The following is a 56,120-nucleotide window of genomic DNA, read 5'->3' as shown; positions in this document are numbered from 1 at the left end:
CGACCGGGTGGCGGCGGAGTTGTAGAGGCTGTCGTTGATGACGCGCTGCTCACCGGGCAGCGGGTCGGCGCAGATCGCGGTGGCCTCCAGCCACCACGTGCCGGCGAAGCCGGTGCCGTCCTCGGCACCCGCCACCACGACGCTGTTCTGCTGGATGCGCAGATCCTCCAGGACGACCTCGCTGTTCGACGCCCCGACGACCGCGCCACCGACCCCGATGGCGTGCTTGCCAGGCGGGCAGGACTTCTCGAACCAGTTCGATGTGCCGAAGCTGCTGGGCGCCGAACTGCCGGACACGGTCACCAGGCCCGCGGGCGCGGGGGCGCACACCGCGCTCGCCGTGACCGCCCAGTCGCCGCCGACCCCGTTCTCGTCCTCACGGCCGGTCACCGAGTAGGTGTTGCCGTCGACCAGCGGCCGCATGATGTCCATGCCGACCTGCCCGAGGCCCGTGCCGGTGATCGCGCCGCCACCACCGATGACCTTGGTGCCGGACGGACACGTCGCGGGCTGCGACTTCGCGAAGGTGTTGCTGGGGCCGGTCGTCGTCTTGATGCTCAGGCCGGGCACCGCCGCCCCCGGCCCGGTGAGGACCACCTGGCCGAGCACGAGCGCGCTCAGCGCCGCCCCACCCACGGCGGCCGTCCGACGCGACCACCGGGTGCGGTTCGATCCCTCTCGCATGGTGTCTTTCCTTCCTGGGTTGTTCGTAGCGATGACACCGGTAGGAGCGCGGTGGGGTCGGGATGCCAACAGAAACTCCCGAAGAAAAAATTCGGCGGCTTTACTGGACGCGTCGAGGAGCAGCGAGGGACACGGATGGACACGGCGGCACAGGACGACACCGCACTGGTCGAGGCGATGCGCCGCGGCGAGCGGGCCGGGCTGGAGGGCATGTACCGGCGGTACGCCGACCGGCTGTACACGTACGCCCGGACCATGCTGCGCGAGCCGGAGGCCGCCGCGGACGCCGTGCACGACGCCTTCCTCACCGCAAGCCAGCGCATCGGCCAGCTCCGGGAGCCCGACCGGCTGCGCCCCTGGTTGTACGCGATCGTGCGCAACGAATGCCTCCGGCAGCTCCGGGAGCGGGCCCGCTCCCTGCCGCTGGAGGAGGCCGACGAGCCGGTGGCCGACGCCGTCGACCCGGCCACGGGCGTCAACGCCGAGCAGGTACGCGACCTGGTGCACAGTGCCGCTGCCGCGCTGAACCCGGGCGACCGCGAGGTGGTCCACCTGGCCATCCGCCACGACCTGTCGTCCGCCGACATCGGCGCGGCCCTCGGGGTGCCCGCGAACCACGCGCACGCCCGCCTGTCGCGCGCCCGTTCGCAGCTCGAACGGGCGCTGGGGGCGCTGCTGGTGGCCCGTACCGGGGCCCGGGACTGCCCCACCCTCGCCGGCCTGATCGACGGCTGGCAGGGGCGGCTCACGCCGACCCTGCGTAAGCGGGTCTCGCGGCACATCGAGAGCTGCGCGGTGTGCGGGCTGCTCCGACGGGAACAGCTCAGCCCGTCCGCGCTGCTGTCGGCGTACACGGCGCCGGCCTTCCTGGTCGTCGCGGACACGGTGTGGCCGAGGCTGGCCGAGGTCTGTGCGACCGATGTCCTGGCCGAGACGGCGGATGCTCCGGCGAGTCCGGTCACGGCCGACCCGGCGGCCGACCCGACGCGTGCGGCGGACCAGCCCTCCGCGGCGGAGATTGCCGGGCCGGCGGACGGACCGGTCGACGGGCCCGCGTCGGCGGCCGGCGGGACGGTGACCCCGGGCGGCGAGGCGGTGACCCCGGGCGGCGAGGCGGTGGCCCCGGGCGGCGAGGCGGTGCCGCGCGGTGCGGTGGTGCCGGGCGGTGCGGTGGTGCCGGGCGGTGCGGTGGTGCCGGGCGGTGCGACGCACCGTGCGATGGCGCCACGATCCGGCCGGTCTCGTACCACTCGGCCCGTCGCCGGTGCGGACCACGCGGTGCGGACGACCCCGCCGGGCCGCGACCGGCGCCGTCAGCGGATGGCCGCGACCGCGGCTCTGCTGATCCTTCTCGCCGTCCTCGGCACCTGGGCACTGACAACCGGTCGCCCGACCGCCGGCCGGGACGGCTCCGGCCGACCGGTGTCCGAGGCGCTCGCATCACCGGCCGGTGGTCCGGCGGAGCCTGCCGTCGCGCCGCAGCCGTCCGGCACGGCCACGCCAGCCGGCACCCGAGCCGACACGCCGGTGCCGGCCGGCGCCGCCGCCTCGACGCCCGGGACCGTGGCCGGGCCGGCGGGCGGTGACGGGGCCGCCCGGACCGATGCGCCCGCCGCGCCCGGTGTGGTGCCGGGTGGCACCGCACCGGCCACCTCCAGACCACCGACCGCGCCCCGGCCGACCGGCACACCGCAGGTCGCCGCGCCGTTCACGGTCTCCGCCACCGCGCGGGTGCGCTGTGGCGCGGATACGTACAGCCTCGTGGTGCAGGCCACCGGCAGCGCCACGCTCAGCGGTGCCGAGGTTCGCTGGACACCCACCGGGGGCAGGACGTCGGTCCGGGCCATGACGGCGGACGGCTCGTCGGCGCGGGCGACCGTCGGGCGGCTGCGGGCGCCGACGCTGACCTGGTCGGTACGGGCGACCACGGTGGACGGCCGCACGGCGCAGAGCGCGACCTACACGGTCACCGACCCGTGCGTGCGACCGGGATAGCCGGGACGGCGGCTGCGCGGGGCAGCCCGGAAGCGGGGGATTGGCATACGGTGCCGGGGTGGTGACCCTGAGGCTCGAGCCGATGACCGACAGGCAGTACCTCCGCTACCGGGAGCGGGCGGAGGAGAGCTACGCGCGGAACATCTGCGACTCCGGGGCGATGCCGCTGCCGGAGGCGCGCCGAAAGGCACAGGAGGACTACGGGAAACTGCTGCCCGACGGCCTGGCGACGGAGGGCCACCACCTGTGGACGGCCTACGACGGCGACGACGAGGTCGGCATGCTGTGGCTCCACGTCGAGCAGAAGTCGGACGGGCCGCACGCCTTCGGCTACGACTTCGAGGTGCGGGCGGACCTGCGGCGCAAGGGCTACGGCCGCGCCATGATCCAGGCGGTCGAGAAGTTGTGCCGGGAGCGGGGGGTCGTCTCTATCGGCCTGAGTGTCTTCGGCTTCAACCTTCCCGCCCGGACGTTGTACGAGCAGATGGGCTTCGAGGTGACGTCTCTCCAGATGCGCAAGCGGCTGTAGCCGGGGAGGACGGCACGCCGGTGCCAGCCGGCGGCCTCCGGCACGTGTCGCCGCGACCCCTCAGCCCGGCCGGTTCAGATCCCGTGGCGCGCGGCCCACTCGTCGGCGAGCATCGCGAAGACGAGTCCGGTGCTCCACCCGCCCTTGAAGAACTCGTTCTCGACCAGGCGGGCCTCCTGCCGCATCCCCAGCCGGCGCGCCAGCCGCGCCGACGTGTGGTTGCGCTCGTCGACCCGCGCGACGACGCGGTGCAGGCCGAGGTCCTCGAAGCCGAGGCGGAGCAGGGCCCGCGCCGCCTCGGTGGCGTACCCGTGACCGCCGAAGGCGGGATTCACCGCGTAGCCGAGTTCGCCGCTCGCGTGCAGGCGGCTGTGCCAGAACAGCACCACGTCGCCCACCAGCTCGCCGGTGTCGGCGACCTCGACGCCGAGCGTCAGCGACTGTCCCTCGTCGGTGAGTTCCCGGCGTGCCCACACCGACGAGATCCGGTCGACGACGACCTGGCGGGTCATCGGCTCGAAGGGCACGTAGCGGCACACGTCCGGTCGGCTGCGGTAGGCGAGCAGCGCGTCGACGTCACCGCCGGTCAGCGGCCGCAGCAGCAGCCGCTCGGTGCGGACCGGGTACTGCGGACGTAGGGCGACCTGCGTGGGAACCGACATCACGTCATCGTGCCACCTCCTCACCCCCGTACGCCGTCCGCAGCGCCCGGGCGCACAGCTCCTCGGCCGCCCCACCGCCGGACGGCCGGCGGATGTCGTACCGACGAGGTTGGATGAGGAGATGAGCTACGCGGAGGTCAACGGGCTGCGCCTGTGGTGGGAGGAGCACGGCGAGGGCCCGCCGTTGCTGCTGTTGCACGGCGGCTTCGGGGCGGTCGAGATGTTCTCGGCGATCCTGCCGGCCCTGGCCGGGCGTCGCCGGGTGATCGCGGTCGACCTCCAGGGGCACGGGCGCACCGCCGACGTCGACCGTCCGCTGCGTTTCGAGTCGATGGCCGACGACGTCGCGGCGCTGATCACCCGGCTCGGCCTGGCCGAGGCCGACCTGCTGGGTTATTCGCTCGGCGGCGGCGTGGCGCTGCGTACCGCGATCCAGCATCCGGCACTGGTGCGCCGGCTGGTCGTCGTCTCCGCGCCGTGCCGGCGGCAGGGCTGGTACCCGGAGGTGCTGGCGGGCATGCCCGAGCCCGACGAGGAGGCGGGCGAGCGGATGCGTGGCACCCCGCTGCACCAGCTCTACACGCGGATCGCGCCCCGGCCGGAGGACTGGCCCACGCTCTGGGCGAAGACGGGCGAGCTGCTGCGGCGCGACTACGACTGGTCGGCCGAGGTGGCCGCCCTCGTCGTGCCCACGCTGCTCGTCTTCGCCGACGCCGACTCGGTCAGCACCGCGCACATGGTGGAGTTCTTCGGGCTGCTCGGTGGTGGCCACCGGGACGCCGGCTGGGACGGCACCGACCGGCCGGCCTCCCGGCTGGCCGTGCTGCCCGGGCTCACCCACTACGACATCGCGGCCTCGCCGGCGCTGCCGGCCGCGGTCCTGCCGTTCCTGACCCATCCCGTGGCGACGCCCGGCTGACGCCGGGACCCGCCGGGCCGGGCTGGACGTGGGCCGGGGCCGGGCGCGGCGGGACCGGGAGCACCGCCGCGCCCGGCGCCGGGTCAGCTGGTGAAGCCGCCGTCCACGTTGACCACCGCCCCGGTGACGTAGCCGGCCTCCGGGCCGGCCAGGTGCGCGACGGTCGCGGCGATGTCGGCCGGCGCGGCATAGCGGCCGAGGGCGGTGAAGCCCGCGATCGCGGCGGCGTTCGGCCCGTCCGCGGGGTTGGCGTCGGTGTCCGTCGGCCCCGGATTCACCAGGTTGGCCGTGATCCCGCGCGGCCCGAGTTCCCGGGCGAGGCCCCGGGTCAGGCCGACCAGCGCGGTCTTGCTCATCGAGTAGAGCGACAGACCGGGGAAGACGGCCCGCTCCCCGACGTTGCTGCCGATGTTGATGATCCGGCCGCCCTCGGTGAGGTGGCGCGCGGCGGCCTGCGCGGCGAGGAAGGGGGCCCGGACGTTGACCGCGAGCGTCCGCTCCACCTCGTCGTCGCCCAGTTCCGTCACCGGGCCGACCAGGAAGACCCCGGCGTTGTTGACCAGGATGTCCAGCCGGCCCAGCTCCGCGGCCGTCCGGTCGACCGCGTCGCGGACGGCGGCCGGGTCGGCGCTGTCGGCCCGGACCGCCAGCGCCCGTCGGCCGAGCGCCTCGACCTGCTTGACCACCATCGCCGCGCGGTCGGTGGAGTGCTCGTACGTGATCGCCACGTCGGCCCCGTCCTGCGCCAGGCGCAGGGCGACGGCGGCGCCGATGCCCCGGGCGCCGCCGGTGACCAGGGCGACCTTTTCGTTCAGTGTCGTCATGCCAATGATCGTCGGTGGAGCGGCCGATCCCGGTCTGGCGGCGATCGGACGCCTCGTTCCGGGGCCGACGCGGGGTCCGATTCCCGCGTCCGCCCCCGGCGGCCCGGTTACCCGGCTTCGGCGGGGCGGGCGTAGTGGAGGATGACGACTCCACTGTCGAACGGGCGGGTGCCCACCAGGTCGAACCGGCGCGGGTCGAACCCGCGGTCGGCGAGCGGGATGCCGCTGCCGATCACGTACGGGTTGAGCTTGATGATCAACTCGTCGACCTCGGGCAGGAGCTGGCCGGCGAGCTGGCCGCCGCCGCAGAGCCAGATGTCGCGGCCGGGCTGGCGCTTCAGCTCGCGGACGAACTCGACCGGGTCGGTGGAGACGATCTCCACCTCCGGCTCGGCGGCCGGGGGCAGGGTGCGGGAGAAGACGTACTGCTTCAGGTGGGCGTACGGGCTGGTGACGCCGATCTTGAGGGCCGGGTCGTAGGTGGCCCGGCCCATCACCAGGGCGTCGAAGCGGCCCGCCGGCTCGTCGATGCCGAACTGCGGGTGGGTGAACGTGGGGAGCGTCTGCGACCAGTTCGCCGCCAGGTGCGCGGCCACGTCGGCGTCCAGGCGGAGGAAGTCGGGCGACCCGTCGGGGGCGGCGATGAAGCCGTCGAGGGTGCTGGCGACGTAGTACACGAGCTTGCGCAAACCGGTTCCCCAATCACTACTGGTGTCGTGGACGAATGTACTACAGCCGTCGTGGATCCTGCTAGGGTCTTTTCATGGCACGGAACGTGGAGCGACGGGCGGCCCTGGCGGACGCGGGGCTGCGGGTGCTGGCGGCAACGGGGGCGCGGGGGCTCACCCACCGGGCGGTCGACGCCGAGGCGGGCGTGCCCACGGGCACCGCCTCCAACTACTTCCGCTCGCGCGACGCCCTGCTCGGCGCGCTCGGCGAGCGGATCATGGAACGGTTCGCCCCGGACGAGGGGGTCCTGGCCGAGCTGGGCGCCCGCGAGCCGTCGCTGGAGCTGTTCGTCGACTACCTGCGGTACATCGTGGAGCGGACCACCCGGCAGCCCGACCTCACCCGGGCCCTGATCGAGCTGCGGCTGGAGGCGGTCCGCCGGCCCGACCTGGCGCGGGTCCTCGGCGACACGCTGCGCCGGGGCTACCGCGACGACGTCGCGTTCCACATCGCGTCCGGGTTGCCGGGCGGCGCGTTCGAGGTCGCCCTGTTGCACTACGCCATGGACGGGCTGCTGCTCGATCTGCTCAGCACGTCCATCGACGCCGGTTTCGACCCCGACGAGGTGATCGTGGCGTTCGTGTCCCGACTGGTGGGCGGCGCGACCGAACGGTGACCCACGGAACGTGACCACGCCCGGACACCGGGACCCGGACACGCCGGGGTGCGTCGCCCCGCCCGGGTCGGCCGCCCAGGAGTGTTCCCCGGCGCAGCGGGAAACCGTCCCCGGACGCACCTGGGGAGGAGCGACCGATGACGCGTGGCGGCGGACTGACGATCGGCGTGCTCGGCTCGTACGGGGGCCGCAACCTCGGCGACGAGGCGATCCTGACCGGCCTCCTGGCCGACCTGCGGGAGCAGGAGCCGGACGGGCGGATCATCGTCTTCTCCCGTAACCCCGAGCACACCCGGGTCGCCCACCCCGACGTCGAGGCGGTGCCGTGGGAGGGGATCAGCCGCACCGACTCCGCGCTGGTCCTGGGCGAGCTCGACGTGCTGATCCTCGGCGGCGGCGGCATCCTCTACGACCGGGAGGCCCGCCGCTACCTGCGGGTGGTCCGGGTCGCCCAGGAGCGCGGGCTGCCGTTGCTGACGTACGCGGTGGGGGTCGGGCCGCTCAGCGAGAGCATCGACACCGGGATGGTGCGGGAGACCCTGGCCAACGCCGCCCAGGTGACCGTGCGGGACCAGGAGTCCCGGATGGTGCTGGAGGAGGCGGGGCTGCTCAACCCGATCACGGTCACCGCGGACCCGGCGTTCCTGCTCGAACCCGAGGACTTCCCGGCAGAACTGCTCCGCGAGGAGGGCGTGCCGGCCGGGAAGCGGCTGGTCGGGATGAGCGTACGGGAGCCGGGCCGGGCCGCCGAGCGGCTCGACGTCGACGGCTACCACCGCCTGCTGGCCCAGATCGGCGACTTCCTCGTGCACCGGATCGACGCGTACGTGCTCTTCGTCCCGATGGAGCGCGACGACATCCGGCACTCGCACGGCGTGTTGTCGCACATGACTGCCGCCGAGCGGGGCCGGATCCTGCACGGCAGCTATCAGCCCGAGCAGGTGCTCGGGCTGATGCGTCACTTCGACCTGGCCGTCGGCATGCGGCTGCACTTCCTGATCTTCGCCGCGATGGTCGGCACGCCGTTCCTGCCGCTGCCGTATGCCGGCAAGGTCTTCGACCTGGCCCAGCGGCTCGGTGTGCCGGCGCTGCGGGGCGTGGAGCGGGAGGTGGAGGGCCCGCTGCTGGCCGAGGTCGACCGGCTCTGGGACGAGCGGGAGAAGCGGGCCGAGGCCACCGCCCGGCGGGTGGCCGGCGTGTGCGACGAGGCCCGGGGGACCTCGCAGGTCACTCGTGCGGTGCTGGAGAGCCTCCGCGCCCGCACCCTGAGCGGGGTGGCCTGAGGGGCGACGCCCACCGGCCCCGTCCCGCCGCCGAACCCGGGTCCGGGCCCCGGGTCGGCTCAGACCGCCGCCGAACCCGGGCCCCGGGCCCGGCTCAGACCGCCGGGCCGCGCCAGCAGTAGCGCCACCGGTCGGCCCCGGCATCCACGGACTCCAGCTCGTAGATCTCCGCCTCGGCCAGCCCTTCCGGGCCGAGGTGGTGGTGGGTCAGCGGCGGGCGGCCGTTCGTGTCCAGCTCGACGGTGACCGTCTCGCCGTCGGCCGGGCCACCCACCAGCGGGATTTCTGCCGTTGATGCCATGCGCCCATCCTGCCCCGCCCGGCCCGACCCCGCAGCGGATAGCGCGGCAGCGTGCGGGCCTGCCGGACGGCACGGCGAGGGGCAGCGCGCGGGCCCGCCGGACGACTAGGGTCCGTGGATGGCGGAGATTCGGATCGACCCCACGCTCGGCCCGGTGCTGGCCCGTACGGGCGACGAGCGGGCCGTGCTCGAAGCGTTCCTCGATTTCCACCGTGGTGTGCTGCTGCGCAAGCTGCGCGGGCTGTCCGACGCCGACGCGGCCCGCCGGCTGGTGCCCTCGGCCACCACCGTCGCCGGCCTCGTCAAGCACCTGACCCTGGTGGAGCGGAACTGGTTCCCGTGCCTGCTCGCCCCCGGCCCGGGCGACGTCTACCTCACCTCCGAGGAGGACGCGTCGGCGAGCTTCGCGCTGACGGCGGAGGACACCGTCGAGCGGCTCGCCGGGGCGTACGAGCGGGCCTGCGCCCGGTCTCGGGAGGTCGCCGCGCGGTTCGACCTCGACCACGTCGTCCCGCACCCGCAGCTCGGCGAGGTCTCGCTGCGCTGGATCCTGGTGCACATGGTCGAGGAGACCGCCCGGCACGCCGGGCACGCCGACATCCTCCGCGAGCTGACCGACGGCGCCACCGGCGCCGTCTGACGGCCACCCGGGAGGCCGTGCCGCCCACACCCCTGACGTCAGGGGCGCGGCAGCAGGTCGGCCGGGTACTCCATGCCGTCGTGGGTGCAGGCCGCCGCCGCGACCCGGGCCCCGTACGCCGCCGCGGCGGCCGGCGGTGCGCCGCGCAGCCGCGCGGCGATCACGCCCGCCGCGAACGCGTCCCCGGCGCCGTTGGTGTCGACGACCGGGGCGGGCGCCTCGGCGGCGGGCACCCGGGTCGGCCCGCCGTCGCCGGCGTGCAGGTCGGCGCCGTCCGCCCCGTGGGTCACCAGCACCGTGCGGGGCGCCAGCGCGGCGGCCAGCGCGGCGGAGCCCGCGCCCAGCCGGACCCCGCTGACGAAGACCACGTCGGCCGCCTCGGCGAAGGGGCGGTGGTAGGCGTTCTCGCCGTCCCAGTCGTGCAGGTCGGTGGAGAGGACGGCCCCGTCGGCGAGCCCGGCGCGCAGGGCGGGCAGCAGGGGAGGGACCCAGTCCATGATCGACAGATGCACGTGCGCCGACTCGCGGACCAGCGCCGCCAGCTCGGCCGCCGCGAACGGCGCCGGCCCCCGCCACGGACGCGGGTCGTAGAGCGACATCCGCCGCCCCGCCGGGTCCACCATGTTCACCGACCGCCGGGTGCCCGCCGGGGCGTCGCCGAGCACGGCGTGCACACCGGTGCGGGCCAGCGCCGCCCGGACCACGTCCCCGGCCGGGTCCGCGCCGAGGACGTCGACCACCGCCACCCGGAGCCCGAGCGCGTGCGCGGCGAGCGCCAGCCCGGAACCGGTGTTGCCGATTCGCAGCTCGATGGGGTCGACGGTGACGGAGTCCGCGGCGGGCAGCGGGATCGCGGGCACCCGCACCCGCACGTCCACGCCGAGGCCGCCGATCACGAGGAGGTCGAACATGCAGCGACCCTAGCCGGAGCGGGTCAGCCAGGGCGCTGCCGGCCGACCCGCTCCGAGGGTCACTCCAGCGGCTGGGGCTCGAGCTGATCGGGCGCGGGGGCGGTGCGCTGCCGCGGCGCCGTCGTCCGGCGGACCGCCGGGCCCTCGACCAGCGCGAGGTCGAAGACGTTGCGGAAGAGCCGGGACATCGCCGCGTCGGTCGCCAGCGCCCCGGCGAAGGTGATCGAGGACGCGCTGAAGACGAAGCCGCCGTTGGGCTTCTCGACCAGCACCATGGCCGCGCCGCCGCCGGTGTTCTGCCCCCGGGCGATGACCTCGGTCGAGTCGGCCTCGCCGTCCAGGCCGAGCATGGCGTCGGTCTCCCAGCCGCTGGCCGCGCCGTTGTAGCCGGCGAGGCCGAAGCGGCTGCCCACGGCCAGGCCGGTGCCGGCCAGCAGCTCGTGGTCGCGCAGGACCGCGTACGGGGCGAAGGTGAACCAGCTGGCGCTGGTGTAGTTGACCCCGACGAGTTGCGAGGCGGGCAGGCCCAGCGAGTTGTAGGTGTCCCGCCGCCCCTCCGGGGTGCGGAACGTGACGGCGCTGCGGTCCGCGCTGAACCGCACCCGCTCGTAGAGACCGTTGCCGCCGGCGTAGATCACCCGGCCGCCGCCGGCGAGGTAGTCGGCGAGGTGCTGGCGCATCTCCTCCGACCAGTACTCGGGGTGGCTGCCGAGCACCAGCACCCGGTACCGGGCCAGCCAGTCGCCGGAGACGTGCAGGTCGGTGTCGTCGTAGCAGTCGAACTCCAGCCCCTGCCGGGTCATCCAGCGCATCAGCAGCACGTCCGACCAGAGGGTGTGCTCCAGGTTGCCGGTCGCCTCGACGTTCAGCTCCGTCGACGGCCGGCGCAGCGAGAACGTGCGCGTCCCCGCCATGTCCCCGCAGTACTGGTAGTGCCCGCCCCAGGTGTTGTACGCGTGGTAGGTGTTCGTCGGCAGCAGCATCGCGATGTCGTGCCGGGGCGTCGCCGGCTTCACCACGAACGGCACGTGCCGGCGCAGCTTGTGCGGGCCCTCCAGCCGGGCCGCGTACAGGCCGGACGGCCAGCTCTCGGGGATCGACAGCGTCAGCGTGTCCGACCAGTCGCAGCCCGACTGGAGGTAGCCGGTCGGCAGCACCTGGAGCCTGCCCGTCACGCCGGTCGGGTTCTTCACCACCTCCGGCTCGCCCTCGCTCGGCGCCACCCGCACGACCGACGCGGTGAGCGCCGGGAAGGTGGTGGAGACCGCGATCCGCGCGGTCGAGCCGGCGGTCACGGTCGGCGTCCGCGCGTACCCCTGGAGGGCGGCCTGGCTCTGCAGGGTGAAGCCGCTGCCGACGGTGCGGCCGGAGCCGCCGTTGGCCCAGGTCGCCCGCCGGTCGGTGCCCGCCTTGGACCAGTTGGTGATCCGGTAGGTGACCAGGCTGCCGGTGGCGCGCCGGGTGGGGTCGCTCGGCTGCACGCCGTAGAGGGTGCCCTGCCCGACGCAGATCAGCCCGTTGACGGTCAGCTCGTTGAAGCCGCTGCCGATCCGGATGCCGGAGCCGGCCGCCCACCTGCCGCCGCCCAGGTGCTGGTACCAGTAGATGGCGCCGTGCCGGTACGCGTAGATCACCCCGGAGCCGTCCGCCACGCCCTGGAAGCTCTTGAAGCCCCGGGTGATCCGGCTGCCGCCGGTCCACTTCCCCGTCGCCGGGGTGTACTGGTAGCCGTACAGGTCGCCGTCGGCGTCGACCCCGTAGACCGTGCCGCCGAAGCCGAAGAGGCGGGGGAACTTCTGGAAGCCGCTGCCGATCTGCCTGCTGCCGCTCCAGTAGCCGGCCCCGGTGGTGTAGTTGGTGCAGACGTAGCGGTAGTAGTGGATCGTGCCGTCCGCCCGCACCCCGTAGAGCGAGCCGTCGGCGCTGCCGAGGACCGTGCGGAACTGGTGCCAGCCCGAGCCGATCTTGCGGCCGGAGCCGGTGGCCCACCCGGTCACGCCGGTCTGCCAGCCCCAGTGCCGGTACCAGAGCAGCGACCCGTCGGCCTGGATGGCGAAGATGACCCCGTTCCCGCCGCCCACGAGCTGGATGAACCGCTGCTCGGGGTCGTAGCCGGGGCCGTCGGCCCGGGCGGGCGCGGCGGGCGCCGCGAGCACCGAGGGCGCGGCGGTGGCCGCGGCCAGCGCGCCACCCGAGGCCAACACACGACGCCGGGTTATCCGACGGTGGACGCGCAGTGACATTTGTGAAGAACCTTCCCCGTTGTCGAGCCAGCGCAATCTAGCCGCCGGCCGAGGGCCGCTGGGGGAGGGGTGAGGGGGCGGCGTCGAAAGTCGTTCGGAAAGCGGCGAAGACCGGCCGACCGGACGATCCGGGCCCGTCCGGCGCCTCGGCCACACCGGGCACGGCGTGCGCTCGGGGTCGCGGCCGGCCCGATATCCTCGCCGGGTCGTCACGAGGAGGGGGACGCGTGCTGGTCGTCCACGGGGTGTGGCGGTGGGGCGTCGGGCTCGCTGTCTGGGCCGAGGACAGCACGCTGCCGGCCCGCGCGCCGCGCCGCCCCGGCCGCGCGCCCCGGGAGCGGCCGCACCCGTTCGCGGCCGGCCACCCGACGCTGGCCACCGCGCTGGCCGAGGCGGCCGATCCGGCCGACCTCGGCACGGCGCTGCTCACCCTCCCCACCCGGGCGGGCTCGCCGCTGGACTCGCCGGAGCTGGTCCGCACCGCCGTCGCGGAGCCGGTCCGTGGGCCGGTCACCCTCGCCGGGTGGCGCGTTCCGGTCCTCCGGTACGCCCCGGACGCCGCCCTGGCCCTGCTGCGCGGGCTCGACGGGCTGGCCGTCGTGCCCGGCGCGACCCTGCGCCACCTCGCCGAGCTGGCCGACTTCGCGGTCGAGCTGGCGGCCCGGGGCCGGGTCCTGCCCGGCCTCGCCGCCCCGGCGCCGGCGGGCTCCACCGACGGCGCCCCCGCGTCGACCCTGTCCACCGACGGCGCCCCCGCGCCGACCGGGCGGCCCGAGGGCGCGGGCAGGTCGGGGAAACCCGGCCACGACGGCACGCGCCGGCGCGCGTCGCAGGACGGCGACTGGTCCACCGTGGACGGGCAGCGGGTGCGGGTCGCCGCCCGGGCGGTGTGGCGGCCCCTGCTGACCGGCACGGACGCCGCCTGGGCGCGGGCGCTGGCGCTGGCCCTGCCGCCGGCCGCGCGCGCCACCGCCAACGCGCCGGCCCGCCCGGGCGCCACCGCCAACGCGCCGGCCCGCCCGCGCGCCACCGCCAACGACGGGCCGGGCATCGACGACGGGCCGGGTGCGCTGGTCGCCGACGCGCTCGACGCGCTCACGGACGCCGCGGTCCGGGCGGCTCTCGCGGAGACCGCGCTGGCCCGGGGCGTACGCCCGAACGGCGCCGTGCCGGCCTGGCTGGCCGCCCTCTCCGGACCGGTCCGGGACTTCGCTGCCGAGCCGGCCGCGCTGGACACCCTCCGTGCCGAGCTGGCCGCCTGGCAGCGCGACGCGGCCGGCGGCGCGGTGCGGGCGAGCTTCCGCCTGGTCGAGCCGCCCGCCGACGAGATCGCCGAGCCGGTCGTCGTGGTGCCGGCCGACCCGGCGGCACCGGTCGCGACGAGCGGGACGTGGCGGGTCGAGTTCGGGCTCCAGGCGGCCGACGAGCCGAGCCTGCACGTGGACGCCGGGCAGGTCTGGCGGGCGCCGGAGACCGTCGCCGGGCTGGCCGGCCGGCGGGACGACCCGCAGGAGACCCTGCTCGCCGAGCTGGGCCGGGCCAGCCGGCTCTGGCCCGAGCTGGACACCGCCCTGCGCACCGCGACGCCGGAGGCGCTGGAGCTGGACGTCGAGGGCGCGCACCGGTTCCTCCGCGAGGGCGCGCCGGTGCTGCACGCCGCCGGCTTCGCCGTGCTGCTGCCGTCCTGGTGGCGGCGCCCGTCGTCGCGGCTGGGCGCCCGGTTGCAGGCCCGCAGCCGGACCGCTCCCGGCACCGTCGCCGCAGACGGCGGGGTCGGGCTGGACGCCCTGGTCGACTACCGCTGGGAGGTGGCCCTCGGCGACCAGCCGCTGACGGCCGAGGAGTTGGCGTCGCTGGCCGCGCTGAAGACCCCGCTGGTGCGGCTGCGCGGGCGGTGGGTGGAGCTGGACCCGAAGCGCCTCGCGGCCGGCCTGCGGCTGCTCCGTTCCTCCGGCGAGCTGACCGTCGCCGACCTGCTCCGCCTGGGCCTGGCCGACGGCGGTCAGCCCGACGCCCTGCCGGTGCTGGAGGTGAGCGCGGACGGCGCGCTCGGCGACCTGCTGGCCGGGGCGGTGGAGCGGCGCCTCACCCCGCTCGATCCGCCGCCCGGGTTCCACGGCACGCTGCGGCCGTACCAGCGGCGGGGGCTGGCCTGGCTGGCGTTCCTGCAGTCGCTCGGGCTCGGCGGGGTGCTCGCCGACGACATGGGGCTCGGCAAGACGGTGCAACTGCTCGCCCTGCTCGCGCAGGACCCGCCGGAGGCCGGCCCGACGCTGCTGGTCTGCCCGATGTCGCTGGTGGGCAACTGGCAGCGGGAGGCGTCCCGGTTCACGCCGGGGCTGCGCGTACACGTGCACCACGGCGCGGAACGGGCGCGGGGGGCGGCGTTCGTGACGGCCGTGCACGAGGCGGACCTGGTCGTCACCACCTACTCGGTGGCGGCCCGGGACGCGGTCGACCTGGCCGGCATCGACTGGCACCGGGTGGTGGTCGACGAGGCCCAGGCGATCAAGAACGCCGCCACCCGGCAGGCCGAGGCGGTCCGCGCGCTGCCCGCCCGGCACCGGATCGCGGTGACCGGCACGCCGGTGGAGAACCGGCTGGCCGACCTCTGGTCGATCATGCAGTTCGCCAACCCGGGCCTGCTGGGCCCGGCGGCGACCTTCAAGAAGGCGTACGCGGAGCCGATCGAGCGGCACGGCGACGCCGAGGCGGCCGAGCGGTTGCGCCGGATCACCGGCCCGTTCGTGCTGCGCCGGCTCAAGACCGACTCCTCGATCATCTCCGACCTGCCGGAGAAGCTGGAGATGGAGGTGCTCTGCAACCTCACCGCCGAGCAGGCGTCGCTCTACCGGGCGGTGGTCGACGACATGCTGGCCCGGATCGAGTCCAGCGACGGCATCGAGCGGCGCGGGCTGGTGCTGGCCACCATGACCCGGCTCAAACAGGTCTGCAACCACCCGGCCCAACTGCTGCGCGACGGCTCGGCGCTGGACGGCCGCTCCGGCAAGCTGGCCCGGCTGGAGGAGATCCTGGACGAGGTCCTGGCGGCGGGGGAGCGCGCCCTGCTGTTCACCCAGTACGCCGAGTTCGGCGGCATGCTGCGCGGCCACCTGTCGGCCCGGTTCGGCCGGGAGGTGCTCTTCCTGCACGGCGGCGTCGGCAAGGCCGACCGGGACGCGATGGTCACCCGGTTCCAGTCCCCGGACGGGCCGGCGATCTTCGTGCTGTCGCTCAAGGCCGGCGGCACCGGGCTCACCCTCACCGCGGCCAACCACGTGGTGCACGTCGACCGGTGGTGGAACCCGGCCGTCGAGGACCAGGCCACCGACCGGGCCTTCCGGATCGGCCAGCGGCGCCGGGTGCAGGTCCGCAAGTTCGTCTGCGCCGGCACGGTGGAGGAGAAGGTGGCGGCGCTGATCGCCGACAAGCGGAGCCTGGCCGCCTCCGTCGTCGGCACCGGCGAGCAGTGGGTCACCGAGCTGTCCACCGCGCAGCTGCGTGAGCTGTTCACCCTGGAGGCCGGGGCGGTGGTGGAGTGAGCGGGCAGCCCGAACGCGACGGCGGGGCGACCGGCCGGTTCGCCGACTACGGCCGGCCGCGCCGGGTCGACGGCGGGCTGCGGGCCCGCAGCACCCGGGGCGCCATCGGCCGGTCCTGGTGGTCGCGGCGCTTCCTGGAGGTGCTGGAGTCGTTCGCCCTCGGCACCCGGCTGACCCGCGGCCGGGCGTACGCGCGGGCCGGCCAGGTCGTCCGCCTGCACGTCGCCCCGGGCACCGTCAGCGCCGTGGTGCAGGGCTCCCGCGCGCAGCCGTACGAGGTGAGCATCGCGCTGACCCCGTTCCCGCCGGCGCTGTGGTCCCGCGTCGAGGCGGACCTGGCCGCCCAGGCGTTCTTCAGCGCCCGGCTGCTCGCCGGCGACCTGCCCCCGGAGCTGGAGGAGCTTTTCGCGGCGGCCGGCGCCCCGCTCTTCCCGGCCGGGGTGGCGGAGCTGCGCCAGCGGTGCAGCTGCCCCGACTTCGCCGTGCCGTGCAAGCACCTCGCGGCCACCTTCTACCTGCTGGCCGAGGCGTTCGACGCCGACCCGTTCCAGCTGCTGCACTGGCGCGGCCGGGGCCGGGCCGAGCTGCTCGAACGGCTGCGCGCCCTGCGGTCCGGGACCGCCGGGGGCGCCGACCCGCCGGCCGGCCCGTCCACCGTGCCGCCGGGCGGCGACATCGGCACCGGTCCGTCCGCCGTGGAGCGCCGCGATGCCGGCGCCGGGCCGTCCACCCCGGAGTCCCGCGATGCCGACGTCGGGCCGTCCACCGTGGAGCGCCACGATGTCGGCGGCGGGCCGTCCATTGTGGACCAGGGCGGCTCCGGCGGCCGGCCGGACACCGTGGACCCCCCGCCGGTCGGGGCCGCGCGGGCGCTCGCCGGCCTGCCGCCGGCGCCGCTGGCCGAGTCGGTCGACCGGTTCTGGCTGCCGCCCGTCCCGCTGCCCGACCGGCCGCCCAGCCTGGCGACCGGGCCCGACCTGCTGCTGCGGCAGCTCGGCGCGCCGGCCCCCGCCATCGGCGGGCCCGGCCTGGTCGAACGGCTGCGGCGGGCGTACCGGCTGCTCGGCCGGTGAGCCTTCCCCTCCGGCGGATCGCCGGCCGGTGTCACCCGGTGCGGTGCCGGCGGCGCGGCATGGCCGCGCCGGCCGGCGGATCGCCGGCCCGCCGGGACCGTCTTCGCCCGGTCACAGCCAGCGGCGGCGGAACCGCCACATGAGTGCGGCGTTGGCCACCAGCACCACCGCGCAGATGGCCCCCGCCAGCCGGCCGGCCAGCACGGTCATCGCCGGGAGCGAGGCCCACAGCACGATGGTCAGAAGCATCAGCCACCGGCTCCGGCGGGCCCGGGCCCGGTGGTCGAGCCGGGCGAAGAACGCCGGGTCACTCTCCCGGAGGTGACGGGTGATCTGCTCGAACCTGCGCTGATCCTCTTTGCTGAGCATGTGCCTTCCCCTCACGCGTTCAGCGGTTCGGCGGCATACCCGCTGCGGCGGCGGCTCACGCTCTCGTCCTGGTGCTACTTTGCCGCCCGCCGGGGCGGCGGCGTGCCGAGCCCGTGGAAAGGGCGCTTCAGGGCAGGCTTATCCGCACCTTAAATTTGCCTGTGTCACTGAACGCGGCGGCAAGCGCCGGCTGGCCGGAAATCGTTACGTCCGGCCTGTGACGTGCCGCGTACGCCCTGCTCGGGAGGTCCGTGCCGGGCCGGGCGGAAAACCGCGCCCGCCGCGCCGCGCTGAGGGCCGTCTTAAGTGCCCTCGTGAGCGCTCTCCGCGCTTGCTTGATGGCCCCTGGGGCCTTGGTTACCGTCCCGTAAACCCCCTCAGGCACGAGTCGCCGCACCTGCACCCCCCTTGCCAGACCGCAGTCGTCGCGGCGCGTGGAGAACGGATTGGTACATGGCCGACCAGAATGTGCCACCACGTCGACCGTGGGACGACCGCGGCCGGGACGGACGCCAGCACCCCGCCTACCACGGACACCGCGACAGCTACCCCGCGCCGTACGGCCACGACGCCCCCGCCCGGCACCCCGGTGGACACCCGGTCGACCCGCGCGGGCCGTACGCCCACGCCGGCCACCCGGCCGCGCGCGGCCCGCAGTGGGTCGGCCCGGACGGCTTCGCCCACCAGGCCGCCACGCCGTCGGCCGGCGCCGGACTGCCCAACCTGGACGATGACGACGAGCCGGGCCGGGGGGTCGGCCGGCGCAGGGCCCTCGCGACCCTCGGCGGCACCGCCGCCGTCGTCGCGGGCGGCGCGGCCCTGGCGATGACCCCGCAGGTCCGCAGCCTCTTCGGCGACGACGTGGCGGCCGGCGACGCCACCGGCACCACGGTGACCGACGGCACCCCCGCCCGTCCGAGCGGGCAGCAGCCGAGTACGGTGCGCACCTACACCGAGCAGAACGAGAGCTACATGGGCTCCCGGGCCGGCGAGGCGCTGAAGAAGAACAGCCCGGCCGGTGGCCGTACCTTCTCCGGGCCGGCGGCCGCCGCCGCGGGGACCAGGGTGACCGTCAAGACCGTGCTCGCCAAGGACCCGGTCCTGCACCTGGCCCGCCGTGCCACCTTCGGCGCCACCCCGCAGGTCGTCGCCGAGATCAAGGAACGTGGCATCGACGGCTGGCTGCGCTGGCAACTCGACCCCGACCGGATCGCCCCGACGAAGGCCGAGCTGAAGCTCGCCGAGCTGCCGACGCTGAAGCTGACCACGGCGCAGCTGCGCGAGCAGCGCGCCCGGCTCGACGAGCGCGGCGCCCAGCCGGAGAAGGAGATGGTGGACGCCACCATCGCCCGGCAGATCTGGTCGAACCGGCAGCTCTTCGAGGTGATGGTCGACTTCTGGAACGACTTCCTGCACGTCGCCGCGGACTTCGACGGCGGCGAGGCGTACCGCGCCTCCTTCGACCGGGACGTCGTCCGGGCGCACGCCCTCGGCAGCTACCCGGAGATGCTGCTCGCCGCGAACCGGCACCCGGCGCTGCTGCTCTACCTCAACCAGAACGACTCCCGCGCCGACGCGGTCAACGAGAACCTGGCCCGGGAGAACCTGGAGCTCTACTCGGTCGGCGTCGACGGCGGCTACACCGAGAAGGACGTCCGGCAGGCGGCGCTGTTGCAGACCGGCCGGGGCGTCAACGACGGGAAGTACGTGTTCCGCCCCGAGCGGCACTACGTCGGCAAGGTGAAGATCCTCGGCTTCACCCACGCGAACAACTCGAAGGACCCGAAGAAGGCCGAGGCGGCCATCGACGCGTACCTGACCCACATCGCGCTGCACCCGTCGACCGCGAGGTACGTGGCGCGGAGCCTCGCCACCCGGTTCGTCTCCGACACCCCGCCGAAGTCCCTCGTGGACCGGCTGGCCCGGACCTACACCGCCAACAAGGGCATGGTCAAGCCGCTGCTGATGACGCTGTTCAGCTCCTCGGAGTTCTGGGCCGCGGTGGGGCAGAAGGTGCGCCGGCCGATGGAGTACCTGGTCGCCTCGTACCGCGCCCTGGGCGTCTCGCCGGAGGCCTCCCCGAAGCACGACAACGGCGACAACAGGCGCACCCCGTACGCCCGGGGGCTGCGGCAGATCCACGACAAGATGCGCGAGCTGGGCCAGTACCCGATGGGCCAACCCACCCCGGACGGTTACCCGGACGTCTACGTCGCCTGGACCTCCGCCGGCACGATGGTCAACGGCTGGAACGAGGCGGGCGACCTGGTCGCGGGCCGCCGCACCACCTTCACGTACACCCGGCCGGAGAGGCTGCTGGCCAGGCCGCCGGCGACCGCCGGGGCGTACGTGGACGCGCTGGCCCTGCGGCTCGTGGGCCAGAAGCTGAGCGCCAGGGAACGGGCGCTGATCCTCGGCGTGGCCGGCGTGTCGGCCGGCGCCCGGGTCGACGCCACGTTCAACGGGGCAGTCACCGCCGTCGCGCGGGCGATCCTCGCTTCCCCCCAGCACCACCTCCGGTGAGGCACCCGATGGAGAAGACTGTGCACACGTTCCCCCTGCACCCCGAATGCCCCGACCTGCGGCGGCTGGCCGACAACCCCGCCGAGGCGCTGCTGCGGGCGGAGGCCGACATCGTCGCCGCCGAGAACGCCGCCGAGGCCGACCGCTACCGGCGGCTGGAGAACCTGGAGGAGGCCCAGCAGGACGGCCGCGGCGTCACCCGGCGGACCTTCGTCGCAGGCGCCGCCGCCACCGCCACCGCCCTGGCCACCGCCCAGTTCGTCACCACCTCGGCGTCGTTCGCCGCCACGAAGACCGGCACCCTGATCCACGTGTTCCTCTACGGCGGGCTCGACGGGCTGAGTCTGGTCGCGCCGGCCGACGACCCGGTGCTCGCCAAGGCCCGCCCCGACCTGCTGCTCGGCGGCGACTCCCTGGCGGCGGGCCGCGGCTTCAAGCTGACCAGCGCGTTCAAGCCCCTGGAACGGTGGCTCAGGAGCGGGAACCTCGGCTTCATCCCGGCCGTCTCCGACGAGCGGCTGTCGCGCAGCCACTTCCAGGCCGCCGACGCCTGCAACCTCGGCGGCCTGCCCAGCGAGACCGGCGGCCGGGGCTGGCTCGACAGCCTCGTCGACACGCTCGGCACCGGCACCGCGTTCCGCAGCGTCGGCATCGGCAGCACCCTGCCCCGCTCGCTCGTCGGCACCAACGGCGCGCTGTCGCTGAACAGCGTCGGCTCGCTGCGGCTCAACGGCGACGACCGGTACCGGGCCGCGACCGAGAAGGCGATCAAGGGGCTGTTCACCGGGATCAACCACCCCGTGCAGGAGGCCGTGCAGGACGGCCTGGGCGCGCTGGCCACCGCGCAGCGCCTCGCCGCGAAGCCGTACCGGCCGGCCGAGGGCGTCGAGTACCGGGGCGTCGGCTCCGCCTTCCAGCAGCTCGCCCAGCTCATCAAGGGCGGCGCGAACGTGCGGGTCGCCACCGTCGGGATGGGCGGCTACGACACCCACGAGAACCAGGGCACCCGCGACGGCGGACAGCTGCACCGGCGGCTGAACGAGCTGGCCACCGCGATGGCCGCGTTCTTCACCGACCTGGGGGAGCGGTCCGCCGACGTGACGATCATGGTGTCCAGCGAGTTCGGTCGGCGGGTCGCCTCCAACAGCGGCGGCACCGACCACGGCCACGGCGGGGTGGTCACCCTGCTCTCCGGCCGCCGGCTCGCCGGCTCGCTGCTCGGCACCTGGAACGGCCTCGGCGACCTGGACTCCGGCGACGTGCCCGAGTACAACAACATGTTCAACGTCTACGGCGCCGTCGCGCAGGGGCGGTTCGGGCTCACCAACGCGCAGGTGGACAAGATCTTCCCGCGGCAGAAGTACACCCCGGTGAAGCTCTACGCGTGACGTACCCGCGCACCCACGCCGCCGGCCGCCGGGCGGGGACGGCACCGTCCCTGCGCGGCGGCCGGCCGGCTGCCGCCGTACGCCCGCGGGTGCCGCCGCGACGCGGACCCGGCGGCCGGCGGCTGCTGGCCGCCCTGCTCGTGGTCGGCCTGCTCGCCAGCGTGCTGCCGTGGTGGCTGGGCACCCCGGCCGGTTCGCTGCGGACCACCGCCGCCACGGTCACCGCCGCCGGCCGGATCACCGGCCTGGTCGCCGGCTACCTGCTGCTCGTACAGGTGCTGATGACGAGCCGGCTGCCGGTGCTGGAGCGGTGGGTCGGCGGCGAGCGGATCGGCCGCTGGCACCGCGACGTCGGCGCCACCCTGCTGGTCGCGGTGCTCGCGCACGTGTCGCTGATCCTGGTCGGCTACGCCGGCCTGGAGGACAATTCCGTGCTCACCGAGGCCGGGGTGCTGCTGCGCGACCACGAGGACATGGTCTCCGCGTTCGCCGCCGCCGGCATCCTGGTGCTGGTCGGCCTGACCGGCGTCCGGGCGATCCGGACCGTGCTGCCCTACGAGCTGTGGCACGCCCTGCACCTGTCGAGCTACGCGGTGCTGCTGCTCGGCTTCGGCCACCAGTTCAGCAACGGCGCGCAGTTGTTCCGGCCCGGCCCGGTGCGCAGCTTCTGGATCGCGATGTACGTGCTGGTGGTCGCCGCCCTGCTCTGGGGGCGGACGGTCGCGCCGCTGGCGTTCAACCTGCGGCACCGGCTGCGGGTCGCCGACGTGGTCGCGGAGAGCCCGGACACCGTCTCGATCTACCTGACCGGGGCCCGGCTGGACCGCCTCGACCTGCTCGGCGGGCAGTTCTTCCGCTGGCGCTTCCTCACCCGGGGCTGCTGGTGGCAGTCGCACCCGTTCTCGGTCTCCGCCGCCGCCAACGGCCGCTGGCTGCGGATCACCGTCAAGGTCGTCGGCGCCCACACCGCCGACCTGCGCGACCTGGACGCGGGCACCCGGGTCTGGGCGGAGGGACCGTCGGGCACCTTCACCGCCGCACACCGGACCCGGGAGCGGGCGCTGCTGATCGCCGGCGGCAGCGGGATCACCCCGATCCGGGCGATGCTGGAGGAGCTGCCGCCCGGCGCCGCGCTGATCTACCGCGCCCGCACCCCGGCCGACGTGCTGCTGCACCGGGAGCTGGACTGGCTCGCCCGGGCCCGGGACACCTCGATCTGGTACGTCGTCGGCTCCCGCCACGACCCCGGCCCCCGGCAGGTGCTGAGCCCGGCCGGGCTGCGCCGGCTGGTCCCCGACGTCGCCCGCCGCGACGTCTACCTCTGCGGGCCGCCCGGCCTGGTCGCGCAGTCGCTCCGGGTGCTCCGCCAGGCCGGCGTGCCCCGCCGGCAGATCCACCTCGCCACGTTCGAGCTGTAGGAGAGGTCCCATGCGCCGCGCACTGCTCGCGATCACCGGCCTGGCGGCCAGCACCACCGTCATGGTGGTGTTGAAGGGCGCACCCGGCACCAACGGAGTCGCCCAGGACCTGCCTGCCGAGCTGCCGCCGGTCGTGCCCGCCCCGGCCGGTCCGACCCCGGCCGGCGGCGACGCCACCGCCGCGCCGTCGCCGACCGGGACCGCCGCCTCCCCCCGGCCCGCCCGCACCGCCACCCGGCCGCCGTCGGGCCGGCCCGGCGCCACCACCCGAACGCCGTCCGCCCCGCGGACCACCACCAAGCCGCCGCCGGCGTCGACCACCCGCACGGTGACCGGCCCGGTGGTGGAGAACGAGTACGGCAACGTCCAGGTGCAGATCACCCTCTCCGGGACGCGGATCGTCGACGTGGTGGCGCTGGAGCTGCCGGAGGGGACGGCCCAGTCCGACCAGCGCAGCGAGCAGGTCGACGGCCGATACAGCGGCAGCTCGGGGCTGGTGGTGCAGCAGCAGAGCGCCGACGTGGACACCGTCTCCGGGGCGACCGCCACCAGCAACTCGTACAAGCGGTCGTTGCAGGCCGCGATCGACCGGGCGAACTGACGTGCCGGCCTCGGCAGCGGCGGTGCCGCGACGGGACCCGGGTGGGTGCGTGCCGCCGGGGTGTGCCCCGGGTGGGTGCGTATCGTCGGGGTGTGCCCCGGGCGGGGGTCGGGCGGCGACCAGGCCCGGGCTGCGCCGCGTCGAGCACGTCATGGGCACCGCGATCAGCCTCGACCTCGCCGACGACCTGCCCGCCGCCGAGCTGGACGAACTGGCCGGGGGCGTGTTCGCCTGGCTGCGCGAGGTGGACGCGCGGTTCAGCACGTACCGGGCCGACAGCGAGGTGTGCCGCGTCGACCGGGGCGAGCTGCCGCTCGCCGAGGCCGGCGCGGATCTGCGGTTCGTGCTCGCGCGCTGCGCCGACCTGTGGGCCGGCACCGACGGCTACTTCGACGCGTACGCCACCGGCCGGCTCGACCCGTCCGGCTACGTGAAGGGCTGGGCGGCGCAGGTCGCCTCGGACCGGCTGCTTGCCGCCGGGGCGGCCAACCACTGCCTCAACGCCGGCGGCGACGTGCGGGCGCGCGGCCGCTCCTCCTCCGGGCGGCCCTGGCGGATCGGGGTCCGGCACCCGTGGGACCCGATGGCCACCTGTCTGGTGCTCACCGGCACCGACCTGGCCGTGGCCACCTCCGGCGTCTACGAGCGGGGCCACCACGTGCTGGACCCGCGCCGGGGCGCGCCAGCCCGGGGGTTGCGCTCGGTCACCGTGGTCGGCCCCGACCTGGGCCTGGCCGACGCGTACGCCACCGCGGCCGTGGCGATGGGCGCCGCCGGCATCGGCTGGCTCGACACGCTCCCCGGCCACCAGCACGCCGTCATCACCGACGACGCGCGCTACCTGCACTCCACCGCCCTCCCCCAAACCCCCTGACCCGCTCCCGCCCCCGCGCTTCCGCCCCCGCTCGCCCCCTCGCCCCCGCTCCCGCGCTCCCGCGATCTTGCAGTTTCGGCCCTCGTTTCGCGCCGAATGACCGGTATGCCCGGGCACAAAGCGCAAGATCGCCGGGGCGGACCGGGGGCGGACCGGGCCGGGCTGGGGGCGCGGGTGGGTGGGGTGGGTCAGCGGAAGGGGCGGTGGGTGGTGGCCGGGCGGGAGCCGACGGGGCGTGGGCGGCCCGGGCGGGAGCCGGCCGGGCGGGTGGCCGCCCAGCGTCGGCGCGGCCGGTGGTGACGGGGCGGCGGCTCGGCCCCGCCCGGCTGACGCGCGGCGTCGTCGGTGGACATGTAACCCCCCGCTCCCGGCGCGGACGCGCCGTCGCCGTGCTCAACGAGCAGCGGCCCTCCGGCGTCGCGTCCGGCCCGTTGGGCGGGAACCGGCGCTCCGGCGTCGCGTCCGATCTGCTCGGCGGGAACAGGTGCTCCGTGCGGCCGTCGAGGGGAGGCGGTCACATGCCTCGGCGGGGCAGCGGCAGGTGCCCGGGAAGGAGGTCGGAGGTGAGCGTGACGCCGGTGGCCCGCAGGGCGTCGATCAGGGCGTTCTGCACCAGGTAGGAGTCCGGCAACTGCCAGCGGGCCTGCTCGGGCGCGACCGCCCAGCGGACGGTGCCCTCGGGCAGCCGGGTCGGCGGGGCCGGGATCCACGAGCCGGGACCGTGCCGGACCACGTGGAAGCAGTGGTCCAACTCGGGGCGGAGCGGATCGCCGGGGCGGACCAGGAACATCCAGCGGCCGGTCGGGGTCACCAGCACCGGCCCGCGTACGCCGACGCCGGCCGGGTGGGTCTGCACCGCGTCCAGGACGTGGCGACCGAGGTGCGTGGGGACCTCCAGCACGTCGAACGCCCGCCCGGTGGGCAGCAGCACGCCGTGCGGCCGGGTGCGCCACCAGGTTGCCACCCGGGCCGGGTCGGCGCTCGCCGCGTGCTCCCAGTTCTCCAGCGCCGGGTGGCAGCCGACCGTGGGACAACCGGCGCGCCCGCAGACGAAGCGGCTGCGGGCGAGGCAGGCGCCGGGGGTGACGTCCCAGCCGTGCGCCGCGTAGCGTACGGCCACCCGACGCAGCCGTACGCGCTCCAAGGGCGACAGTTGCACGACGCGCGGCCCGACGTTCCCCCACATGTGCCATCTCCCTTCGCCGGACCCGGTCGGCGTCCAGGTCGCATGTCGAGCACCGTCACTGCCGTAACCCGCGATCGTTGAGCTGACGAACGGCTCATGCAACTTGCACGAAAAAATACGAGAACTGGCTGTACGGCTGACGTACACGCTGTGCGACCAGCGGAAATCTGAGGCGTACCGCGCGCCCGCAACCGCGATGGGTCGACCGGCCGCAGGCCCGGGGCCAGACAGGGGAGGGATGGGCAGATGGACGAGTTACCCATAGGGCGGCGGGTGGCCTACTGGCGGGGGCGGCGCAAGATGTCCCAGCAGGTCTTCGCGGACCGGCTGGGCAAGTCGAAGAGCTGGGTGGACAAGGTCGAGCGCGGGGTGCGCCGGCTGGACAAGTTCTCCGTCCTCTACGAGATCGCCGACATCCTCCAGGTCGACGTGCAACTGCTGCTCGGCAAGGACCCGGAGCGGCGTACGGACGCGTTGAACTGCATCGACCAGATCGAGGTGCAGGAGATCCGGGCGGCCCTGGAGCGGTACGACTCGATGAGCGCGTACTTCGACGCCGCGCCGTACCCGCCCCCGCTGGACGACATGCGCAAGGCCGTCAACCACGCCTGGCTGACCTACCAGTACGGCCGCTACGGGATGCTCACCCGGGCGCTGCCGAAGCTGCTGCGCGACGCCCAGGCCGCCGACGCCGGCTACGGCGGCGACGAGGGCCGGGAGGCGGCCCACCTGCTCGGTCAGGTCTACCAGATCGCCTCGTCGGTGCTGCGGAAGCTGGGCGAGTGCGATCTGGCCTGGCTGGCCGCCGACCGCTCGATGGCGGTCGCCCAGCGCGCCGACGACCCGCTGCTGGCCGGCATCGCCACCACCCGGGTCTGCAACGCGCTGGTGGCGATGGGCCGGCCCCGCCCCGCCCTCGAACTCAACGTCACCATCGCCAACCGGCTCGCCCCCGGCGGCAGCAACGAGGCGTCCCCGGCCCGCCTCTCGGTCTACGGGATGCTGCTGCTCCAGGGCGCGATGGCCGCCGCCCGGATCGGCGACTCCGCCACGGTCGGCGACCTGATCAACGGCGCGCAGGAGGCGGCGACCCTGCTGGGCGGCGACCACAACCACTACTGGACCTCGTTCGGGCCGACCAACCTGGAGCTGCACCGGGCGGCCGCCGCGGTCGAGCTGGGCGACGGGGGCCGCGCGGTGGAGGTCCACCAGCAGCGGATCCAGGAGCCGGCGTTCAACGCGCTGCTGCCCGAGCGCCGCGCCCACCACCTGCTCGACATCGCCCGGGCCTTCGCCCAGGTCGGCGACGTGGCCAACGCCGGCGAGATGCTGCTGCGCGGCGACCGCCTCGCCCCGTCGGAGATCCGCTGCCGGCCGATCGCCCACGAGGTGATGTCGGACATCCTGCGTCGCACACGTGGTGCGCCGCCTTCTCCGATTGCGGAGTTGGCTGAGCACATGGGAGTAGGGGTATGAGCGCGGAGCCGGCCTGATGACCGGCCCGCACCCGAGCAGCGAGCGCGAGGTGCTCTACGTCATCGCCTGCGGTTCGCCGCTGGCCCGCCACGTCGGCCGGCTCGTGGAGCTGGCCCAGCAGGACGGCTGGGACGTCTGCGTGGTCACCACGCCGGACGGCGCGAAGTTCGTCGACCGGGCCGCGCTGGCCCGGCAGACGGGGCACCCGGTCCGCACCCACTACAAGAACCCGGGTGACCTCGACGTGCTGCCGCCGGCGGACGCGATGATCGTCTGCCCGGCGACGGTCAACACGGTCAACAAGTGGGCGGCCGGGATCACCGACACGCTGGCCCTCGGGCTGCTGGTCGAGGCGCAGGGACTGGGGGTGCCGCTGGTGGCGGTGCCGTACACCAACGCGGCGATGGCGGCCCACCCGGCCTTCCGGGCCGGCATCGCCCGGCTCGCGGAGTGGGGGGTGACGGTGCTCTTCGGCGACCACGTCGTCCCGCTGCACCCGCCCGGCACCGGCGAGCGCCACGTGCACGCCTTCCCGTGGGCGGCGGGCCTGGCCGCCGTCCGGGACCGCCTCTGCCCCGTCGCCTGAGCTGCAAGGAAGGGCCCCTTGCTAACGCAATGCGTTAGCAAGGGGCCCTTCCTTGCACCGGGCGCGCCGCCGGCAGAGGCGGGGACACGCCGTCGCGTCGGTGGGCGACACCCCCGGCCACGGCCCGCGCCGGTAAGCTGGCCCGCCGTGAGCACCAACGCGGACCCGCCGACCGTCGCCGACGTGGTCGCCGAGCTGGAACGGCGCTACCCGCCGGCGTGGGCCGAGGAGTGGGACCGGGTCGGGCTGGTGCTCGGCGAGCCGTGCGCCCCGGTGCGCCGGGTCCTCTGCGTGGTCGACGTGGTGCCCGAGACGGTCGCCGAGGCGCTCGACGCCGGCGTCGACATGATCGTCGCCCACCACCCGCTGCTGCTGCGCGGCGTCTCCTCGGTGGCCCCGACGACCTACAAGGGCCGGATCGTCCACCGGCTGATCAAGGCCGACGTGGCGCTGTACGTCGCGCACACCAACGCCGACGTGGCCGACCCGGGGGTCTCCGACGCGCTCGCCGCCCGGTTCGGGCTGACCGGGCTGCGCCCGCTGCACCGGCCCGCGCCCGGCTCGCCGGCCCACGGCGCCGGCCGGGGGATCGGCCGGATCGGCGAGCTGCCGGAGCCGATGACCCTCGCGGAGCTGACCCGGCACGCCGCCACGGTGCTGCCCGCCACGGCCTGGGGAGTTCGCGCCGCCGGGGACCCCGGGCGTATGGTTCGAACCCTCGCGGTCAGCGGCGGCGCGGGGGACAGTTTCCTCGCCGACGCGACCGCCGCCGGGGTGGACGCGTTCCTCACCGCCGACCTGCGGCACCACCCGGCGGGCGAGCACCTCGCCGCCGACGGCCCGGCCCTGCTCGACGCCGCCCACTGGGCGACCGAACGACCGTGGCTGGACGACCTGGCCGCCATCCTGCGGGAGGCGACGGGCGTCGAGACGCTGGTGTCCGACCTGGACACCGACCCGTGGACCGTACACGCCGCCCCACCCGCAGTGGACGACAAGGAGCCCCGACCGTGAAGGCTGACCCGCAGGTCCAGCGCCGCCTGCTCGACCTCCAGGCGATCGACACCGCCCTCGCCCAGCTCGCCCACCGCCGCCGCACGCTGCCGGAGCGGGCCGAGCTGGAGGGGCTGGCCCGGGAGCTGTCCGCGCTGGAGGACGAGCGGGTGCGCGCCCAGGTGGCGGTCGACGACCTGGACCGGGACATCGCCCGGCTGGAGAAGGACGTCGACCAGGTGCGGGCCCGCAAGTCCAAGAACGAGGACCGGCTGGCCGCCGGCCACGGCCCGGCCCGGGAGCTGGAGGCCCTCCAGCACGAGCTGGTCTCGCTCAACCGCCGCCAGGGCGACCTGGAGGACGCCGAGCTGGAGCTGATGGAGCAGCGGGAGACCGCCCAGGGCGTGCTGGACGGCGTCGAGAAGCGGCTCGCCGAGGCCCGGGAGAAGCGGGACGCCGCCGAGCGGCGCCGCGACGAGAGCCTGGCCGAGATCGCCAAGGAGGAGGAGTTCAAGCGCGGCGCCCGCCAGCCGCTCGCGGCCGACCTCCCGGCCGACCTGGTCCAGCTGTACGACAAGATCCGCGAGGACTCGGGGCTCGGCGCGGCGCTGCTCACCGCCGGCCGGTGCGGCGGCTGCCGGCTGGACCTCTCGGGTGCCGACCTGGCCCGGATCCGCAAGGCGGCGCCGGACGAGGTCGTCCGCTGCGAGGAGTGCCGGCGCATCATGGTCCGCACCAACGAGTCCGGCCTGTAGCCGGTGGCGCCGCGCGTGGTCGTCGTCGAGGCCGACGGCGGGTCCCGGGGCAACCCCGGCCCGGCCGGTTACGGCGCGGTGGTCCGCGACCCGGGCACCGGTGAGGTGCTGGCCGAGCGGAGCGAGTCGATCGACGTCGCCACCAACAACGTCGCCGAGTACCGCGGGCTGATCGCCGGGCTGGAGGCGGCCGCCGAGCTGGGCGCCAGCGAGGTCGAGGCCAGGCTGGACTCGAAGCTGGTGGTCGAGCAGATGTGTGGCCGCTGGCAGATCAAGCACCCGGGGCTGCGCCCGCTCGCCGCGCAGGCCGCCGGTCTGGTGGACCGCTTCGCGGCGGTCCGGTTCAGCTGGATCCCTCGGGAGCGCAACCGGCACGCCGACGGCCTCGCCAACGCCGCCATGGACGCCGCCGCCGCGGGCCGCGCCGCCCCGGCCGAGGTCGAGCCGCCGCGCGTCGTGGAGCCCCCGCGCGAGGTCGCCGGCCCCGATTCGGCCGCCCGGGCGAGGGCCCGCGAGGTGGCCGCCCGCGCCGCCTCGGCGGCGACCGTCGGCACCGACCCGGCGACCTCGCCCGCCTCCTGGGAGCCGCGGCCGAGCTTCACCGCCACCCGGCTGATCCTGGTGCGGCACGGCGAGACCCCGTACACCGAACAGCGCCGCTACTCCGGCCGCGGCGACGTGCCGCTGTCCGAGCGGGGCCGGGCCCAGGCCCGGGCCACGGCCGCCCGGGTGGCCGCGCTGGCCCCGTCCGTCGCGGCCGTGGTCAGTTCGCCCCTGTCCCGGTGTACGCAGACCGCGGAGGCGATCGCCGGGGCGCTCGGCGGGGTGCCGGTCCGTCGCGAGGACGATCTCGTCGAGTGCGACTTCGGGGCCTGGGAGGGGCGTACCTTCGCCGAGGTCCGCGAGGAGTGGCCGGGGGAGATGGACGCCTGGCTCGCCTCCACGCGGGTGGCCCCGCCCGACGGGGAGTCGTTCACCGACGTCGCCGAGCGCTGCCGCCGCGCGGTCGACGGGCTGTGCCGCGCGTACCCCGGGGAGACCGTCGTGGTGGTCTCCCACGTCTCGCCGATCAAGCTGGTGCTGCGCGACGCGCTCGCGGCCGGCGACGGGTTCCTGCACCGGCTCTTCCTGGACGCGGCCGGCATCTCGGTGCTGGACATGTGGCCCGACGGCGGCGTCGCCGTGCGCACGGTCAACGACACCGCCCACCTTTCCGCCGACTGAGTCAGCCGGCGGCGAGGAACCGTTCCACGGCCGCCGCGAACACCTCGGGCTCGTCGACGAACGGGACGTGGCTGGAGCGCGGCAGCATCACCAGATCGGCCTTCGGCAGGATCCCGGTCAGCTCGTCGACCGCCTCCGGTGCCGGCGCGGCGTCGAGCGCGCCGGCCACGACCAGGGTCGGCACCGTCACGTCGGCCAAGGCTCCGCGCAGGGCGGCGCGGTCGACGTCGATCCCGGCGTAGAAGCCGGCGGCCGGGGCGGGTGCCCGGTCTTTCTCCTGCTCGGCGGCGTGGGCGCGGGCCCGCTCGGTCCACTCGCCGTACCAGAACGGGGCGGCGGCTAGCCGCAGCGGGCTGATCTCCGTGTCGTCGGCGCCGCGCGTCATCGCCTCGCCCCAGGCCTCCATCGCCGACGTCGCCTCGGCGTACCACGGTTCGTCGGCGCGGCGGGCGTGCGCCTCCGCCATTCCGAGCGGTGCGGTGAGCAGCAGGCGCAGGCTCGGCGTGACCAGCACCAGCCGGCGAAGGCGGTGCGGGAACCGGGTGGCGTACAGCAGCGCGACGCTCGCGCCGGCCGAGTGAGCGAGGAGGTCCATCCGGTCCAGCCCCAGGTGGGCGCGGAGCGCCTCGGCGTCGTCGACGATCCGGTCACAGCGGTAGCTGGCCGGGTCAGCCGGTACCGCCGAGTCGCCGCTGCCCCGGCTGTCGAGCAGCAGCAGCGTCCGGCTGGCGGACAGGCCGCCGAGATCGCCGAGGTGGCGCGACGCCTGGGCCGGGCCACCCGGCAGGCAGACCAGCGGCCGGCCCTCGCCGAGCCGGTGGTAGGCGAGGGTGGTGCCGTCGTACGACGAGAAGGTCGGCATCAGGGCATGGTGCCAGATCCACTTGGCAATCGGTGGCCCACCATTTGGCGCAGCGGATCAACCGTTCGGCGCAGCAGCGTCCTCGGGCTGAACGTGACGGCGGTCACACGGCCGTAACCTCCGGCCGTCACATGACGATCCACGACCACCCGGAGGTGTGTCAGATGGCCGCACCCGAACCGGCCGCCCCGGATCCGGAGGCGCGGGCGACCGCGTCGACCCGGGCGAAGGACAAGAGCCCCTGGAACTGGTTGCTCTTCATTCCGATCCTGGTGCCGTTGATCCCGGCGTTCTTCAACGGCGACTCGCCCCGTGTCCTCGGCTTCCCGCGCTTCTACTGGCTCCAGCTCGCCTACATCCTGCTCGGCGTGGCCACCACGACGCTGGTGTACCAGATGACGAAGAAGCGGGGTGGGCGCTGATGTGGCGGGACCACCTCACCGAGATCATCGTCTTCTCGCTGCTGTTCCTGCTGGTCAGCGGGATGGGGTTCGTGGCCGCCCGGTGGCGCGCCCCGAAGGACATGGCCCACCTCGACGAGTGGGGGCTGGGCGGGCGCAACTTCGGCGGCTGGATCACCTGGTTCCTGGTCGGCGGTGACCTCTACACGGCGTACACCTTCGTGGCGGTGCCGGCGCTGATGTTCGGGGCCGGCGCGGCCGGGTTCTTCGCCGTTCCGTACACCATCGTGATCTATCCGCTGGTGTTCCTGGTGCTGTGCCGGCTCTGGTCGGTCTCGCACCGGCACGGCTTCGTCACCCCGGCGGACTTCGTCCGCAGCCGGTTCGACTCCCCGGTGCTGGCGCTGCTGGTGGCGATCACCGGCATCGTGGCCACGATGCCCTACATCGCGCTGCAACTGGTCGGCATCGAGGCGGTGCTCAAGACGATGGGGGTCACCGGCGAGAGCGCCCTGGCCCGGCACCTGCCGATCATCGTCGCGTTCGCGATCCTGGCCGCGTACACCTACCAGTCCGGGCTGCGTGCCCCCGCGCTGATCGCGTTCGTCAAGGACACGCTGATCTACATCGTGATCCTGGTGGCGGTCATCTGGCTGCCGTACAAGCTCGGCGGTTGGGGCGAGATCTTCGACGCCGCCGACGCGAAGTTCGACGCGTCGCCGAGCCCGAACGACGGGGTGCTGCTGGGCGCCAACAACCAGCTCCAGTACGTCACGCTGGCGTTCGGCTCGGCGCTGGCGCTGTTCCTCTACCCGCACAGCATCACCGGCGTGCTGGCCAGCCGGAACCGGGACGTCATCAAGCGGAACATGTCGGCGCTGCCCGCGTACAGCCTGCTGCTCGGGCTGATCGCGCTGCTCGGCTTCATGGCCATCGCGGCCGGGGTGAAGCCGCTGCCCGGGGCGAAGGAAGGGAGCGTGGACAGCAACACCGTGGTGCCGGTCCTGTTCGACCAGCAGTTCCCCGACTGGTTCGCGGGCGTCGCGTACGCGGCCATCGGGATCGGCGCGCTGGTGCCGGCGGCGATCATGTCGATCGCGGCGGCGAACCTGTTCACCCGCAACATCTACAAGGAGTACCTGAAGCGGGACGCCTCCCCGGCCCAGGAGGCGAACGTATCGAAGATCACCTCGCTGGTGGTGAAGGTCGGGGCGGTGGCCTGCATCGTCTTCCTCGACCCGCAGTTCTCCATCGACCTCCAGCTCATCGGCGGTGTGATCATCCTCCAGACGCTGCCGGCGGTGGCGCTGGGTCTCTACACCCGCTGGTTCCACCGGGGCGCGCTCGTCGCCGGCTGGGTCGCCGGCATGGGGCTGGGCATGTGGATGCTCTACCAGATCCCCAACGCGGCCACCGGGCGCAGGCACTTCGGCGGCTCGGCGTTCCCCCTGGCCGACTTCGGCTTCGACACCCCGAAGACGATCTACGTCGGGATCGTGGCCGTGCTGGTCAACCTGGCGGTGGCCGCGCTGCTGACGGTGGTGCTGCGGGCGGCGAAGGTGCGCGACGGCGGCGACGGCACCACGCCGGACGACTACTTCGCCGACGAGGGCGACCCGCGGGTCGTGCCAGGTGGGCGCCGGGACGCCGACGCCGCCCCGGAACCGGTCGCCTGAGCGGCTCGCGCAGCCCGTTCGCCCCCGGGTCGTGACCGGCCCGGGGGCGACGCGCCGCCGGCGCCGGCGCGCGGCGGGTGCCCGGCGGGCCGACGCGGCGGGCGAAGGCGGCCAGGTCGGCCGGGGTGCGGCGGCCCTTCCCGGACCGCCCGCTCAGCGGCGGGGGCGGGACTCCAGGGACTGGTTGAGCCGGTGCAGCATCTCGGCCAGGGTCCGCCGGTCGTCGGGGCGCCAGTCGGCGAGGATGGTGCCGTAGAGCCGGGCGCGGGCGGCCCGGACGGCGGCCACGCGTTGCAGGCCGGTCGGGGTGGGGGAGACCACCGTGCCGCGCCCGTCGGTGGGGTCGGGCTCGCGCACGATCAGCCCGTCGCGCTGCATCGCCGAGACCTGCCGGGTGACGGTGGAGCCGTCGAGTTCGAGCCGGGCGGCGAGCGCGGAGACGTTCTGCGGGCCGGCGCGGTCCAGGTGGCGCAGGATGACGTACGCCGCGCGGTCGAGCAGCCGGTGCTCGGCGTTGCCGGTGCCCCGCCGGGTGGCCTCGCCGAGCCGCATCAGCAGCGCCACCTCGGTCTCGATCCGGCCGAGGACGTCGTCCTCGCTCTCCGTCGTCCGGTCGTCCGTCATGGCTGTATAGTACAGGAAAACTATCTGTACGATACAGCTATCTGGGAGGCGGAGTGGATCGGCGTTCCGAACCGAACCGCAGTGCCATCTACGCCACCGTGCTGGTGGCCTTCCTCGCCATCTCCGGCATCGCCGTCGTCGACCCGATCCTGCCCGCCATCGGCGAGGCCATCGGCGTCAGCCACTGGCAGGTGGAGCTGCTCTTCACCGCGTACATCGCAGTGATGGCCCTCGGCATGATCCCCGCCACGCTGGCCAGCGGCCGGTTCGGCTTCAAGCCCGTCCTCGTCGCCGGGGTCTCGATCGTCGGCGTCGCCGCGATCCTCGCCTCGTTCAGCGGCGACATCGTGCAGCTCTCCGTGCTGCGCGGCTTCTGGGGGCTGGGCAACGCGATGTTCTTCGCCACGGCCATGGTGGTGCTGGTCAGCCTCGCCGTCGACCGGGAGTGGGTGGTCGGGCTCTTCGAGACCGCGCTCGGCCTCGGCTTCGCCGTCGGCCCGCTGCTCGGCGGCCTGCTCGGCGGGATCAGCTGGCGGCTGCCGTTCTTCGTCTGCGGCGTCTTCATGGTCCTCGCGCTCGCCGTCGCCGCCCGCCGGCTGCGCGAGCCGGCAGACCGGCAGCCGCCCGTACGGGTGGGCCAGATCTTCGCCACCTACCGGCGGCCGGCGTTCGTCGCGCTCTGCGCCGTCACCGCCGCCTACAACTTCGTCTTCTTCGTCGTCCTCGGCTACACACCGCTGTTCCTGCACCTGGACGTCATCCCGCTCGGGCTCGCCTTCACCGGCTGGGGCATCGGCCTGGCCGCCGGCATCCTGCTGCTCGGCCACCGGCTCGCGCACCGGATCGGCGCCGTGCAGACCGTCGGCGTCGCGATCGCCGGCCTGCTGGTCTGCATGGTCCTGTTCGCCACCTCGGGCAGCACCACGCAGTCGCTGGTGGTGCTCGTCGTCTCCGGCCTGTTCATGGGGCTGGCCAACGCCAACCTCACCGACCTGGCGCTCGGCCTGGGCGGTGGCGACCGGCGGCTCGCCACCGGCGCGTTCAACCTGGTCCGCTGGGGTGCCGCCGCGCCCGCGCCGATCCTCTCCGGCAAGCTCGCCGAGCACTCCCTCGCCCTGCCGTTCTGGGTCGGCTCCGCGGTGCTCGCGACCGGCGCGCTGGTGTATCTCAGCTGCGCGCACGCGATGGCCGCCGGCCACGGCGAGCGGGTGCTCTGGTCCCGCTGGAACCGGGCCGCCGCCGACGCCGAGCACGCGCCGGAGGAGCCGGTCGGCGAAGCGTACTGAACCGGCGTCCCTGTCCCGCGCTGGCCCGGGGCGGCCCCTGGGGTCTCGTCGCTCCCGTGGCGCCGGGTCAGCGCAGGGCGCGCGAGAGCAGGTAGAGGCCGATCACCGAGCCGAAGACCACGATCAGGGTCTTGAGCACCACCGGCGGCAGCCGGCGGACGATCCGGGCGCCGGCGTACCCGCCGACCAGCGTCGCCGGGGCGACCAGCGCGACCGCCGCCCAGTTCACCGGGCCGAACAGCGCGAACACCACGAGCGTGGTCAACCCGACCGCGGCGGAGAGCAGGTTCTTGATCGCGCTGACCCGGGCCAGCGTCGCGTCCAGCACCAGGGCCAGGCCGGCGACCAGCATCACCCCGAGCGCCGCGCCGAAGTAGCCGCCGTACACCGCGCCGACCGCGACCATGGCCTGCACGCTGACCGTACGGCGGCGCGGCGACAGGTCGCGCGGATGCCCGACCAGCCGGCGCAGCGGGTCCTGGAAGGCGAGCACCGCCGTCGCCCCGAGCACCAGGAAGGGCACGACCAGTTCGAACGCCCTGGCCGGGGTGGCCAGCAGCAGCAGCGCGCCGGCGACCGTGCCGACGATCGTGGTGGGCAGGAGCGTGGCCAGCGCCCGCCCGCGCGGCAGGTCCTGCCGGCTGCCCGCCACGCTCGCCACGTACCCGGGGAAGACGGCCACCGAGTTGCTCACGTTCGCCGGCACCGGCGGCAGGCCCACGGCGATCATCGCCGGGAACGTGATGAGCGAGCCCCCGCCGGCCACCGCGTTGACCGTGCCCGCGGCGAGACCGGCGGTGAGCAGCAGCGCGACGTCCGAGAGGTCCATGGTCCCCAGAGGCTAGTACGCCCCCTGCCCGGCCGCCGGTCGCTGTGTCCCGGGGCGGTGGACGCCTATTCCCGGAAGGGGTGGCAATAGACGCGGGGCGGGCGTCGTTAGGATGAGTGCGCGACGGACGAGTCGACCGGGCGGTCGCGTCGGCGGGCCCCGGCCCGCCGCCGAGGAACGTCCGGACTCCACAGGGCAGGGTGGTTGCTAACGGCAACCCGGGGTGACCCGCGGGACAGTGCCACAGAAAACAGACCGCCGGCCCCATCCGGGGACGGTAAGGGTGAAACGGTGGGGTAAGAGCCCACCAGCACCCCGGGTGACCGGGGTGGCTCGGTAAACCCCACCCGGAGCAAGGCCAAGAAAGGGCCGTCATCGCAGGATGACGACCCGCGCAGACGCTTGAGGGCTGCCCGCCCGATGTCTGCGGGTAGGCCGCTGGAGCCTGCCGGCGACGGTAGGCCGAGATGGATGGCCGCCGCCGGCGCGTGCCTTCGGGCGCGTGCCGGTCACAGAATCCGGCGTACAGGTCGACTCGTCCGTCGCGCCCACCAGGTCAGTCGCGGTCGCCGGGTGGTTGCCGGACCGCGCAGCAGAACCTCCCGCCCTGCCGATGACCCGCGCTGGCGGCAAATGACCGCAATGTCCATCTTGCGGGGGATTTCAGCCGGTCTGGCGTGACGTACCCTGTTACCCCTCGTTGCCCCCGGTGTCAACCATCCACACCATGGGGGAATTACATGAGCAAGACCTCTACGCCGCGCAGACGGGGCGGCATCTACGCACGGCTGGCAGCGCTGACGCTGCTGGCCGGTGCCCTGTTGCTCGCGGGCGGCTCGCCGGCCGCCGCCGTATCGACGATCAACATCAACCCGGGGAACGTGCCGACGACGGCGGCGCAGGTCACCCAGAACTGCGACCCCAACCTCGGCGGCGGGCCCTTCGCGAACGAGGACGTGTGGGTCTTCAACCTGCCGGGCAACCCGAACACCAGTGGCACCTTCCTGACGGTCACCGCGACGTTCAGCACACCGACCGGCAACGTCACGCGGACGATCCCCACCGACCCGAACAGCGCCATCGTCAACAACATGGGCACCAGCAAGGCGTGGATCCGGACCCCGGCCGGCTGGACGCTCACCGGCGCCACCGCGACGATTTCCGGAACCGCGGACTTCTTCGTGCTCAGCCACACCTGCGCGGCGTCGAACCCGCGGGTGAACCCGAAGCTGCACCTGACCAAGACCGGATCCCCGGCCAAGGACGTCAAGGCCGGTGACGTGATCACCTACACCTACACGGTGACGAACCAGAGCACGGGCACGACCGACCCGATCACCGGAATCACCATCGACGACGACACGGTCACCGGCATCACCTGCGAGGACACGTCGCTCGCGCCGGGGGAGAGCACCACCTGTACCGGCACGTACACCGTCAAGAAGAGCGACGTGAAGACCGGCAAGATCGTCAACACCGCGCAGGCGCTCGGGAAGTTCGGCGAGCAGACGGTGCCGTCCAATGAGGCCACGTTCACCGTGACCACCAAGCCCGCGCCGCCGAAGCAGGTCAGCCTGTCGATCGACAAGAAGGCCCGGGTCGAGTCGGACTGCAGCAAGAAGTGTGAGAAGGACGGCTACGCCGCCAAGGGCGACAAGATCTTCTACACCTACCGGGTCGCCAACACCGGCACCGTCACCATCACCAACGTCGGCGTCAACGACCCGACCGCCGGCCAGGTGGTCTGTAACAGCACCACGCTGGCGCCGGGCACGAGCACCGACTGCCACGCCGTCAAGCCGCACGTGGTGGACAAGGCCGACGTCAAGCGCGGGAAGGTCGTCAACACGGCCCGGGCGACCGGCACCTTCTACGGCAAGGCCGTGGTCTCCGACCCGGTCACCGTCACCGTCTGCATCCGGGGCGGCAAGTACGACCACCGGCACGACAAGCACGACGGCAAGCACGACTGGAAGCACGACGGCAAGCACGACAAGGAGCTGCCGGTCACCGGCGACAACTCCGCCGTGGCCCTCTCCCTGGGTGGTGGCCTGCTGGCCGCCGGCGGTCTCCTGATCGGGGCCAGCCGGATCCGCCGTAAGGCGGGCCTCCAGATCTGATCGGTACGGCAGGCACTCCGGGCACCGGCATCCGGTGCCCGGAGTTTCCTGTCTGCACCACGGCCGGGACGGACGAGGATCCTCGGGCCCGCTACCCCTGCTTGGCTCTCTGCCGTGCGGCCTCGTACAGCACGACAGTTCCGGCTGCCGCTGCGTTCAGCGAACTGGCGGCACCGACGATGGGGATACGGACCATCCGGTCACTCGCCTCCTGCCAGCCGGCGCTGAGTCCGTGTGTCTCGTTGCCAACGAGAAGGAGTGTGGGGCGCGTCAGGTCATGCTCCGCGACATCCACCTCGCCATGCTCGTCCGTGCCGACGATCTGAACCTGTGGAAGGCCGGGCGCACGCACTGCGGCCACCCAATCGAGAACTTCCCGATGGCTGGAGACTCGCACGACTGGGAGGGCGAACAAGGATCCCGTGCTGGCCCGGACTGCCTTCGGATCGTAAGGGTCAGCTGCATGGCCGGTAATGATTACACCCGAGGCCCCGAAGGCGTCTGCGGAACGGATCAGAGTGCCGATGTTGCCCGGGGTCTTCGGGCGATCGAAGACCACGACAAGCATCTTCGGCCCGACCGGAATGCGACCCAGGCTGTCCTCGGGCTGCGCCACCACAGCCAGCAACTCGGGCGCCTCTTCCTCCTTGCCGCCAAGTTCATGCATCAGCTCGGGTGCGAGAGCTACGCGAGTGGTCGAGACCTGATCGAGGAGATCCCGACACCACCGGGACAGAACCTGCCGGTCGGGGTAGAGGAGAGCCCGAATCTCCCATCCCTGTTCCAGGGCCAAGGTGATCGGTCGCACCCCTTGCACCAGGAACTCCCGCAAACGCCGGCGCTTGTTGCGATTGGTCAGCAGCGCCTGCCACTGCTGGAAACTCGCGTTCCGAGTGGTGATCTTCAAGGTCTTCGCCACGGAGCCGATTCAACACCATCCGCCTGCCCACGGATCGTTGCCGACTGCTCGCGCCAAAGCCGCCATGGCCACCCGTGGGCCGGTAGCCGTGGTGTTCACACGATCACCAGGGGCGCGAGACGCAACCAGAGATCTCCCGTACCCGGCTTTCGGCGGACAAAGCCGAGGCGGAGGCCGAGCTGTGGATCCCGGTGGAGCCGGTCAGCCGCTGATCTCGGCCAGGACGCGACGCTGGAAGGCCCGTGCCTCCGGCCCGCTCGGCGGCGGCCCGCCCGCCCGCGCGGCGATCGATCGCGCGATCAGGTCGGCGGGCCCGCCGTCGCGGGCCGTCGGATCGGCGGCCGGGCCGACGGCGGGGTCGGCCGGCCAGCCGCCGGCGGTCGGGTCCGCCGGCCAGCCGTCGGCGATCAGCCGGCGGCCGGCGTCGGCCTTCGACAGCCAGACGCCGTGGCGGACCTTCACCAGGGACCGGCACGCGCCGAGCACCGCGTCCTCGGCCCCGGGGGCGGGACCGTCGCCCGGCGGGGTCGGCAGGGCCAGCCACCAGCGCAGCGCGTCGGTCAGCAGGCGGCGCAGGTCGGCGGGGGAGAGGTCGGCGAAGGTCTCGGCGGCCGGCGGCCCGAGCAGGGCGTGCCCGCACTGGTGCAGGATGCTGCGATCCAGGCCGTACCAGAACAGGCCGTCCCCGGCCGGCCGGTCGGCGGCGGCCCAGGTGGCCCGGAACGCCATCCGCGCGCCGGTGTTCAGCTCGACCTCGAACCCGGGCTCCGGCGTGCCGGAGGCGGCGACCGCCCGGCGGTAGACGACCAGTTCCAGCCCGCGGGCGGGGCACGGCAGGGCCTCGTGCCGCAGCCGCGCCACCAGCTCCTGCCTGCGCGCCAGGTCGAGGGCGTCCGCGCAGACCAGCGCCACGTCGACGTCGCTGCGCCCCGGCTGGTACGCGCCCAGCCCCACCGAGCCGGCCGCGTACGCCCCGACGAGGGCGTCGCCGAGGACGTCGCGGGCGGCGGCGACCAGGTCGGCGAGGTAGCGGCGCAGGGCCGGGTCGAGGTCACTCATCGGACTCGGTCCACACCGTGCCGGCGGGCAGGAACCAGGCGGCCTGCTCGGCGCCGAGGGCGTACGCGAGGACCAGCCGGGCGTGCCGGTCCAGTTCGGGCAGCCGGTGCGGCGGGAACCACTCCACGGACACCGACTCGTCGTCGTTGACCCGGGCGGTGCCGGTCAGCAGCCGGCATTCGAAGCCGAGGTTCAGGTATTCGCAGCGGTCGCCGTTGGGATAGGTGTGCGGGTGGGTGAGGACGCTGCTCAGCCGCACCGGCTCCACGTGCAGGCCGGTCTCCTCCCGCACCTCGCGGACCACGGCCGTGGCCGGCTGCTCGCCGGGCTCGACGACGCCGCTGACCACCGACCAGCGCCCGTCGTCGGCGCGCTTGCCGAGCAGCAGCTCGCCGGCGTCGTTGCGGACCACCGCGCTCACGCTCGGCAGCCAGAGCAGGCTGTGGCCGACGTGCTCCCGGATCCTCAGGATGTAGTCCGATGCGCCCACCCGGCGACCCTAACCCGCCCGCCGGCCGGCGGCCCGCCCCGCGTCACCCCGCCCAGCTGATCTCCCGGGCGACCCGGGCGTACTCCTTCGCCAGCTCGGCGTCGATGCGCGCCATCCGCTCCTGGGTGAGCACCACCGCCGCCTCGTGCGCGGGCCGGCTCTCCAGCATCCGCCGCCGCAGCCCGGCGGGCGGGTGCGAGGAGAAGAGCGACACCTCGTCGCGGACGGAGAGCTGGCGCAGCAGCGGCAGCCGGTCCTCGACCGCCGCGCGGGCCTCGGCCGCCGCCGTCCGCCACCGGTCCGCGCCGTGCCCGGCCCGCGACTCCCGGCGTACGGCGCGCGCCGTCGACTCCATCGCGAGCATCACGTCCAGCAGGCCCACCGCGCCCGTCGTCCCGGCAGCCCGGGCGGACATCTCGTCGGCCAGGTACTCGGCGCGCTGGCTGTCCCGCAGCGCGATGCTGACCAGGACCAGGTGCGCGCCGAACAGCAGCCGGGACAGCACCCAGCCGAACGCCTTGCCCAGCGCCTCGCCGACCATCTCCACCAGACCGCCGGAGGACACGGTGTCCACCGGGCGGACCAGGTCCGCCGCCGAGCCGAGCATGGTGAAGGCGGGCTGGCTGAGCAACATCCGGCGGGGGTCGCCGTTGACGAAGTGACCCAGCTCGTGGCCGAGCAGCGCCACCCGCTCCTGCGGGCCGAGCACGCCGAAGTACGGCAGCCCCAGGCAGAGCACCCGCCGCCTGCGCACCCCGACCAGACCCGCGTACGCGTTCAGGTCGCCGTCCACCCCGACGACGTCCGGGACGGGCGCGCCCACCGCCGCCGCCACCTCGTCGACGAGGGCGTGCAGCTCCGGCGCCCGCTCCCGGGTGAGCACCTCCAGGTCCGGGTCGAGCCGGCCGAACCGGGGCCGCAGCGCGACGGCCAGGCCGAGCAGCGCCACGCCGAGCAGGACGGACAGGCTCGGGAAGGGGAACGCCACGAGCAGCCAGACCCCGGTGACCGCGAGCGCGACCACCGCGCCGATCAGCACCAGCGACGCCGCCGCGGTCAGCAGCGCGGCGCCACCCCGCCCGTTCGCGCCGAGCGGGCGCCCGACCAGGCGGGCGTACTGGCCGCGGGTCATCCGGAACGCGAGCCGGTAGGTCCACCGGTCCACCCACGCCCAGCCGAACTCGCGGTCACGCCGCCGGCCATCGTACGCGTCGAGGTTCCACTCGCAGCCGGCGCACCAGGGGACGGCCCCGGCCAGCGAAACCGTGGCGGCGCCGCATCCGGGGCACGTCCGCGTGCCGGACGTCGTGTCGATCACGACGCCCGATCCTGCCGACGGTCACCGTCCACGGGAACCGGCTGTTCAGCCGATGCCCGCCCCGGGTGCCGTCGGGCGGCGGCGTCGACCGCACCTGCGGCGTGCGGGCCGGTCAGTCCGGGCAGGACAGCCGTTCGAGGGCGGCCGGGCCGGCCTCGGCGTGCACGACCTGCGCGAAGCAGGCCGACGCGTCGGCCCGCTGCCAGCCGAAGACGGACGCCGCCGTCTTGGTCACCCGGACCCGGAACACCAGCCGGACCGCCGGGGCGGACGCCGGCCCGTCGCCGCGTACCGTCAGCACCTCGACCCCGGCCACCGAGCCGGCCGCCTGCCGCAGCGTCGACTCCCCTGCCCCGGGGTCGGCGAGCAGCCGCGCGCGGGCGAGCTGCGCGGTCGCGGTCACCTCCCGCTCCGCCCGCTGCTCCAGCCGCTGCTGCGACCGGTCCCGCAGCAGCGGCAGCCCGGCGACCACCCCGATCACGGCCAGCACGGCCGCCAGCGCCGCGACGGCCAGCCCGCGCCGCAGCCACACCGATTTTCCTCCCCCGCGTCGCACCGGGGGATTGTGCGACACCGGCGCGCCCCGCGGCTGCCCCGTCGGGCCCCCGCCGGGCGGGCCCGGAGGGCCCGGACGCCGTGTTTTCGCAGTTCCCGCCCCTGCGTCCGGAACCACGTCTACTGTGGAGAACGTCGGCGACTTGTGGTGTTCCGGTGGCGGCCGGGTGGTTCGCGGTGCACAGTGATCCCATGAGCGACAGCGGAAGCGGTGCGCACTACTACTGGTGCACCCGACACCACCGGGTCGAGACCGATGCCGACGTGTGCCCCGCCAAGCACGTTCTCGGGCCGTACGCCTCAGCCGCCGACGCGGAGAACGCCCTGCAGTTGGTGCGGGAGCGCAACGAAGCGTGGGACGCCGAGGACGCCCGCTGGGCCGGGGAGGACAGATAGGCGGCGCGGGACGGCCCGCGTCGAGGTACCCCGTGCTCCGCGAGGGCGAGAGCACGTCCCCAAGGAGGGAACCGAGATGGCCGAAGCACAGCAGGCCACCACCCGCCCGGCCGCCAGACGTACGCCCGCCAGGAAGACCGCCGCGGCGGAGCGTTCCGCGGGCGCGACCCGGACCGCGCGGCCGACCACCGCGGCGAAGAAGGCGCCGGCCAGCAAGGCCGCCGGCGGCGCCGGGCGGGCCCCCGCGAAGAAGACCACCGCAGCGAAGAAGACGACGGCCACCGCGGTGAAGAAGGCCCCCGCGAAGAAGGCGGCGACGAAGGCCGCCACCACGGCGAAGAAGACCACGGCCGCCGCGAAGAAGACCACGGCTGTCGCGGCGAAGAAGGCGCCCGCCGCGGCGAAGCGGACGACGGCGGCGGCGAAGCGGACGACGGCCGCGGCGAAGAAGGCCCCCGCGAAGAAGGCCCCCGCGAAGAAGGCGGCGACGAAGGCCACCACCGCGGCGAAGAAGACCACCGCGCCGGCGAAGAAGGCTCCCGCCAGGACGGGCGCCGCCGCCCGCAAGGTCACCTCGGCGGCGAAGAAGACCGCCACGACGGCGGCGAAGAAGACCGCGACGGCGGCGAAGGCCCCGGCCAGGAAGGCCCCCGCCGCGAAGACGACGCCGGCCCGCAAGACGGCCGCGACCCGGCCCACCGGCGGCGCCCGCAAGGCGGCGGCGAAGAAGGCCCCGGCGAGGAAGGCGACCGCGACGTCGTCGGCCACCACCCGCAAGGTGGCCGCGAAGAAGGCCCCGACGACCACCGTCGTCAAGGCGCCGGTCACGAAGGTCACCGCCCGCAAGGCGCCGGCCCGGGCCACCGCCGCCCGCGTCACCGCCGCCCGGGCCACCGCGCCCCGCGCCGGGCGGGCGGGCGCGCGCAAGGCGACCGGCTGATCCCGGCGTCGCGGCTCCCGGCGCGCGCCGGGAAGCGGATCACCCGCCACACTGTCAGGATTGACCCCGTGGTGATCCGACGCGTACTCGCGCCCCGCATCGACTTCGGCGCGCTGCGCCGCGAGCTGGGACTGCCCGAGGGTTTCCCGGCCGCGGCGCAGCGCGAGGCCGACGACGCGGCGGCGGCGCCGCCCCGGCCGGCCGTCGACCGCACCGACATCCCGTTCGTCACCGTCGACCCCGCCGGCTCGCGCGATCTCGACCAGGCGATGCACCTCGCCCGCCGCGCCGGCGGCGGCTACCGGGTGACGTACGCGATCGCCGACGTGGCCGCGCACGTGCGCCCCGGCGGCGCGCTGGAGGAGGAGACCTGGCGGCGCGGGCAGACCGTCTACCTGCCCGACGGGACCGTGCCGCTGCACCCCGAGACCCTCAGCGAGGGCGCGGCGAGCCTCCTGCCGGCCGTCGACCGCGCCGCCGTGGTGTGGACCGTCGACCTCGACGCCGGCGGCGGCACCGTCGGGGTCGCGCTGGAGCGGGCGTTGGTCCGCAGTCGGGCCCAGCTGGACTACGTCGGCGTCCAGGCGGCCGCCGACGCCGGCCGGCTGCCCGACCCGATCGCCCTGCTGCCCGAGATCGGGGCCCTGCTCACCGCCCGCGGCCTGCGCCGGGGCGCGATCAACCTGCCCCTGCCCGAGCAGGACGTGGAGGCCGACGGCGACGGCTGGCGGCTGGTGCTGCGCGGGCCGGTGCCGATGGAGGAGCACAACGCCCAGATCTCCCTGCTGACCGGGATGGCCGCCGCCGACATCATGCTGGCCGGGCGGGTCGGCCTGCTGCGCACGATGCCGGCGCCGAAGCCCGAGGCGGTGGCGCGGCTGCGGGCCGCCGCCGCCCCGCTCGGCGTGCACTGGCCCGACGGGGCCGGCCCCGGCGAGGTGATCGCCGGGCTGGACCCGTCGCAGTCCCGGGCGGCGGCCTTCGTCGACCAGGCGGCCGAGCTGATGCGCGGCGCCGCGTACACGGCCTTCGACGGCGCGCCGCCGGAGCAGCGGGAGCACGGCGGGGTTGCGGCAGCGTACGCCCATGTCACCGCGCCGTTGCGGCGCCTGGCCGACCGGTACGCCACGGAGGTCTGCCTGGCCCTGCACGAGGGCCGCCCGGTGCCCGACTGGGCCCGCGCGGCGCTGCCCCGGCTGCCCGAGGTGATGGCCGCCACCGACCGGACGGCCTCGGCGGCCACCCGGGGCGCGATCGAGCTGGCCGAGGCGGTGCTGCTCCAGCACCGGGTGGGGGAGACCTTCGACGCGGCGGTGCTGGACGTCGACACGGCCCCGGACGGCCGGGCTCGCCCGGGTCGCCGGCCCGGCGGCACGGTGGCGCTGGACGACCCGCCGGTGCGGGCCCGCTGCCTGGGCGAGCTGCCGCTGGGGGAGCGGGTCCGGGTCCGGCTGGTCACCGCCGACCCGGTCGCCCGCTCGGTCGCCTTCGAGCGGGCCTGACGCCGCCTGCCCGCCGCCCCTGCCTGCCGCCTGTCCGTTCGCGCGCCGGCCGCCGCCTGTCCGTTCGCGCGCCGCGTGCGCGCCGGCCACCGCCTGCCCGGCGGTCGCCGCCACCCGCCTCGCGCGGCCGTCGGCGTGGGGGCGGCAGCGGGGTTTGTCACAGTGCCGGCCGCTGCTGCCGCCGGGCGGGGTTTGCGAGGATGGCCGCATGGCTTACGACGCGAGCACCCTGCCCGACGTGTCCGGGCTGACCGTCGGCATCATCGGCGGCACCGGCGACCAGGGGCGGGGCCTCGCCTACCGGTTCGCCCGGGCCGGCCAGACGGTGCTGATCGGCTCCCGGTCCGCCGAGCGGGCCGCGCAGTCCGCCGAGGAGATCGCGGCGCTGCCGGGCGTCCCGGCCGGGGCCGAGGTCGCCGGTGCCGGCAACGAGGAGGTGGCCCGGCTCAGCGACGTGGTCGTCATCGCGGTGCCGTGGGACGGGCACGCCGCCACCGTCGCCGCGCTCGCCGAGCCCCTCGCCGGCAAGATCGTCATCGACTGCGTCAACCCGCTCGGCTTCGACAAGCAGGGCCCGTACGCGCTCGCGGTGCCGGAGGGCAGCGCCGTCCAGCAGGCCGCCGGGCTGCTGCCCGACTCCCGGGTCTGCGCCGCCTTCAACCACGTCAGCGCGCCGCTGCTGGCCGATCCGGAGATCGACCGGATCGACCTCGACGTGCTGATCTGCACCGAGGACCGGGAGTTGGTCGGCGTGGTCGCCGCGCTCGCCGCCCGGATCCCCGGCATGCGCGGCGTCTACGCCGGTCGGCTGCGCAACGCCCACCAGATCGAGGCGTTCACCGCCAACCTGATCGCCATCAACAAGCGCTACAAGGCGCACGCGGGCATCCGGGTCACCGACCTCTGACACCGGGCGGGGCGGGGCCGCCTCGCCGGGGTCGCGAAGCGGTGTCGGGTCTGCCCGGGCGGTGACCCTCCACTGTGCCCCTGATGCCGGCCGGGCTCTGCGCGGCCGGCTCCCGGCGCCGGCTGAGGGGACCGTCCGGCCACCCGCCCGGCCCGACCCGGCACGGTCCGGCGGCGCACGGCGCCGCCGAACCGGCTGACCGGCGTCAGAAGGTGTGCTCGGCGGCGGGGAACTCGCCGCCGCGGACCTCGTCGGCGAAGCGCCGGGTCGCGTCGGCGAGGGTCCCGGCCAGGTCGGCGTAGCGCTTCACGAAACGGGGCGCCTTGCCGGCGCGCAGGCCGGCCATGTCCTGCCAGACCAGCACCTGGGCGTCGGTGTCCGGGCCGGCGCCGATGCCGACGGTCGGGATCGGCAGCTCCGCCGTGATCCGCTTGGCCACCTCGCCGGGCACCATCTCCAGCACCACGGCGAACGCGCCCGCCTCGGCCACGGCACGGGCGTCGGCGATCACGTCGTCGGCCGCGTCGCCGCGCCCCTGGACCCGGTAGCCGCCGATGGCGTGCTCGCTCTGCGGGGTGAAACCGATGTGCGCCATTACCGGGATACCGGCACCGGTGATCGCGGCGATCTGCGCCGCGCAGCGCCGGCCGCCCTCCAGCTTCACCGCGTGGCAGCCGCCCTCCTTCATGAACCGCACCGCCGTGCGCAGCGCCTGCGTCGGGCCCTCCTCGTACGAGCCGAACGGCAGGTCGCCGACGACCAGCGCGTGCCGGGTCGCCCGGACCACCGCGCGGACCAGCGGCAGCAGCTCCTCGGCGGTCACCGGCACCGTCGTCTCGTAGCCGAAGACGTTGTTCGCCGCCGAGTCGCCGACCAGCAGCACCGGGATGCCGGCCTGGTCGAAGATCGAGGCGGTGTACTGGTCGTACGAGGTGAGCATCGGCCACCGCTCGCCGCGCTCCTTGGCGGCGATCAGGTCGCGGGTGCGGACCCGCCGGGTGGCCGGGCCGCCGTAGAGGGCGGTCACCTCGGACGGGGTGGACTCCACCATGACTCTCTCCTTCCTCGAGGCCGCGTACGCGGTCCCCGGGTTCCGCCGCGATCGTCGCACCACCCGACCGGCCGGCGGCAGAGCTCAGTGGAGGATGTCACTCCCGGGCCGACGCCGGCCCGGGAGTGGGGACGGCTCAGCCGTCCTCGCGCCACCGGTTCGTGATCGGCAGCCGGCGGTCCCGCCCGAACGCCTTCATCGAGATCTTCGTGCCCGGCGCGGACTGCCGCCGCTTGTACTCGGCGGTATCCACCATCCGCAGCACCCGGTCGACGACGGCCGGGTCGTGGCCGGACGCGACCAGCCCGTCGCGGCCGAGGTCGCCGTCGACGTAGCCGATCAGGATCGGGTCGAGCACGTCGTAGTCCGGCAGCGTGTCGCTGTCCAACTGGCCCGGGCTCAGCTCGGCGCTCGGCGGCTTGCCGATCGAGCTCTCCGGGATCGGCGGGGTCTCGTCCCGGCGGGCGGCGTCGGCGTTGCGCCACTTCGCGAGCCGCCAGATCAGCGTCTTCCAGACGTCCTTGACGGGGTTGAAGCCGCCGACCGAGTCGCCGTAGAGGGTGGAGTAGCCGACCGCCAGCTCGCTCTTGTTGCCGGTGGTCAGCACCAGGTGGCCCTCCTGGTTCGACAGCGCCATGAGGATCACCCCGCGGACCCGCGCCTGGAGGTTCTCCACGGACACGCCGGAGAGCGACATGTTCGCCAGGAAGGTGTCCACCATCGGCTGGATCGGCTCGACCCGGTAGTCCAGCCCGGTGCGCTTCGCCAGCTCCGCCGCGTCCTCCCGGCTGTGCTCCGAGGAGTGCTGGCTGGGCAGCGACACGCCGACCACCCGGTCGGGCCCGAGCGCGTCGACGGCCAGCGCGGCCACCACCGCCGAGTCGATGCCGCCGGAGAGGCCGAGCACCACCGACGGGAACCGGTTCTTGTTGACGTAGTCGCGCAGGCCGAGCACGAGCGCCTGCCACACCTCGGCCTCGTCGGCCACGGGGGCGATGGTGCCGCCGGTGGCGACGGGCCCGCCGGCCGGCGGCGGGACGGCGTCGACCGTGGCGCGGACCACCCGCATCTCGTCGGCCAGCGCCTGGTCGGGGTCGGTCGGCTCCCCGGCCGGCGGCAGCTCGACGTCGTGCACCAGCAGGTGCTCGACGAACTGCGGGGCCCGGGTGAGCAGCGTGCCGTCGGCGGTCACGATCATCGAGTCGCCCTCGAAGACCAGCTCGTCCTGGCCGCCGACCATGTTGACGTACGCGATGGTCGCCCCGGCCTCGGCGGCCCGGCGGCGCACCAGCGGCAGCCGGATGTCGTCCTTGTTCAGCTCGTACGGCGAGCCGTTGATGTTCAGGACCAGGCCGACGCCGGCCTGGCGGGCGGCGGCGAACGGGCCGCCGGCCTGCCACAGGTCCTCGCAGATGGTCAGCGCCACGTCCACCCCGCCGACCCTGACGACGGTCAGCGCGTCGCCGGGGACGAAGTAGCGGTCCTCGTCGAAGACCCCGTAGTTGGGCAGGTGGTGCTTGAAGTAGGTGGCCACGACGCCGCCCCGGTACAGCAGGGCGGCCGCGTTGCGGGCGCCGTGACCCGGCTCCGCGTCGGTGCTGACCTGCGGCGGGCCGTCGGCGTCCAGGTAGCCGACCAGCACCGGCAGCTCGCCCAGCCCGTCCGCGGCGAGGTCGGTGGCGAGCCGCTCCAGCGCGGCCTTCGACGCGGCGACGAAGGACCGCCGGAAGACCAGGTCCTCGACCGGATAGCCGGTCAGCATCATCTCCGGGAACGCGACGAGCTGGGCGCCGGCGTCGGCGGCGCGGCGGGTCCAGTCGCGGACCAGGCCGGCGTTGCCGGCGAGGTCGCCGACGGTCGGGTTGACCTGGCACAGGGCGAGACGCAGGGTGGGCATGCCCTCATCTTGCCCCAGCCGTCCGGGCCCGACACGCTGGGCGGGGCGAGACGGCGGCCACCGCCGCAGGGCGCTACCGGACGGCGGCGGCGGGCCCGTCGGCGACGCGACGACGACGGCCCGTCCCGTCGGGCGGCGGTCGGCCGGTCGGGCGGCGGTCGGCCGGTCGGGCGGGAGCCGCGGACAGGGCGGGACGCGTGCCGGCCGGTCGCGTAACGTCGGCGTAACGAGGCGGGTGGAGACTGGTCGGTCAGGCCGGGTCACCCCCGGTCGAAGGCGGACAACAGTGTCGCGAGGGGTGGAAGTGGACCGTCAGCAGGAGTTCGTCCTCCGTACGCTGGAAGAGCGGGACATCCGGTTCGTCCGGCTGTGGTTCACGGACGTGCTGGGCACGCTCAAGAGCGTGTCGGTGGCCCCCGCCGAGCTGGAGGCGGCCTTCGAGGAGGGCATCGGGTTCGACGGCTCGGCGATCGAGGGCTTCGCCCGGGTGTTCGAGTCCGACATGGTGGCCATGCCGGACCCCACGACCTTCCAGGTCTTCCCGTTCGAGGGCGGGGTCAGCGGCGAGAGCGCCCGGATGTTCTGCGACATCCTGCTGCCCGACGGCGGCCCCTCCTGGGCCGACCCCCGGCACGTGCTGCGCCGGGCGCTGTCCAAGGCGGCCGAGAAGGGCTTCACCTTCTACACCCACCCCGAGATCGAGTTCTTCCTGCTGGAGAACGGCCCGATGGACGGCTCGGTGCCGATCCCGGTGGACACCGGCGGCTACTTCGAGCACACCACCCACGCGGTGGCCCGCGACTTCCGCCGGCAGGCGGTGCTGGCGCTGGAGCGGATCGGCATCTCGGTGGAGTTCAGCCACCACGAGGTCGCCCCCGGCCAGCAGGAGATCGACCTGCGCTACGCCGACGCGCTGACCACCGCCGACAACATCATGACCTTCCGGCACGTGGTGAAGGAGGTCGCCCTCTCCACCGGAGTGCAGGCCACCTTCATGCCGAAGCCCTTCACCGACCAGCCCGGCAGCGGCATGCACACCCACCTGTCGCTCTTCGAGGGGGAACGCAACGCGTTCCACGACGCCGGCGACCCGATGAAGCTGTCCAAGGTGGCCCGCGCGTTCATCGCCGGCCTGCTGGTGCACGCCCGGGAGTACACGGCCGTCACGAACCAGTGGGTCAACTCCTACAAGCGGCTCTTCCCGCAGGCGCTGCCGGACCGGGTCACCGAGAGCCCCGCGTACGTCTGCTGGGGTCACCTCAACCGGTCGGCGCTGGTCCGGGTCCCCGCCTACGGCAAGCCGAACTCGGCCCGGGTCGAGGTCCGCTCGCCCGACTCGGCGGCCAACCCCTACCTGGCCTTCGCGGTGCTGCTCGGCGCCGGGATGAAGGGCATCGAGGAGGGCTACGAGCTGCCTCCGGGCGCCGAGGACGACGTCTGGTCGCTGACCAGCGCCGAGCGGCGGGCGATGGGCTACGAGCCGCTGCCGGAGAACCTGGCCGAGGCGATCGACGTGATGGCCGGCTCCGAGCTGGTCGCCGAGGTGCTCGGCGAGCACGTCTTCGACTTCTTCCTGCGCAACAAGCGGGCCGAGTGGGAGCAGTACCGCCGCGAGGTCACCCCCTACGAGCGGCAGCGCTACCTGTCGCTGTAGGGCGGGGGCTGCCGCCGCTGGCGTACTGCCGCTATCGTCTCGATCACCGCGCCGGCACCCCCGCCGGGCGCAGAGGTCGGGGAGGCAGTCGGTGCTGGAGGATCTGCTCAGCGGTGCCTGGCAGAGCGTCGTGTTCGGGGTCGTCGGGGTGGCCCTGATGGCGGCCGGGTTCGGGCTGGTCGACGTGCTCACCCCCGGCAAGCTGCGGGAGTTGATCTGGGTGCGGCGCAACGGCAACGCCGCGCTGCTGCTCGCCGCCAACCAGCTCGGCATCGCCGGGATCGTGTTCACCGCGATCCTGACCAGCTACAGCGACTTCGCCAAGGGGTTGGCCTCGACGGTCCTCTTCGGCCTGATCGGGCTGGCCATCATGGCGCTGGCGTTCTTCGTGCTGGACCTGCTCACCCCGGGCAAGCTCGGCGAGATCATCTGCTCCGACGAGCCGCACCCGGCGGCCCGCGTCAGCGCCGCCACCCACTTCGGCGCCGCCCTGATCGTCTGCGCCTGCATCGCCTGAGCCGGTCCGCCCCGCGCTCCGTCGGAGCGGAGCGGCCCCGCTCCGCTGCGTGACCACGGTCGGCGGGCACCGCGACAACTGGGCCCGCGGGCGGAACGGTCGCGTCGCACCCCCGTCGTAGGTTGCGGGGGTGAACCGGACGGACCGTCTCTATGCCCTGGTGGAGGAGCTGCGCGCCGTGTCGCCCCGGCCGCGCAGCGCCCGCTGGCTCGCCGAGCGCTTCGAGGTGAGCACCCGCACCATCGAGCGTGACATCGGCGCCCTCCAGGAATCGGGCGTGCCGATCTGGGCCGAGCCGGGCCGCACCGGGGGCTACGCGCTCGACCGGGCGCGCACCCTGCCGCCGGTCAACCTCACCCCCGCAGAGGCCGTCGCCCTGGCGGTGGCGCTGCACCGCATGCGCGGCACGCCGTTCGGCACCGCGGCCGGCACCGCGCTGCGCAAGGTGCTCGCCGTGATGCCGGCCGCCGACGCCGCCGAGGCCCACCGGCTGGCCGCGCGGGTGCACCTGATCGGCGACGGGCCGGTCACGCCCGTCCCGGCCGGGGTCGCCGACGCCGTACGCGCACGGCGCGTGCTGCGCATCCGCTACGCCGACCGGGCGGGCGCCGGCTCGCTGCGCGACGTGGAGCCGCTCGGCTTCCTCGGCAACCCCCGGCACTGGTACCTGCTGGCCTGGTGCCGGCTGCGCGGCGGCATCCGGGCCTTCCGCACCGACCGGATCACCTCGGTGACCACCCTCGGCGAGCGGATCCCCGAGCGTGAGCTGGCCGTCGACGACCTCGACATCCCGCACGACCGGATCCACCGGCTCAGCCTGGTCTGAAACGGGGCAGCGCTGCCCTCCCGCGCACGGCATCCTGTCCCTCTTGGACACGTCCGCAGGAGGTCACCGCGTGCCCGACGCGCTCAGCTACGCCGACGCCGTTCGCCTGCTGGGCGGGGAGAGGAGCCGCCTCGTCGACTGGTTCGACAAGCTGACCGGGGGAGCGCTGCTGGCCGCCGCGGCGCCGGTGCCGGCGCTGCTGGGGATCTTCGACGCGAAGGCGGAGTTCGTCCGGCTCGGCCACGAGCTGGTGCGCGGTGTGTCGGAGAAGCGCTCGGGGCTGTCCCGGTACGCCCGAACGCAGCGGCTGGAGGCGGCACACGCGGTGATCACCGTGACCGCGTTCTTCGAGGCGCTGAGCGACGTCGACCTGCCGATGGACGTCGGCCGGGCGCAGATCACCAAGGCCGAACAACTGGGGCTCGCCGGTGCCGTCACGATCAACGTCAAGCCCCTCGTCGAGGCGTACTTCACCACCGGGGCGCCGGTCCCCGGCCCGCACCTGCCCTACCTGGCGCTCCAGCAGGCGGTGCGGGTCTTCCACGAACGCCTCGCCGCCCAGCTCGTGCACTTCCTCCAGGCTCTGCACGTGTGGGAGGCGGCGCCCGAGTCGCTGTGGCGGAAGACCGAGCGGGCGTTGCGGAAGCTGCCCGACGTTGCCGCGAAGCGGTACCGGGACCTGCTGATCCGCCTCGCGGCGGACTTCTCCGAAGTCGCCTTCTGGCTCGGCCTGCACGAGCACGAGGCAACCCGGAACGAGGTGCGGTCGCTCACCGCGGGGCTGGCGGAGCTGCGCGAGGCACTCGCGGCCATCTCCAGCGGCGGGCCGCCTGACGAGCGACGGGCCGGGCTGGCCAGATCACATGCCGGTCTGCTGGACGCCCCGATCGTCGATTCCGGGGAGGTGCCCCCGGGGCTGCGGGTGCCGACGCTCGGCGAGGCGTACGTCTCGCCGCGGTACCGCCTGGCAACGCTCGGCATCGACGCCCGACCGAGCGACGAGGCGTGGTGGGACAGCCAGGACGTCCGCGAGGACCTCTCCCGATTCCTCACCGGCCACCTCACCTCACCGGGCGCCACCCGGGCGCCGCTGCTGGTGCTGGGCCAGCCCGGCTCGGGCAAGTCGGTGCTGACCCGCGTCGTCGCCGCGCACCTCCCGGCGGCCGACTTCCTGGTGGTCCGGGTGGTGCTCCGCGACGTCTACGCGGCCGGTGACCTCCAGGACCAGATCGAGGAGGCGGTCCGCGACGACACCGGGGAACGGCTCGACTGGCCGGTGCTGGCGCGCGCGGCGGGCGACGCGCTCCCGGTCGTGCTGCTGGACGGGTTCGACGAGCTGCTCCAGGCGACCGGGGTCAGCCAGACCGACTACCTGCGGCGGGTGGCCGCGTTCCAGCGCCGCGAGGCCGACCAGGGGCGGCCGGTCGCGGTGCTGGTCACCAGCCGCACCAGCGTGGCCGATCGCGCCCAGCCGCCACCCGGCACCGTCGCGGTCCGGCTGGAGCCCTTCGACGAGGCACGGGTCGGGGCCTGGGTGGACACCTGGAATCGGGTCAACGCCGACGCCTTCCCGGCGCTCGGCGTGCGTCCGCTGGACCGGGCGACGGTGCTGTCGCACCGTGAGCTGGCGGGGCAGCCGTTGCTGCTGTTGATGCTGGCGCTCTACGACGTCGAGGGCAACGCCCTGCGGCACGCCGGGGAACTGCGCCGGGGCGAGCTCTACGAGCGGCTGCTGCGTCGCTTCGCCCGCCGGGAGGTGGTCAAGCAGCGCGACGGCCTGCCGGACCGCGAGCTGGACCAGGCGGTCGAGGAGGAGCTGCGCCGACTGGCCGTGGTCGCGTTCGCGATGTTCAACCGGGGCGCTCAGTGGGTCACCTCGACCGAACTGGACGCCGACCTGGCCGCGCTGCCGCTGGGCGGGGTGGCGCCGGGCGAGCGTGCGGGACTTCGGTCCCCGCTGGCCGCGGCCGAGGTGGTGCTCGGCCGGTTCTTCTTCATCCACCGGTCCCGGGCCTTCCTCGACGAGGGCCGGCGCGAGACGTACGAGTTCCTCCACGCCACCTTCGGCGAGTACCTGGTGGCCCGGCTCACCGCGCAGGTGGTGGACGACCTCGTCGCACGGGACGCCGCCGCCCGCCTCTCCTGGGGCGGCGAGCCGGTCGACGACGACCTGCTGCACGCCCTGCTCTCGTACGGCGTGTTGAGCACCCGGGTCACCGTGCTCGCCTTCCTCGGCGAGTGGCTGGCCGGGCAGGACGCCGCGCACCGGGCCGCCTGGGCGAACCTGCTGCTACGGCTGTTCCGGGCCCTCCCGTACGTCGCCGGTGCCCGCCGGTTCGACGACTATCGCCCGCGACGGCTGCGGGTGCCCGCTCGGTACGCCACCTACAGCGCCAACCTGCTGGTGCTCGCCCTGACCGCCGACGGCTCGGTGACCGGTCGGGAGCTGTTCCCGGAGGCCGTCGACCCGGTGGCCGGGTGGCGGGCCCAGGTGGGGCTCTGGCGCGCCCAGCTCGACCCCGGGGAGTGGGACAGCCTCAGCGACCTGTTGGCGCTGGAACGCCTCGGCGACGGCGTGGACCGGGACGTCCGGATCTGGTGCGACGACCGATTCGCCGCGCCGCCCGACCTGGACGTGCTGTGGTCCCTCGGTCTCCCGCCGCAACGGGCGCTGACCAACGGTCTGCCGCGCGAGCTGCTCGGCCGAATGCGGCGTGCCGCCCACCTGACCTGCGATGTCGACGCCGCCGTGGTCGTGCACGCCCTGGAACCGATGTTCGACAGGCTCCCGACGGCGGTCGCCGCGTTCCACGACCCGGACGGCAGCGCCTTCACCTCCGCGGCCCGCGCGCTGCTCGACGCCTGGCTCCTGCCGTTGCGTCCGGCCACCCGGCAGCAGCGGGAGGACGTGTACCTGCGCGGCGTGCGACTGGTGAGCGGCCTGGCGGGCATGGTCCCCGACTGGGACCGCGCCGCGTTCCTGCGGCTCGTGCTCGACCGGGTCGCCGCCGACCGCGAGGCGTCCGCCGAGATGGTCGCCGACGTGCTGTCCGAGTGCGACACCGAGCTGCTTCAGGACCGCGAGGTGACCGCCGCCCTGCTGCGCTGCGTGCGGGGCGTCCTGGGGGTGGTTGACCGGGCTGACGTGGGCCTCGCCCAGACGTTCGACTACATCCTCGACGCGCAGCTGCTGGCCGAGGAGTGGCTCGACGACATCGCCGCGGAGGTGCTGGTTCGCCTGCACGAGCAGCGCGTGGCGACGCTGTCGGTCTCGGCCGGACAGTTCGCCGACTTCGACCGCCGGTACGGCAAGCGGCGGCCGGATCTCGTGCCACGGCTGCGCCCGCTGGTGTGGAATCCGGCCGAACTGCCGGAGAAACACCGACAGGACGGTGTCGCGGGCGGGGCCGAGGCTTTCTCCTGACGGCGCCGGTCGACCGGCCGGCGCGGGGAACGGGAGGCCACACATGACCATCAGCAACGCCGTCACCTGGTTCGAGATCGGCGCCGAGCGGCCGGACGAGGCCCAGCGGTTCTACGGCGACCTGTTCGGCTGGAGCTTCACCGAGGAGGGCACGGCTGAAGCGCCGTACCGGACGACCGAGGGTGGCGTCGGTGCGGGGATCAGCGGAGCGATCCGGGGCACCGGCGGGGCGGGCCCCGACTACGCCATCTTCTACGTGCAGGTGGCCGACGTGGCCGACGCCTGCCGGCGCGCGGAGGCGGCCGGCGGCAAGGTGCTGGTGCCGCTGAAGTCCACCGACAACGGGCTCACCTTCGCCCACCTGGCGGACCCGGCCGGCAACCACGTCGGCGTCTTCGCCCCGCCACCGGGCGCCTGAGCCGCCGCAGTGGCGTGCGCCGCCCGCGATGGCGTGCGCCGCCCGCGATGGCGTGCGCCGCCCGCGATGGCGTGCGCCGCCCGCGATGGCGTGCGCCGCCCGCGA

50 protein-coding genes and 1 other RNA gene (1 of these 51 running past the window's edge) are annotated in these 56,120 nt (G+C 74.5%); 32 read left to right on the top strand and 19 right to left on the bottom strand.

The window, feature by feature from the left end; genetic code table 11:
- Positions 1-684 carry the 5' portion of a hypothetical protein gene (locus AB0G14_RS07020; RefSeq protein ID WP_357694567.1) on the bottom strand. It extends 192 nt beyond the left edge of the window, so the window shows 684 of its 876 coding nt (coding positions 1-684); the start codon lies at positions 682-684; its stop codon lies beyond the left edge, outside the window.
- Between the two features lie 135 nt (positions 685-819).
- Here AB0G14_RS07020 and AB0G14_RS07015 point away from each other — a divergent pair, with 135 nt between their 5' ends.
- Entirely contained in the window at positions 820-2,679 is a 1,860-nt protein-coding gene (locus AB0G14_RS07015; protein WP_357694565.1) for a sigma-70 family RNA polymerase sigma factor, read from the top strand.
- 82 nt (positions 2,680-2,761) lie between these two features.
- A complete protein-coding gene (locus tag AB0G14_RS07010) occupies positions 2,762-3,208 on the top strand; it encodes a GNAT family N-acetyltransferase (RefSeq protein ID WP_357694563.1) in 447 nt (148 codons plus the stop codon).
- 74 nt (positions 3,209-3,282) lie between these two features.
- Here the strand turns inward: AB0G14_RS07010 and AB0G14_RS07005 are convergent, their stop codons facing one another.
- Positions 3,283-3,870 (bottom strand): GNAT family protein, encoded by a 588-nt coding sequence (locus AB0G14_RS07005; RefSeq protein WP_357694561.1) that lies wholly within the window; start codon positions 3,868-3,870, stop codon positions 3,283-3,285.
- Between the two features lie 121 nt (positions 3,871-3,991).
- On the opposite strand from AB0G14_RS07005, the gene AB0G14_RS07000 reads away from it, so the two are divergent.
- The gene (locus AB0G14_RS07000; protein WP_357694559.1) at positions 3,992-4,789 is read left to right on the top strand and encodes an alpha/beta fold hydrolase; all 798 of its coding nucleotides are present in this window, start codon (positions 3,992-3,994) and stop codon (positions 4,787-4,789) included.
- Between the two features lie 83 nt (positions 4,790-4,872).
- On the opposite strand, the gene AB0G14_RS06995 is transcribed toward AB0G14_RS07000, so the two are convergent.
- On the bottom strand, positions 4,873-5,613 hold the full coding sequence (locus tag AB0G14_RS06995; protein ID WP_357694557.1) for a 3-oxoacyl-ACP reductase family protein: 741 nt from the start codon (positions 5,611-5,613) through the stop codon (positions 4,873-4,875).
- Between the two features lie 107 nt (positions 5,614-5,720).
- A complete protein-coding gene (locus tag AB0G14_RS06990) occupies positions 5,721-6,302 on the bottom strand; it encodes a dihydrofolate reductase family protein (protein ID WP_357694555.1) in 582 nt (193 codons plus the stop codon).
- A 74-nt stretch (positions 6,303-6,376) separates the two neighbouring features.
- Here AB0G14_RS06990 and AB0G14_RS06985 point away from each other — a divergent pair, with 74 nt between their 5' ends.
- A complete protein-coding gene (locus tag AB0G14_RS06985) occupies positions 6,377-6,958 on the top strand; it encodes a TetR family transcriptional regulator (protein WP_357694553.1) in 582 nt (193 codons plus the stop codon).
- Between the two features lie 137 nt (positions 6,959-7,095).
- Entirely contained in the window at positions 7,096-8,241 is a 1,146-nt protein-coding gene (locus tag AB0G14_RS06980; RefSeq protein WP_357694551.1) for a polysaccharide pyruvyl transferase family protein, read from the top strand.
- A 94-nt stretch (positions 8,242-8,335) separates the two neighbouring features.
- Here AB0G14_RS06980 and AB0G14_RS06975 read toward each other — a convergent pair whose 3' ends face one another.
- The gene (locus AB0G14_RS06975; RefSeq protein WP_357694549.1) at positions 8,336-8,542 is read right to left on the bottom strand and encodes a hypothetical protein; all 207 of its coding nucleotides are present in this window, start codon (positions 8,540-8,542) and stop codon (positions 8,336-8,338) included.
- Positions 8,543-8,660: 118 nt separating this feature from the next.
- On the opposite strand from AB0G14_RS06975, the gene AB0G14_RS06970 reads away from it, so the two are divergent.
- Positions 8,661-9,182: a DinB family protein gene (locus AB0G14_RS06970; RefSeq protein ID WP_357694547.1), complete on the top strand. Its 522-nt coding sequence runs from the start codon at positions 8,661-8,663 to the stop codon at positions 9,180-9,182.
- Positions 9,183-9,220: 38 nt separating this feature from the next.
- Here AB0G14_RS06970 and AB0G14_RS06965 read toward each other — a convergent pair whose 3' ends face one another.
- On the bottom strand, positions 9,221-10,093 hold the full coding sequence (locus AB0G14_RS06965; protein WP_357694545.1) for a carbohydrate kinase family protein: 873 nt from the start codon (positions 10,091-10,093) through the stop codon (positions 9,221-9,223).
- A 59-nt stretch (positions 10,094-10,152) separates the two neighbouring features.
- Positions 10,153-12,336, bottom strand: a complete 2,184-nt coding sequence (locus AB0G14_RS06960) for a N,N-dimethylformamidase beta subunit family domain-containing protein (RefSeq protein WP_357694543.1) — start codon at positions 12,334-12,336, stop codon at positions 10,153-10,155.
- Between the two features lie 227 nt (positions 12,337-12,563).
- Between AB0G14_RS06960 and AB0G14_RS06955 the strand changes: the two genes are divergently transcribed.
- Positions 12,564-15,878, top strand: a complete 3,315-nt coding sequence (locus AB0G14_RS06955) for an SNF2-related protein (protein WP_357694541.1) — start codon at positions 12,564-12,566, stop codon at positions 15,876-15,878.
- Positions 15,875-16,951 carry an SWIM zinc finger family protein gene (locus AB0G14_RS06950; RefSeq protein WP_357694539.1) on the top strand — a complete coding sequence of 359 codons (1,077 nt, stop codon included), beginning with the start codon at positions 15,875-15,877 and terminating at the stop codon, positions 16,949-16,951. Before AB0G14_RS06955 ends, AB0G14_RS06950 begins: the two co-directional genes overlap by 4 nt.
- Positions 16,952-17,062: 111 nt before the next feature.
- Here AB0G14_RS06950 and AB0G14_RS06945 read toward each other — a convergent pair whose 3' ends face one another.
- The gene (locus tag AB0G14_RS06945; RefSeq protein WP_111132775.1) at positions 17,063-17,320 is read right to left on the bottom strand and encodes a DUF3040 domain-containing protein; all 258 of its coding nucleotides are present in this window, start codon (positions 17,318-17,320) and stop codon (positions 17,063-17,065) included.
- 453 nt (positions 17,321-17,773) lie between these two features.
- On the opposite strand from AB0G14_RS06945, the gene AB0G14_RS06940 reads away from it, so the two are divergent.
- From AB0G14_RS06940 to AB0G14_RS06920, 5 genes are all read left to right on the top strand, one after another.
- The gene (locus AB0G14_RS06940) at positions 17,774-19,843 is read left to right on the top strand and encodes a DUF1800 domain-containing protein (protein WP_357694537.1); all 2,070 of its coding nucleotides are present in this window, start codon (positions 17,774-17,776) and stop codon (positions 19,841-19,843) included.
- An 8-nt stretch (positions 19,844-19,851) separates the two neighbouring features.
- Entirely contained in the window at positions 19,852-21,231 is a 1,380-nt protein-coding gene (locus tag AB0G14_RS06935) for a DUF1501 domain-containing protein (protein ID WP_357694535.1), read from the top strand.
- A complete protein-coding gene (locus AB0G14_RS06930; protein ID WP_357694533.1) occupies positions 21,228-22,649 on the top strand; it encodes a ferredoxin reductase family protein in 1,422 nt (473 codons plus the stop codon). Before AB0G14_RS06935 ends, AB0G14_RS06930 begins: the two co-directional genes overlap by 4 nt.
- A gap of 10 nt (positions 22,650-22,659) precedes the next feature.
- Positions 22,660-23,250, top strand: a complete 591-nt coding sequence (locus tag AB0G14_RS06925) for an FMN-binding protein (protein ID WP_357694531.1) — start codon at positions 22,660-22,662, stop codon at positions 23,248-23,250.
- 151 nt (positions 23,251-23,401) lie between these two features.
- Complete coding sequence (locus AB0G14_RS06920) at positions 23,402-24,124, top strand: FAD:protein FMN transferase (protein WP_357694529.1); 723 nt, start codon at positions 23,402-23,404, stop codon at positions 24,122-24,124.
- 514 nt (positions 24,125-24,638) lie between these two features.
- On the opposite strand, the gene AB0G14_RS06915 is transcribed toward AB0G14_RS06920, so the two are convergent.
- Positions 24,639-25,310 (bottom strand): bifunctional DNA primase/polymerase, encoded by a 672-nt coding sequence (locus AB0G14_RS06915; protein WP_350707799.1) that lies wholly within the window; start codon positions 25,308-25,310, stop codon positions 24,639-24,641.
- 246 nt (positions 25,311-25,556) lie between these two features.
- Between AB0G14_RS06915 and AB0G14_RS06910 the strand changes: the two genes are divergently transcribed.
- The 5 genes from AB0G14_RS06910 (at position 25,557) to AB0G14_RS06890 (ending at position 30,344) form a co-directional block, all read left to right on the top strand.
- On the top strand, positions 25,557-26,786 hold the full coding sequence (locus tag AB0G14_RS06910) for a helix-turn-helix domain-containing protein (protein WP_357694527.1): 1,230 nt from the start codon (positions 25,557-25,559) through the stop codon (positions 26,784-26,786).
- A 16-nt stretch (positions 26,787-26,802) separates the two neighbouring features.
- Positions 26,803-27,372, top strand: coding sequence for a flavoprotein (locus AB0G14_RS06905; RefSeq protein WP_357694525.1), 570 nt, complete (start codon positions 26,803-26,805; stop codon positions 27,370-27,372).
- 183 nt (positions 27,373-27,555) lie between these two features.
- A complete protein-coding gene (locus AB0G14_RS06900) occupies positions 27,556-28,386 on the top strand; it encodes a Nif3-like dinuclear metal center hexameric protein (RefSeq protein WP_357694704.1) in 831 nt (276 codons plus the stop codon).
- Positions 28,383-29,120 carry a C4-type zinc ribbon domain-containing protein gene (locus AB0G14_RS06895; protein WP_357694523.1) on the top strand — a complete coding sequence of 246 codons (738 nt, stop codon included), beginning with the start codon at positions 28,383-28,385 and terminating at the stop codon, positions 29,118-29,120. The genes AB0G14_RS06900 and AB0G14_RS06895 overlap by 4 nt, the downstream gene beginning before the upstream one ends.
- Positions 29,121-29,123: 3 nt before the next feature.
- Positions 29,124-30,344, top strand: coding sequence for a bifunctional RNase H/acid phosphatase (locus tag AB0G14_RS06890; protein ID WP_357694521.1), 1,221 nt, complete (start codon positions 29,124-29,126; stop codon positions 30,342-30,344).
- A gap of 1 nt (position 30,345) precedes the next feature.
- On the opposite strand, the gene AB0G14_RS06885 is transcribed toward AB0G14_RS06890, so the two are convergent.
- Complete coding sequence (locus tag AB0G14_RS06885; RefSeq protein ID WP_357694519.1) at positions 30,346-31,206, bottom strand: alpha/beta hydrolase; 861 nt, start codon at positions 31,204-31,206, stop codon at positions 30,346-30,348.
- 164 nt (positions 31,207-31,370) lie between these two features.
- Here AB0G14_RS06885 and AB0G14_RS06880 point away from each other — a divergent pair, with 164 nt between their 5' ends.
- Together AB0G14_RS06880 and mctP are read left to right on the top strand one after the other, a co-directional pair.
- Complete coding sequence (locus tag AB0G14_RS06880) at positions 31,371-31,628, top strand: DUF3311 domain-containing protein (RefSeq protein WP_357694517.1); 258 nt, start codon at positions 31,371-31,373, stop codon at positions 31,626-31,628.
- Entirely contained in the window at positions 31,628-33,283 is a 1,656-nt protein-coding gene (mctP, locus tag AB0G14_RS06875; RefSeq protein WP_357694515.1) for a monocarboxylate uptake permease MctP, read from the top strand. Before AB0G14_RS06880 ends, mctP begins: the two co-directional genes overlap by 1 nt.
- Before the next feature lie 153 nt (positions 33,284-33,436).
- Here mctP and AB0G14_RS06870 read toward each other — a convergent pair whose 3' ends face one another.
- Complete coding sequence (locus tag AB0G14_RS06870) at positions 33,437-33,907, bottom strand: MarR family transcriptional regulator (protein ID WP_357694513.1); 471 nt, start codon at positions 33,905-33,907, stop codon at positions 33,437-33,439.
- Positions 33,908-33,960: 53 nt separating this feature from the next.
- Between AB0G14_RS06870 and AB0G14_RS06865 the strand changes: the two genes are divergently transcribed.
- A complete protein-coding gene (locus AB0G14_RS06865) occupies positions 33,961-35,193 on the top strand; it encodes an MFS transporter (RefSeq protein WP_357694511.1) in 1,233 nt (410 codons plus the stop codon).
- A 67-nt stretch (positions 35,194-35,260) separates the two neighbouring features.
- Here the strand turns inward: AB0G14_RS06865 and AB0G14_RS06860 are convergent, their stop codons facing one another.
- A complete protein-coding gene (locus AB0G14_RS06860) occupies positions 35,261-36,022 on the bottom strand; it encodes a sulfite exporter TauE/SafE family protein (RefSeq protein ID WP_350707816.1) in 762 nt (253 codons plus the stop codon).
- 128 nt (positions 36,023-36,150) lie between these two features.
- Here AB0G14_RS06860 and rnpB point away from each other — a divergent pair.
- An RNA gene (gene rnpB / locus AB0G14_RS06855) (RNase P RNA component class A) lies at positions 36,151-36,564 on the top strand.
- A 198-nt stretch (positions 36,565-36,762) separates the two neighbouring features.
- Positions 36,763-38,142 (top strand): LPXTG cell wall anchor domain-containing protein, encoded by a 1,380-nt coding sequence (locus tag AB0G14_RS06850; RefSeq protein WP_357694509.1) that lies wholly within the window; start codon positions 36,763-36,765, stop codon positions 38,140-38,142.
- 91 nt (positions 38,143-38,233) lie between these two features.
- On the opposite strand, the gene AB0G14_RS06845 is transcribed toward AB0G14_RS06850, so the two are convergent.
- The 5 genes from AB0G14_RS06845 to AB0G14_RS06825 form a co-directional block, all read right to left on the bottom strand.
- Entirely contained in the window at positions 38,234-39,061 is an 828-nt protein-coding gene (locus tag AB0G14_RS06845) for a TrmH family RNA methyltransferase (RefSeq protein WP_357694507.1), read from the bottom strand.
- 201 nt (positions 39,062-39,262) lie between these two features.
- Positions 39,263-40,120 carry a nucleotidyltransferase domain-containing protein gene (locus AB0G14_RS06840; RefSeq protein WP_357694505.1) on the bottom strand — a complete coding sequence of 286 codons (858 nt, stop codon included), beginning with the start codon at positions 40,118-40,120 and terminating at the stop codon, positions 39,263-39,265.
- Entirely contained in the window at positions 40,113-40,610 is a 498-nt protein-coding gene (locus tag AB0G14_RS06835) for an NUDIX domain-containing protein (RefSeq protein WP_357694503.1), read from the bottom strand. Before AB0G14_RS06835 ends, AB0G14_RS06840 begins: the two co-directional genes overlap by 8 nt.
- Positions 40,611-40,653: 43 nt before the next feature.
- Entirely contained in the window at positions 40,654-41,928 is a 1,275-nt protein-coding gene (locus AB0G14_RS06830; RefSeq protein ID WP_357694502.1) for a M48 family metallopeptidase, read from the bottom strand.
- Between the two features lie 112 nt (positions 41,929-42,040).
- Entirely contained in the window at positions 42,041-42,460 is a 420-nt protein-coding gene (locus AB0G14_RS06825; RefSeq protein ID WP_357694500.1) for a hypothetical protein, read from the bottom strand.
- Positions 42,461-42,675: 215 nt separating this feature from the next.
- Here AB0G14_RS06825 and AB0G14_RS06820 point away from each other — a divergent pair, with 215 nt between their 5' ends.
- The 4 genes from AB0G14_RS06820 to npdG all read left to right on the top strand — a co-directional run bounded on the left by AB0G14_RS06820 (position 42,676) and on the right by npdG (position 46,228).
- Positions 42,676-42,879 (top strand): hypothetical protein, encoded by a 204-nt coding sequence (locus AB0G14_RS06820; RefSeq protein WP_350707829.1) that lies wholly within the window; start codon positions 42,676-42,678, stop codon positions 42,877-42,879.
- Positions 42,880-42,955: 76 nt separating this feature from the next.
- The gene (locus AB0G14_RS06815) at positions 42,956-43,819 is read left to right on the top strand and encodes a histone (RefSeq protein ID WP_357694498.1); all 864 of its coding nucleotides are present in this window, start codon (positions 42,956-42,958) and stop codon (positions 43,817-43,819) included.
- A 68-nt stretch (positions 43,820-43,887) separates the two neighbouring features.
- Positions 43,888-45,321, top strand: coding sequence for an RNB domain-containing ribonuclease (locus AB0G14_RS06810; RefSeq protein WP_357694497.1), 1,434 nt, complete (start codon positions 43,888-43,890; stop codon positions 45,319-45,321).
- A 208-nt stretch (positions 45,322-45,529) separates the two neighbouring features.
- Positions 45,530-46,228: an NADPH-dependent F420 reductase gene (gene npdG / locus AB0G14_RS06805; RefSeq protein WP_357694496.1), complete on the top strand. Its 699-nt coding sequence runs from the start codon at positions 45,530-45,532 to the stop codon at positions 46,226-46,228.
- Positions 46,229-46,433: 205 nt separating this feature from the next.
- Here npdG and panB read toward each other — a convergent pair whose 3' ends face one another.
- Together panB and AB0G14_RS06795 are read right to left on the bottom strand one after the other, a co-directional pair.
- On the bottom strand, positions 46,434-47,279 hold the full coding sequence (gene panB, locus AB0G14_RS06800; protein WP_357694494.1) for a 3-methyl-2-oxobutanoate hydroxymethyltransferase: 846 nt from the start codon (positions 47,277-47,279) through the stop codon (positions 46,434-46,436).
- Between the two features lie 136 nt (positions 47,280-47,415).
- Positions 47,416-49,176, bottom strand: a complete 1,761-nt coding sequence (locus AB0G14_RS06795; protein ID WP_357694492.1) for an NAD+ synthase — start codon at positions 49,174-49,176, stop codon at positions 47,416-47,418.
- A 304-nt stretch (positions 49,177-49,480) separates the two neighbouring features.
- On the opposite strand from AB0G14_RS06795, the gene glnA reads away from it, so the two are divergent.
- The 5 genes from glnA to AB0G14_RS06770 all read left to right on the top strand — a co-directional run bounded on the left by glnA (position 49,481) and on the right by AB0G14_RS06770 (position 56,015).
- Positions 49,481-50,830 carry a type I glutamate--ammonia ligase gene (glnA, locus tag AB0G14_RS06790; RefSeq protein ID WP_350707837.1) on the top strand — a complete coding sequence of 450 codons (1,350 nt, stop codon included), beginning with the start codon at positions 49,481-49,483 and terminating at the stop codon, positions 50,828-50,830.
- A gap of 91 nt (positions 50,831-50,921) precedes the next feature.
- Positions 50,922-51,347 carry a DUF350 domain-containing protein gene (locus AB0G14_RS06785; protein WP_357694490.1) on the top strand — a complete coding sequence of 142 codons (426 nt, stop codon included), beginning with the start codon at positions 50,922-50,924 and terminating at the stop codon, positions 51,345-51,347.
- A gap of 130 nt (positions 51,348-51,477) precedes the next feature.
- Positions 51,478-52,173, top strand: coding sequence for a WYL domain-containing protein (locus AB0G14_RS06780; protein WP_357694488.1), 696 nt, complete (start codon positions 51,478-51,480; stop codon positions 52,171-52,173).
- Positions 52,174-52,243: 70 nt separating this feature from the next.
- Entirely contained in the window at positions 52,244-55,597 is a 3,354-nt protein-coding gene (locus AB0G14_RS06775) for a hypothetical protein (RefSeq protein WP_357694486.1), read from the top strand.
- Positions 55,598-55,640: 43 nt separating this feature from the next.
- Complete coding sequence (locus tag AB0G14_RS06770) at positions 55,641-56,015, top strand: VOC family protein (RefSeq protein ID WP_357694484.1); 375 nt, start codon at positions 55,641-55,643, stop codon at positions 56,013-56,015.
- Positions 56,016-56,120: the final 105 nt, after the last annotated feature.

This window comes from Micromonospora sp. NPDC023814 (assembly GCF_040639595.1).
Classification (GTDB): Bacteria; Actinomycetota; Actinomycetes; order Mycobacteriales; family Micromonosporaceae; genus Micromonospora.
Note: the sequence above shows the minus strand (reverse complement) of the source record. Positions and strands in the feature narration are given on the sequence as shown.

Coding starts and splice junctions, on each gene's coding strand:
- AB0G14_RS07015 (WP_357694565.1), top strand. CDS start 820: ATGGACACGGCGGCACAGGACGACACCGCACTGGTCGAGGCGATGCGC.
- AB0G14_RS07010 (WP_357694563.1), top strand. CDS start 2,762: ATGACCGACAGGCAGTACCTCCGCTACCGGGAGCGGGCGGAGGAGAGC.
- AB0G14_RS07005 (WP_357694561.1), bottom strand. CDS start 3,870: ATGTCGGTTCCCACGCAGGTCGCCCTACGTCCGCAGTACCCGGTCCGC.
- AB0G14_RS07000 (WP_357694559.1), top strand. CDS start 3,992: ATGAGCTACGCGGAGGTCAACGGGCTGCGCCTGTGGTGGGAGGAGCAC.
- AB0G14_RS06995 (WP_357694557.1), bottom strand. CDS start 5,613: ATGACGACACTGAACGAAAAGGTCGCCCTGGTCACCGGCGGCGCCCGG.
- AB0G14_RS06985 (WP_357694553.1), top strand. CDS start 6,377: ATGGCACGGAACGTGGAGCGACGGGCGGCCCTGGCGGACGCGGGGCTG.
- AB0G14_RS06980 (WP_357694551.1), top strand. CDS start 7,096: ATGACGCGTGGCGGCGGACTGACGATCGGCGTGCTCGGCTCGTACGGG.
- AB0G14_RS06975 (WP_357694549.1), bottom strand. CDS start 8,542: ATGGCATCAACGGCAGAAATCCCGCTGGTGGGTGGCCCGGCCGACGGC.
- AB0G14_RS06970 (WP_357694547.1), top strand. CDS start 8,661: ATGGCGGAGATTCGGATCGACCCCACGCTCGGCCCGGTGCTGGCCCGT.
- AB0G14_RS06965 (WP_357694545.1), bottom strand. CDS start 10,093: ATGTTCGACCTCCTCGTGATCGGCGGCCTCGGCGTGGACGTGCGGGTG.
- AB0G14_RS06960 (WP_357694543.1), bottom strand. CDS start 12,336: ATGTCACTGCGCGTCCACCGTCGGATAACCCGGCGTCGTGTGTTGGCC.
- AB0G14_RS06945 (WP_111132775.1), bottom strand. CDS start 17,320: ATGCTCAGCAAAGAGGATCAGCGCAGGTTCGAGCAGATCACCCGTCAC.
- AB0G14_RS06940 (WP_357694537.1), top strand. CDS start 17,774: ATGGCCGACCAGAATGTGCCACCACGTCGACCGTGGGACGACCGCGGC.
- AB0G14_RS06935 (WP_357694535.1), top strand. CDS start 19,852: ATGGAGAAGACTGTGCACACGTTCCCCCTGCACCCCGAATGCCCCGAC.
- AB0G14_RS06925 (WP_357694531.1), top strand. CDS start 22,660: ATGCGCCGCGCACTGCTCGCGATCACCGGCCTGGCGGCCAGCACCACC.
- AB0G14_RS06920 (WP_357694529.1), top strand. CDS start 23,402: ATGGGCACCGCGATCAGCCTCGACCTCGCCGACGACCTGCCCGCCGCC.
- AB0G14_RS06915 (WP_350707799.1), bottom strand. CDS start 25,310: ATGTGGGGGAACGTCGGGCCGCGCGTCGTGCAACTGTCGCCCTTGGAG.
- AB0G14_RS06910 (WP_357694527.1), top strand. CDS start 25,557: ATGGACGAGTTACCCATAGGGCGGCGGGTGGCCTACTGGCGGGGGCGG.
- AB0G14_RS06905 (WP_357694525.1), top strand. CDS start 26,803: ATGACCGGCCCGCACCCGAGCAGCGAGCGCGAGGTGCTCTACGTCATC.
- AB0G14_RS06885 (WP_357694519.1), bottom strand. CDS start 31,206: ATGCCGACCTTCTCGTCGTACGACGGCACCACCCTCGCCTACCACCGG.
- AB0G14_RS06880 (WP_357694517.1), top strand. CDS start 31,371: ATGGCCGCACCCGAACCGGCCGCCCCGGATCCGGAGGCGCGGGCGACC.
- mctP (WP_357694515.1), top strand. CDS start 31,628: ATGTGGCGGGACCACCTCACCGAGATCATCGTCTTCTCGCTGCTGTTC.
- AB0G14_RS06870 (WP_357694513.1), bottom strand. CDS start 33,907: ATGACGGACGACCGGACGACGGAGAGCGAGGACGACGTCCTCGGCCGG.
- AB0G14_RS06860 (WP_350707816.1), bottom strand. CDS start 36,022: ATGGACCTCTCGGACGTCGCGCTGCTGCTCACCGCCGGTCTCGCCGCG.
- AB0G14_RS06850 (WP_357694509.1), top strand. CDS start 36,763: ATGAGCAAGACCTCTACGCCGCGCAGACGGGGCGGCATCTACGCACGG.
- AB0G14_RS06840 (WP_357694505.1), bottom strand. CDS start 40,120: ATGAGTGACCTCGACCCGGCCCTGCGCCGCTACCTCGCCGACCTGGTC.
- AB0G14_RS06820 (WP_350707829.1), top strand. CDS start 42,676: ATGAGCGACAGCGGAAGCGGTGCGCACTACTACTGGTGCACCCGACAC.
- AB0G14_RS06815 (WP_357694498.1), top strand. CDS start 42,956: ATGGCCGAAGCACAGCAGGCCACCACCCGCCCGGCCGCCAGACGTACG.
- npdG (WP_357694496.1), top strand. CDS start 45,530: ATGGCTTACGACGCGAGCACCCTGCCCGACGTGTCCGGGCTGACCGTC.
- panB (WP_357694494.1), bottom strand. CDS start 47,279: ATGGTGGAGTCCACCCCGTCCGAGGTGACCGCCCTCTACGGCGGCCCG.
- AB0G14_RS06795 (WP_357694492.1), bottom strand. CDS start 49,176: ATGCCCACCCTGCGTCTCGCCCTGTGCCAGGTCAACCCGACCGTCGGC.
- AB0G14_RS06770 (WP_357694484.1), top strand. CDS start 55,641: ATGACCATCAGCAACGCCGTCACCTGGTTCGAGATCGGCGCCGAGCGG.